At 45.8% G+C, this 57064-nt stretch carries 57 protein-coding genes and 2 tRNA genes (1 of these 59 cut by a window edge); 25 read left to right on the forward strand and 34 right to left on the reverse strand.

Annotated features, from left to right (window positions below; genetic code table 11):
- The 4 genes from ACR0QN_RS06715 to vapC form a co-directional block, all read left to right on the forward strand.
- A partial coding sequence (locus ACR0QN_RS06715) for a tyrosine-type recombinase/integrase (RefSeq protein WP_432650430.1) occupies positions 1-295 on the forward strand: 295 nt, incomplete at its 5' end.
- A 162-nt stretch (positions 296-457) separates the two neighbouring features.
- Positions 458-1030, forward strand: coding sequence for a site-specific integrase (locus ACR0QN_RS06720; protein WP_432650431.1), 573 nt, complete (start codon positions 458-460; stop codon positions 1028-1030).
- Between the two features lie 174 nt (positions 1031-1204).
- On the forward strand, positions 1205-1444 hold the full coding sequence (gene vapB / locus ACR0QN_RS06725; protein ID WP_432650432.1) for a type II toxin-antitoxin system antitoxin VapB: 240 nt from the start codon (positions 1205-1207) through the stop codon (positions 1442-1444).
- On the forward strand, positions 1441-1857 hold the full coding sequence (vapC, locus tag ACR0QN_RS06730) for a type II toxin-antitoxin system tRNA(fMet)-specific endonuclease VapC (protein ID WP_432650433.1): 417 nt from the start codon (positions 1441-1443) through the stop codon (positions 1855-1857). Before vapB ends, vapC begins: the two co-directional genes overlap by 4 nt.
- Positions 1858-2099: 242 nt before the next feature.
- On the opposite strand, the gene ACR0QN_RS06735 is transcribed toward vapC, so the two are convergent.
- Positions 2100-2186, reverse strand: a tRNA-Leu gene (locus tag ACR0QN_RS06735).
- 260 nt (positions 2187-2446) lie between these two features.
- Positions 2447-2523 (reverse strand) — tRNA-Met (locus tag ACR0QN_RS06740).
- A 298-nt stretch (positions 2524-2821) separates the two neighbouring features.
- Here ACR0QN_RS06740 and ACR0QN_RS06745 point away from each other — a divergent pair.
- The 9 genes from ACR0QN_RS06745 to ACR0QN_RS06785 all read left to right on the forward strand — a co-directional run bounded on the left by ACR0QN_RS06745 (position 2822) and on the right by ACR0QN_RS06785 (position 9328).
- Entirely contained in the window at positions 2822-3172 is a 351-nt protein-coding gene (locus ACR0QN_RS06745) for a PadR family transcriptional regulator (RefSeq protein ID WP_432650434.1), read from the forward strand.
- A gap of 53 nt (positions 3173-3225) precedes the next feature.
- Positions 3226-3912: a permease prefix domain 1-containing protein gene (locus ACR0QN_RS06750; RefSeq protein WP_432650435.1), complete on the forward strand. Its 687-nt coding sequence runs from the start codon at positions 3226-3228 to the stop codon at positions 3910-3912.
- 27 nt (positions 3913-3939) lie between these two features.
- A complete protein-coding gene (locus ACR0QN_RS06755; RefSeq protein ID WP_432650436.1) occupies positions 3940-5271 on the forward strand; it encodes an aminotransferase class I/II-fold pyridoxal phosphate-dependent enzyme in 1332 nt (443 codons plus the stop codon).
- Between the two features lie 51 nt (positions 5272-5322).
- Positions 5323-5646, forward strand: a complete 324-nt coding sequence (locus ACR0QN_RS06760; protein WP_432650437.1) for a cyclic-di-AMP receptor — start codon at positions 5323-5325, stop codon at positions 5644-5646.
- Complete coding sequence (locus ACR0QN_RS06765; RefSeq protein ID WP_432650491.1) at positions 5646-6611, forward strand: ATP-binding protein; 966 nt, start codon at positions 5646-5648, stop codon at positions 6609-6611. Before ACR0QN_RS06760 ends, ACR0QN_RS06765 begins: the two co-directional genes overlap by 1 nt.
- 27 nt (positions 6612-6638) lie before the next feature.
- Positions 6639-7505, forward strand: coding sequence for a PSP1 domain-containing protein (locus ACR0QN_RS06770; RefSeq protein ID WP_432650438.1), 867 nt, complete (start codon positions 6639-6641; stop codon positions 7503-7505).
- A gap of 18 nt (positions 7506-7523) precedes the next feature.
- Entirely contained in the window at positions 7524-7691 is a 168-nt protein-coding gene (locus ACR0QN_RS06775; protein ID WP_432650439.1) for a hypothetical protein, read from the forward strand.
- A 37-nt stretch (positions 7692-7728) separates the two neighbouring features.
- A complete protein-coding gene (locus ACR0QN_RS06780) occupies positions 7729-8649 on the forward strand; it encodes a prohibitin family protein (RefSeq protein ID WP_432650440.1) in 921 nt (306 codons plus the stop codon).
- Between the two features lie 73 nt (positions 8650-8722).
- Complete coding sequence (locus ACR0QN_RS06785; protein ID WP_432650441.1) at positions 8723-9328, forward strand: HAD family hydrolase; 606 nt, start codon at positions 8723-8725, stop codon at positions 9326-9328.
- 238 nt (positions 9329-9566) lie between these two features.
- Here ACR0QN_RS06785 and ACR0QN_RS06790 read toward each other — a convergent pair whose 3' ends face one another.
- From ACR0QN_RS06790 to ACR0QN_RS06805, 4 genes are all read right to left on the reverse strand, one after another.
- Positions 9567-9935 (reverse strand): hypothetical protein, encoded by a 369-nt coding sequence (locus ACR0QN_RS06790; protein WP_432650442.1) that lies wholly within the window; start codon positions 9933-9935, stop codon positions 9567-9569.
- 25 nt (positions 9936-9960) lie between these two features.
- Positions 9961-11124, reverse strand: coding sequence for a 3-phosphoglycerate dehydrogenase family protein (locus tag ACR0QN_RS06795; RefSeq protein WP_432650443.1), 1164 nt, complete (start codon positions 11122-11124; stop codon positions 9961-9963).
- A gap of 37 nt (positions 11125-11161) precedes the next feature.
- Positions 11162-12241 (reverse strand): 3-phosphoserine/phosphohydroxythreonine transaminase, encoded by a 1080-nt coding sequence (gene serC / locus ACR0QN_RS06800; RefSeq protein WP_432650444.1) that lies wholly within the window; start codon positions 12239-12241, stop codon positions 11162-11164.
- A 260-nt stretch (positions 12242-12501) separates the two neighbouring features.
- The gene (locus tag ACR0QN_RS06805; protein ID WP_432650445.1) at positions 12502-13893 is read right to left on the reverse strand and encodes a S1C family serine protease; all 1392 of its coding nucleotides are present in this window, start codon (positions 13891-13893) and stop codon (positions 12502-12504) included.
- A gap of 267 nt (positions 13894-14160) precedes the next feature.
- Here ACR0QN_RS06805 and ACR0QN_RS06810 point away from each other — a divergent pair, with 267 nt between their 5' ends.
- On the forward strand, positions 14161-15027 hold the full coding sequence (locus ACR0QN_RS06810; protein WP_432650446.1) for a hypothetical protein: 867 nt from the start codon (positions 14161-14163) through the stop codon (positions 15025-15027).
- A 78-nt stretch (positions 15028-15105) separates the two neighbouring features.
- Here the strand turns inward: ACR0QN_RS06810 and ACR0QN_RS06815 are convergent, their stop codons facing one another.
- From ACR0QN_RS06815 to mscL, 15 genes are all read right to left on the reverse strand, one after another.
- On the reverse strand, positions 15106-15417 hold the full coding sequence (locus ACR0QN_RS06815; RefSeq protein ID WP_432650447.1) for a hypothetical protein: 312 nt from the start codon (positions 15415-15417) through the stop codon (positions 15106-15108).
- A 358-nt stretch (positions 15418-15775) separates the two neighbouring features.
- Positions 15776-17041 carry an SPFH domain-containing protein gene (locus ACR0QN_RS06820; RefSeq protein WP_432650448.1) on the reverse strand — a complete coding sequence of 422 codons (1266 nt, stop codon included), beginning with the start codon at positions 17039-17041 and terminating at the stop codon, positions 15776-15778.
- Between the two features lie 105 nt (positions 17042-17146).
- A complete protein-coding gene (locus tag ACR0QN_RS06825) occupies positions 17147-17290 on the reverse strand; it encodes a hypothetical protein (RefSeq protein ID WP_432650449.1) in 144 nt (47 codons plus the stop codon).
- Positions 17287-17508: a hypothetical protein gene (locus ACR0QN_RS06830; protein WP_432650450.1), complete on the reverse strand. Its 222-nt coding sequence runs from the start codon at positions 17506-17508 to the stop codon at positions 17287-17289. The genes ACR0QN_RS06825 and ACR0QN_RS06830 overlap by 4 nt, the downstream gene beginning before the upstream one ends.
- Before the next feature lie 127 nt (positions 17509-17635).
- The gene (locus ACR0QN_RS06835; RefSeq protein ID WP_432650451.1) at positions 17636-18463 is read right to left on the reverse strand and encodes a hypothetical protein; all 828 of its coding nucleotides are present in this window, start codon (positions 18461-18463) and stop codon (positions 17636-17638) included.
- 184 nt (positions 18464-18647) lie between these two features.
- Entirely contained in the window at positions 18648-19901 is a 1254-nt protein-coding gene (locus ACR0QN_RS06840; RefSeq protein WP_432650452.1) for a hypothetical protein, read from the reverse strand.
- Positions 19902-19997: 96 nt separating this feature from the next.
- Positions 19998-20774 (reverse strand): hypothetical protein, encoded by a 777-nt coding sequence (locus ACR0QN_RS06845; RefSeq protein WP_432650453.1) that lies wholly within the window; start codon positions 20772-20774, stop codon positions 19998-20000.
- Positions 20775-20935: 161 nt separating this feature from the next.
- Complete coding sequence (locus ACR0QN_RS06850; protein ID WP_432650454.1) at positions 20936-21832, reverse strand: hypothetical protein; 897 nt, start codon at positions 21830-21832, stop codon at positions 20936-20938.
- A 310-nt stretch (positions 21833-22142) separates the two neighbouring features.
- Entirely contained in the window at positions 22143-23576 is a 1434-nt protein-coding gene (locus ACR0QN_RS06855) for a nicotinate phosphoribosyltransferase (protein WP_432650455.1), read from the reverse strand.
- Positions 23577-23596: 20 nt separating this feature from the next.
- The gene (locus ACR0QN_RS06860) at positions 23597-24925 is read right to left on the reverse strand and encodes a hypothetical protein (RefSeq protein ID WP_432650456.1); all 1329 of its coding nucleotides are present in this window, start codon (positions 24923-24925) and stop codon (positions 23597-23599) included.
- Between the two features lie 79 nt (positions 24926-25004).
- Positions 25005-25472 carry a hypothetical protein gene (locus tag ACR0QN_RS06865; protein ID WP_432650457.1) on the reverse strand — a complete coding sequence of 156 codons (468 nt, stop codon included), beginning with the start codon at positions 25470-25472 and terminating at the stop codon, positions 25005-25007.
- A gap of 11 nt (positions 25473-25483) precedes the next feature.
- On the reverse strand, positions 25484-26152 hold the full coding sequence (locus ACR0QN_RS06870; protein WP_432650458.1) for a cysteine hydrolase family protein: 669 nt from the start codon (positions 26150-26152) through the stop codon (positions 25484-25486).
- Positions 26153-26339: 187 nt separating this feature from the next.
- Positions 26340-26561, reverse strand: coding sequence for a hypothetical protein (locus ACR0QN_RS06875; protein WP_432650459.1), 222 nt, complete (start codon positions 26559-26561; stop codon positions 26340-26342).
- Between the two features lie 177 nt (positions 26562-26738).
- Positions 26739-28214 carry an IMP dehydrogenase gene (gene guaB, locus ACR0QN_RS06880; RefSeq protein WP_432650460.1) on the reverse strand — a complete coding sequence of 492 codons (1476 nt, stop codon included), beginning with the start codon at positions 28212-28214 and terminating at the stop codon, positions 26739-26741.
- A 153-nt stretch (positions 28215-28367) separates the two neighbouring features.
- A complete protein-coding gene (gene mscL, locus ACR0QN_RS06885) occupies positions 28368-28808 on the reverse strand; it encodes a large conductance mechanosensitive channel protein MscL (protein WP_432650461.1) in 441 nt (146 codons plus the stop codon).
- Between the two features lie 653 nt (positions 28809-29461).
- Between mscL and ACR0QN_RS06890 the strand changes: the two genes are divergently transcribed.
- A complete protein-coding gene (locus tag ACR0QN_RS06890; RefSeq protein WP_432650462.1) occupies positions 29462-29899 on the forward strand; it encodes a sporulation initiation factor Spo0A C-terminal domain-containing protein in 438 nt (145 codons plus the stop codon).
- 56 nt (positions 29900-29955) lie between these two features.
- Here the strand turns inward: ACR0QN_RS06890 and ACR0QN_RS06895 are convergent, their stop codons facing one another.
- The 4 genes from ACR0QN_RS06895 to ACR0QN_RS06910 all read right to left on the reverse strand — a co-directional run bounded on the left by ACR0QN_RS06895 (position 29956) and on the right by ACR0QN_RS06910 (position 36750).
- Positions 29956-32673, reverse strand: coding sequence for a response regulator (locus ACR0QN_RS06895; RefSeq protein ID WP_432650463.1), 2718 nt, complete (start codon positions 32671-32673; stop codon positions 29956-29958).
- Positions 32663-34846 carry an ATP-binding protein gene (locus tag ACR0QN_RS06900; protein WP_432650464.1) on the reverse strand — a complete coding sequence of 728 codons (2184 nt, stop codon included), beginning with the start codon at positions 34844-34846 and terminating at the stop codon, positions 32663-32665. The genes ACR0QN_RS06895 and ACR0QN_RS06900 overlap by 11 nt, the downstream gene beginning before the upstream one ends.
- 199 nt (positions 34847-35045) lie before the next feature.
- Positions 35046-35846 (reverse strand): SDR family NAD(P)-dependent oxidoreductase, encoded by an 801-nt coding sequence (locus ACR0QN_RS06905; RefSeq protein WP_432650465.1) that lies wholly within the window; start codon positions 35844-35846, stop codon positions 35046-35048.
- Positions 35847-36024: 178 nt separating this feature from the next.
- Complete coding sequence (locus tag ACR0QN_RS06910; RefSeq protein WP_432650466.1) at positions 36025-36750, reverse strand: RsmE family RNA methyltransferase; 726 nt, start codon at positions 36748-36750, stop codon at positions 36025-36027.
- A gap of 196 nt (positions 36751-36946) precedes the next feature.
- Between ACR0QN_RS06910 and ACR0QN_RS06915 the strand changes: the two genes are divergently transcribed.
- Complete coding sequence (locus ACR0QN_RS06915; protein ID WP_432650467.1) at positions 36947-37186, forward strand: FeoA family protein; 240 nt, start codon at positions 36947-36949, stop codon at positions 37184-37186.
- Positions 37187-37256: 70 nt separating this feature from the next.
- On the opposite strand, the gene ACR0QN_RS06920 is transcribed toward ACR0QN_RS06915, so the two are convergent.
- The 9 genes from ACR0QN_RS06920 to dnaA form a co-directional block, all read right to left on the reverse strand.
- The gene (locus ACR0QN_RS06920; RefSeq protein WP_432650468.1) at positions 37257-38177 is read right to left on the reverse strand and encodes a putative ABC transporter permease; all 921 of its coding nucleotides are present in this window, start codon (positions 38175-38177) and stop codon (positions 37257-37259) included.
- A 55-nt stretch (positions 38178-38232) separates the two neighbouring features.
- Entirely contained in the window at positions 38233-40827 is a 2595-nt protein-coding gene (gene gyrA / locus ACR0QN_RS06925) for a DNA gyrase subunit A (protein ID WP_432650469.1), read from the reverse strand.
- Positions 40828-40862: 35 nt separating this feature from the next.
- Positions 40863-41531 carry a hypothetical protein gene (locus tag ACR0QN_RS06930; RefSeq protein WP_432650470.1) on the reverse strand — a complete coding sequence of 223 codons (669 nt, stop codon included), beginning with the start codon at positions 41529-41531 and terminating at the stop codon, positions 40863-40865.
- Between the two features lie 364 nt (positions 41532-41895).
- Positions 41896-43857: a DNA topoisomerase (ATP-hydrolyzing) subunit B gene (gene gyrB, locus ACR0QN_RS06935; RefSeq protein ID WP_432650471.1), complete on the reverse strand. Its 1962-nt coding sequence runs from the start codon at positions 43855-43857 to the stop codon at positions 41896-41898.
- 98 nt (positions 43858-43955) lie between these two features.
- Positions 43956-44201 carry an extracellular matrix regulator RemB gene (remB, locus tag ACR0QN_RS06940; protein WP_432650472.1) on the reverse strand — a complete coding sequence of 82 codons (246 nt, stop codon included), beginning with the start codon at positions 44199-44201 and terminating at the stop codon, positions 43956-43958.
- A gap of 4 nt (positions 44202-44205) precedes the next feature.
- Positions 44206-45330, reverse strand: coding sequence for a DNA replication/repair protein RecF (recF, locus tag ACR0QN_RS06945; protein ID WP_432650473.1), 1125 nt, complete (start codon positions 45328-45330; stop codon positions 44206-44208).
- A complete protein-coding gene (locus tag ACR0QN_RS06950) occupies positions 45330-45560 on the reverse strand; it encodes an RNA-binding S4 domain-containing protein (RefSeq protein WP_432650474.1) in 231 nt (76 codons plus the stop codon). Before ACR0QN_RS06950 ends, recF begins: the two co-directional genes overlap by 1 nt.
- A 368-nt stretch (positions 45561-45928) precedes the next feature.
- Entirely contained in the window at positions 45929-47035 is a 1107-nt protein-coding gene (gene dnaN, locus ACR0QN_RS06955) for a DNA polymerase III subunit beta (protein WP_432650475.1), read from the reverse strand.
- A gap of 1074 nt (positions 47036-48109) precedes the next feature.
- Positions 48110-49459, reverse strand: a complete 1350-nt coding sequence (gene dnaA / locus ACR0QN_RS06960) for a chromosomal replication initiator protein DnaA (protein ID WP_432650476.1) — start codon at positions 49457-49459, stop codon at positions 48110-48112.
- Between the two features lie 477 nt (positions 49460-49936).
- Between dnaA and rpmH the strand changes: the two genes are divergently transcribed.
- The 9 genes from rpmH to ACR0QN_RS07005 form a co-directional block, all read left to right on the forward strand.
- On the forward strand, positions 49937-50071 hold the full coding sequence (rpmH, locus tag ACR0QN_RS06965; protein WP_178726858.1) for a 50S ribosomal protein L34: 135 nt from the start codon (positions 49937-49939) through the stop codon (positions 50069-50071).
- Between the two features lie 119 nt (positions 50072-50190).
- On the forward strand, positions 50191-50553 hold the full coding sequence (gene rnpA / locus ACR0QN_RS06970) for a ribonuclease P protein component (RefSeq protein ID WP_432650477.1): 363 nt from the start codon (positions 50191-50193) through the stop codon (positions 50551-50553).
- Positions 50550-50831, forward strand: a complete 282-nt coding sequence (gene yidD / locus ACR0QN_RS06975) for a membrane protein insertion efficiency factor YidD (protein WP_432650478.1) — start codon at positions 50550-50552, stop codon at positions 50829-50831. The genes rnpA and yidD overlap by 4 nt, the downstream gene beginning before the upstream one ends.
- Before the next feature lie 74 nt (positions 50832-50905).
- Positions 50906-52084: a YidC/Oxa1 family membrane protein insertase gene (locus ACR0QN_RS06980; RefSeq protein WP_432650479.1), complete on the forward strand. Its 1179-nt coding sequence runs from the start codon at positions 50906-50908 to the stop codon at positions 52082-52084.
- 52 nt (positions 52085-52136) lie between these two features.
- On the forward strand, positions 52137-52928 hold the full coding sequence (jag, locus tag ACR0QN_RS06985) for an RNA-binding cell elongation regulator Jag/EloR (RefSeq protein WP_432650480.1): 792 nt from the start codon (positions 52137-52139) through the stop codon (positions 52926-52928).
- A gap of 146 nt (positions 52929-53074) precedes the next feature.
- Positions 53075-54454: a tRNA uridine-5-carboxymethylaminomethyl(34) synthesis GTPase MnmE gene (mnmE, locus tag ACR0QN_RS06990; protein ID WP_432650481.1), complete on the forward strand. Its 1380-nt coding sequence runs from the start codon at positions 53075-53077 to the stop codon at positions 54452-54454.
- A gap of 2 nt (positions 54455-54456) precedes the next feature.
- Positions 54457-54867 carry a hypothetical protein gene (locus ACR0QN_RS06995; RefSeq protein WP_432650482.1) on the forward strand — a complete coding sequence of 137 codons (411 nt, stop codon included), beginning with the start codon at positions 54457-54459 and terminating at the stop codon, positions 54865-54867.
- A gap of 24 nt (positions 54868-54891) precedes the next feature.
- The gene (gene mnmG / locus ACR0QN_RS07000) at positions 54892-56781 is read left to right on the forward strand and encodes a tRNA uridine-5-carboxymethylaminomethyl(34) synthesis enzyme MnmG (RefSeq protein ID WP_432650483.1); all 1890 of its coding nucleotides are present in this window, start codon (positions 54892-54894) and stop codon (positions 56779-56781) included.
- Positions 56782-57025: 244 nt separating this feature from the next.
- Positions 57026-57064, forward strand: partial view of an SRPBCC family protein gene (locus ACR0QN_RS07005; RefSeq protein WP_432650484.1) — the 5' portion only. The gene runs 372 nt beyond the window's last position; only the first 39 of its 411 coding nucleotides appear in the window; the start codon lies at positions 57026-57028; its stop codon lies beyond the right edge, outside the window.

A 57064-nucleotide genomic window follows, 5' to 3' on the forward strand; every position in this document is an offset into this window, starting at 1 on the left:
GCGAAAGCCGCCTAAAGATAATGATTATCTGCTCCGCTCAGCTGTCGGCGGTCCTGCTGAGCCGAAAACAATGCAGGAAACGTTCAAGCGTATATTGAAAGCAGCGGGCGTTGCAGATGCCAATTTCCACTCGCTGCGGCACACATTTGCCACCAGAGCGATAGAAAAAGGGGCAGATGTCAAGACACTCAGCGTACTTCTCGGACATTCGGATGTAAACATCGCCCTTAATCGCTATGCTCACGTTCTTGATGAGCAGAAAAGGAAAACAATGAATTTACTCCTCGGAGAATGAAAAACAGCGCAAAACAGGGCTGTTCCGCTGTTTTGCGCTGCGCAGACATTATTTTTATAGATTTAAGTCAGAAATTTGTCCATACTCTTTTATCAAGAAATCGTTCGAGGATATAATAAGGAGGAGCTTACAAAGCTCTTCGAGTGCTTCAAGGGTGACAGAATGGAGCTCTGCGTACATATTGCCGCATACTACGGACTCAGGCGCAGTGAGGTGATCGGGCTGAAATGGGATGCTATTGATTTTAAGAACAAGACCATCTCCATTAAGCACAAGGTTATCAATGCATATAACGGTAATGGGGAGGAGCTTATCGCAGAGGACAAGCTGAAAAATGCCTCAAGCACACGAGTGCTTCCTCTGATACCTCACATCGAGGAGCTTCTTCTTGAGGAACGGCGCAAGCAGGAATATTACCGCAGCCTGATCCCCATGGGGTACAACAGGGACTATCTTGACTACATTTGCCTTGACAACATGGGAAATCTGATATCCCCCAACTATGTTTCCGACCATTTCAGACACATGATCCAAAAGCATAACCTCAAAAAGATCCGCTTCCATGACCTGCGACATTCCTGTGCCAGCCTGCTTCTGGCAAGCGGGATTTCCATGAAGCAGATCCAGGAGTGGCTGGGGCACTCGACCTACAACGTAACGGCAAATTTCTACAGCCACCTGGACTACAATTCCAAAATTGCCTCTGCCGAGGCTATCAACAAGGCTTTGGGATAAAATATCCGCTCTCAGCGATGGGAGCGGATATTTTTTTGCAGAAAATGGCAAGAAGAACGAATACTGCGCCGAATCACCATTGTTATGACTTTTCAAAAATGAGGCGGTTTTGTAGGAATACGCCTTGACAAGGTATATATTATGATATATACTAATAACAAGGGAGGCGATATTATGATGACTGCAAAGATTTTTGAAAATGGAAGAAGCCAGGCTGTAAGACTGCCAAAGGAATACAGATTTTCGTCTAACGAGGTTGCTGTTAATAAAATAGGTAATATTGTGATGCTTATGCCTATTGAAGAGGCTGAAAATAAATGGGCTATGTTTTCACAGGCATTAGATATGTTTTCCGATGATTTTATGGAAGACGGCAGAACTGATTTTTCACCACAGAAAAGAGAAGAATTATGAGATATATGCTTGACACGAATATATGCATCTATGCTATCAAGCACAGACCGCCGCAGGTGCTCGAACGTCTGAAGGAGCATGAGCCATCAGAGATCTGCATATCCGCAATAACCTATGCCGAGCTTGTTCATGGAGTCGAAAAAAGTGCGGCAGTGGAGAAAAACAGACTTGCACTTACCCTGCTTTTATCGAATATTGAAATAATTGATTTTGACAGTAATGCCGCTAATGAGTATGGTAATATCAGAGCTGCACTTGAAAAAGCGGGAACCCCTATCGGTCCGCTTGACATGATGATAGCAGGGCATGCAAGGTCGCTTAGTTACACAGTTGTGACCAATAATGTTCGTGAGTTTGAGAGGGTATCAGGGCTTCGGATAGAAAATTGGGCAGAAGAAATGCAGTTGTGTTGATCGGTGTAATATACTTACATAAGTCAGTCTGATTGCTATGTCGCATATAAATAGGAACAAATCCGCTCTCAGCGATGGAAGCGGATTTGTTTTCCTGTTTTCTTTCATTTCTAACCGGAATTTCTTTGAAATGCCGGCTGGGTTAGAAATTGGTTAGAAAAAATGATTTTTTTCGCCTTGTATCAATATTTTAAAAAGGCAAAAAAATCCCCTGAGCAACGTATCTGCGTTGTTCAGGGGACTGGTGCCGCAAACGGGATTTGAACCCGTACGGGGGTTAGCCCGAGGGATTTTAAGTCCCTTGTGTCTGCCTATTCCACCATTGCGGCAAAAAAACACTTGACAATTGGAAATATATGTGGTATAATGAGGATAAAATAAAACGCACCCACACGCCGAAAACGGTTTGGCGACCATTTCCGGCGCATTATCAAGCAGATATTCCAGTATCTGAATGACTTAGTGAATGCTTCTTATTATCCTGTTTTCTATTATACAGGATTTTAATACATTTGTCAAGCTGTTCAAGCGAAAATCTGTTTGGTGAAAGTGCAGATTTTCATAAGGTTGAACAGCTTGATTTTATATTTGGTTGCGGAGGCTGGATTTGAACCAACGACCTTCGGGTTATGAGCCCGACGAGCTACCGAGCTGCTCCACTCCGCGATGTTATGTTTGGCACTCATTTTCAGAGTGCTTATTTATTATATCACATTGAGGTGAGTTTGTCAAGCATTTTTTGAAAAAAATTTTGAAAAGGTCAGATCTGCGGCGGCATATCCATATCAAACGGCTTACCTGCGTGGTTTTAATAGAATTTGAAATTATTGTAATTACTAAAAAAACTCGAAAATTAAAATCAGATTAAATTACACGAAATACCTTGACAGGTGAGGTACTGTGTGTTATCATATATAACAGAAAAACTTGGATATCAAAGCTTCGGGGAAAGGGTGAGAACTAAATGTCAATAGCTTCAGACCTTATACGGGGGCATACGGACACTATTATCCTGTCCCTTTTGTCGGTGAGCGACAGCTACGGCTACAAGATAAACAAGGATATTTTAGACCTTACGGGAAACCGCTTCGAGTTTAAGGAAGCCACCCTATACAGCGCATTCAGGCGGCTGGAGCAGTCGGGACTTATCGCCTCCTACTGGGGTGACGAAAATTCGGGCGCAAGGCGGAAATATTACACCATTACCGATGCGGGGCGAAAGCAGTACCGCGACAATCTTGCGGAATGGGACAAGACCAAAGCCATTGTGGACAAGCTTCTTTATGCGGCTCAGAGCGCAAAAAAAAGCGTATAACATCACAAACGAAAAAAAATAAAGATGTATCAAGGGAAAGGTTGGTAATAGAAATGAAATCAGCAATAAGGGCATACGTGGACAATCTGTTCAAGGACGCTCCTCACGAAAATGCGGTGACGGAGCTTCGAGAGGAGATACTCTCAAACCTTGAAGCGCGCTACGACGACTGCATAAACGCAGGTATGACCCCACAGCGTGCTTATGCGGCAGTTATCGGCACTATGGGCGACGTAAGCGGACTTATCGAGCAGGTAAGCGGCTCGGGATTTCACGAGGAGGGACTTTTTGAGAAAACATCTCCCAAAAGCAGACTTATGAAAAAATACGCCTACGTTTTCAAGGAGAGCAACATCAAGGCGATAAAAAATGCTGCCATAACCGTAATGTGGCTGCTTATCGTAGTGCTTTACTTTATAATAAATTACAATAATGACTGCTGGGATTATTCCTGGCTCATATTCATAGTTGGTGCGGCGCTGACGGTAGGCTTTAATATGGTAGGAAACGTTATCCGCATCAGCCGAAATGATGACACCGAAAGCAGGATAAAGCTGCTCAAAAAAATAAGAAGCGGCGTGACCGCCATAATGTGGCTGGCTATCGTATTTTTCTATTTTGCCATAAGCTTTAATTCTCGCGGTTGGGACATTTCATGGCTCATATTTATTCTGGGTGCGGCGGCTCAGATAGTTGTGAATACCATATTCAAGGTCCTCATCAGCCGCTTTACACCGTAAAATTATATATAAAAAGGAAAATCTGAAATGAGTTCACCCATAAAGGAATTTACAGACAGCTATGCCGGAAAAGAAACAATCCGTGCCCATATGCCCGGGCACAAGGGAAAAGGGGAGCCTTTTAACTCCCTTGACATCACCGAAATAAAAGGTGCGGACAGCCTTTTTGAGGCAGACGGCATAATCGCCGAAAGCGAGAAAAAAGCCTCGGAAATATTCGGCTCATATAAGACCCTTTACAGCGCAGGCGGCTCAACACTTTGCATTTACACAATGCTTGCAATGTGTCTTATGGGCAGTCCCTCAAGGAAAATAGTTGCCGCAAGGAATTGCCATAGGGCGTTCTTAAACGCCTGCGTTATGCTTGACGCAGAGGTGGAATGGGTCTATCCCCATTACGAAAGCTCCATTGTTTCGGGAGAGATAACTGCGGATATGATAGAAGCCGCCATAACAAAGGCAGGCGACCCCGTATGCGTTTACATAACCACCCCCGATTACTTAGGCAGGCTCACTCCTTTGGACGACATTGCCCGTGTGTGCAGAGAGCATAACTGCCGTCTTTTGGTGGACAATGCTCACGGGGCATATCTTCGCTTTATTTCCGAAAACGGCAAGCCTCTCCACCCCTTGTATCACGGGGCAGACATATGCTGCGACTCTGCTCACAAAACGCTCCCTGTGCTTACGGGGGGCGCATACCTGCATATAAATGACCCGTCTTTGGAAAAATATGAGGGCTATGCAAAGGAAATTATGTCGATGTTCGGCTCATCAAGCCCCTCTTATCTTATTCTCCGCTCACTTGATATGTGCAATGAGTTTATGGAAAATGAGGCTGTGGAATATTTTTCCAATATGAAAAAGGCTTCGGAAAATGTAAGAAGCTTTATTTCTCCTTACTGGCACGTTGAGGAGGGTGAGTGCGGCAAGCTGACTGTCCTTGCTCCTCCCTCGGGATATTCGGGATATGATTTGGCAGAGGTGCTGAGAGGGTGGGACATCGAGTGCGAGTATGCGGACAACACCCACGTAGTGCTTATGCTCACAGGGCTTGACGTTTACGAGATAAACGCCATCGGCAGGGCATTTTCGTCCATTCCTCAGCCGAGGATAAGAGTGCCGCTCCCCGACTTCTCGGGTCTTGCTCCCCTTGAAAGAGCTATGAGCATAAGAGAGGCGGCAATGTGTCCCCGTGAATATATCCCCGTGGAAAAGGCAGTCGGAAGAATTTGCTCGGCGGCAGTTTCCTGCTGTCCTCCCGGAATTGCGGCGGTGACGGGTGGAGAAATTTTTTCGGAGGAAATTATAAATATTTTGAAAAACTATAGCATTTTTCACGTAAATGTGGTAAAATAAAATTGCGGTAATGTGTGCCGCATTATTATCACATTTTAAGGATATGATATTATGAAGCTGATATATGCCGTTATCAACAACGACGACAGCCACGCCGTTTCCACCGAGCTTACCAAAAAGGGCTTTTCCGCCACAAAGCTTGCCTCCACAGGCGGCTTTCTTATGGCGGGAAACACCACCTTTATGATATGCGTAGAGGAGCAGAGAGTGGACGAGGCTATCGACGTTATAAGAGAATGTTCCCGAAAGAGAAAGCAGTTCATTCCCTCGGCGGCTTCGGGCAGGTCTGACACCACAGGCTCCTTCCCCATTGAGGTCACAGTTGGGGGCGCAACGGTATTCGTTACGGATATCGAGCGGTTTGAAAAGCTGTGATGAAGCTGTATTCAAAGGAAAACGCCCTGCGCCCCATTGAAGCTATGAGCAGGTCGGGAAGATTTGTTCATTCCTACATACTCACAGGGGAAAAGGGCGTGGGCAAAAAGACCTTTGCACGGTATATCGCAATGCAGCTTCTCTGCGATAACCGGAATGCCTGCGGCGAGTGCAGGCAATGCAGCAGGGTACTCAGGGGGCAGCACCCCGATTTTATAGAGGTCACTCGTGAAAGCGGAAAGGTGAACTACTCCGTTGACGATATCCGTGACAAGGTGGTTGCCGACAGCTATATTTCACCCAATGACTGCGAGCGGAAAGTGTATCTGCTCACCGACTGCGAGGGCTGGCAGGACTCCTGTCAGGACGCACTTCTGAAAATCACCGAGGACCCTCCCGATGCCGCATATTTCATATTCACCTCGGCAAACAAAAGCAGCTTTCTTACCACCCTCATCTCCCGTTCTATGACCATAGAGCTTCACGAGGCGGACAGGGAAAGCTGCAAAGAAGCGCTTCGGGATACAGGAAAATACTCCGAGGAAGATATCGAAAGGGCAGTATCTTCCTTTGGCGGCAATATCGGACGGTGCATAGATTTCCTTGAAGGAGACGCAGACCTTGTCAAGTCGGCAGAAGCTGTAAAAAAGGCTATGGAGGCTATTGTTTCCAGAGATGAATACAGTCTTGCGGCAATTCTCGGGGGCATTTCCTCAAAAAGAGAGGAAATGCGCTGTACTCTGGAAATGCTCGCCCGTTCCATCAGAGACGGGGCTGTTCTCAGAAACGGCAGCAATGAGACCGTAAGCTGCACCGAGGCTTCCTCAAGAAAGCTGGCGGAGCGTTTCTCTACGGGACGGATACTTGCAATGTACGACGCTGTCTGCGAAGCCTCCTACAGATGTACCAGAAACTGCAATGCCCAAGGCGCTGCGGCTGTTCTTGCAGGAAAGCTGTGCAGATGATATTTTGAAAGGGAAAATGTAAATATAATGACTGAGATAATCGGAGTTAGATTTAAGGAATCGGGGAAGATATATTATTTTTCCCCAAACGGCGCTAAGCTGGAGGCAGGGGACAAGGTAATTGTCGAGACCTCCCGTGGCGTGGAATGCGGCAACGTGGTGATGGGCTGCAGAATGGTTGAGGACGACAAGATAGTTCCGCCCTTAAAGCCCATAATACGCCCTGCCACCGAACGTGATCTGAAAATAGTTGAGCAGAACAAGGTCAAGGAAGCAAACGCCGCACGTATCTGCCAGGAAAAGATCGCCGCTCACAAGCTTGATATGAAGCTTGTAGACGTGGAATGCACCTTTGACAATAACAAGCTTCTTTTCTATTTCACCGCCGAAAACCGTGTGGATTTCAGAGAGCTTGTAAAAGACCTGGCGGCGGTATTCCGCACAAGAATTGAGCTGAGACAGATAGGCGTGAGAGACGAGGCGAAAATGCTTGGCGGTCTCGGCGTATGCGGCAGACCATTTTGCTGCAAGACATTTTTAGGCGAGTTCCAGCCCGTTTCCATCAAAATGGCAAAGGAACAGGGCTTGTCTCTTAATCCCACTAAGATATCGGGTACCTGCGGCAGGCTTATGTGCTGTCTGAAATACGAGCAGGATTTCTACGAGGAGGCATTCAAGACCACTCCCAAGGTGGGGGCATATGTAAAGGCTCCCGAATTCAAGGGCTATGTGGAGGAGGTAAATCTCCTGACGGGAATGCTAAAAGTCAAGCCCGAAAAATCCGACGACCCTGCGGTGCTTCTGAGCAAGGACGAGGTCACCGTAATAAAAGACGGCAGGATACGTATGGACAAGGACGAAATGCGTGCTTTAAAGCAGCTTGAAGATAAATAATTTTTGGAGGTAATTACTATGAACAGAACAAACAAAGGTCTTACTATTGCAAGAGAAATAATCCTTATCGTAACATTCTGCCTTACAATTGCGAATGTTGTACTGATGATAGTTCAGCTTGCACTGGGCAGCAAGGAAGCAAAGCGCTGCTTTGATATCAACGACAGAGACGAGCTTCCTTTCTGAAAAACATAACATATTTTAAAGGAGTATCTATACCATTATGGCAGAAACAGTAGTCGTTAACGGCAGAAAAACAGGCAAGATCGTGGGCGGCGTCATTGCCGCAGCTGCCGTTCTTATCGTGGCGCTCAATTCCTTTGCCTCCGTAGAAGCGGGTCATTCGGGAGTTGTGCTTACCTTCGGAAAAGTCTCGGAGACCGTTTTATCCGAGGGACTTCACGTTAAAATTCCCTTTATCCAGCAGATAATCCAGATAGACAACCGAGTTTTAAAAGCAGAGGTTGACTGCTCCTCGGCTTCAAAGGATCTGCAGACGGTGTCGAGCACCATTGCCCTTAACTATCGTGTGAGAAATGAGGCTTCCGCTAAGATATACAAGGAAGTGGGTCTGTCTTACGAGAATGTAATCATCAATCCTGCTATACAGGAATGTGTGAAAGCGGTTACCGCAAAGTACACCGCCGAGCAGCTCATTACCGAGAGACAGATAATAAGCGACCAGATGAAGGAGCTTCTTAATGAAAAGATAAGCAGCTATGGTCTTGAGCTTGAGATATTCAACATCATCTCCTTTGAGTTCACCGCCGAGTACAATGCGGCTATCGAAGCCAAGCAGACCGCTCAGCAGAATGCTCTCAAGGCGGAGCAGGACCTCCAGAGAATTAAAGTCGAGGCAGAGCAGACCGTTGCTCAGGCACAGGCGGAGGCTGAGGCATACCGTCTGAAATCCGAGCAGATAACTCCTCAGATGATAGCAATGGAGTACATAGACAAGTGGGACGGCAAGCTTCCTGCTGTGGCAGGCGGCGACAGCAGTTCAATGCTTATTGACATCTCCGAGCTTATCAGCGAGATGGAAACAAAGAGCGGCACTTCAAAGACCACAAATACCGCTCCTGTGGTATCCGCTCCCGTTTCACAGCAGGATAACACCCCCGAGGACGAAGAGTCTGAGGAATAAGAAATAATAATATCCTCTGCTTTTTTTTCAAAGCGGAGGATTTTTTCTGAAAGATCATAAGAGGTGAAATTGTTTGATAAAAAATATAATATTCGATATCGGAATGGTTCTTATAACCTTCAACTGGGACGAATACGTTCACAGGCTTTTTAACAATGAGGAAACAGAGAAGGCGGTTACTGCCGCAACCTGGCATAATCCGAAGATATGGAACGAGCTTGACAAGGGCGTTATGACTGCCGAAGAAGTATGCAGGCTTTTTGAACAGTCGGGAAAGGGATATGAAAAGCAGATACGCCTTGCCTTTGAGAGAATGGGAGAATGTCCCGTACAGCAACCCTATGCCATTCCCTGGATAAAGGAACTGAAAACAAAAGGGCTTAATGTCTACTACCTTTCAAACTATTCCTATTACCTTATGGACGTATGCCCCGAGGCGCTGTCTTTCACAAAGCATATGGACGGGGGCGTTTTCTCCTGTGAGGAGAAGCTTACAAAGCCCGACCCTGAAATTTACCGCAGGCTGTGTGACAAATACGGTCTTGTACCTTCTGAATGTCTCTTCATTGACGATCTGGCGGCGAATGTGGAGGGTGCGGAAAGCGTGGGGCTTAACGCTGTGCGGTTTGAAAGCTATGAGAAAAATTATCAGGAAATTATGCAAATAATTTCAGAATAATGCAGATAATTTCAGGACAATAAAAAACAGCTTGTATCGCACCTGATACAAGCTGTTTTTTATTGTCGATAAAGCTTAAATCCTGAGGCAAATAAAAAATTTGATTACAGATTTGGCTCCAACACCTGCGTTACCGAGCCACAAAACAAGGAAATTATTTCTGTCTTTCCAACGAGGTGGCTTCAGCGACACGCTGACGGCTTGTATCGGGGCGATACAAGCCGCTTTTGAACATAAATTATTTAAGTATCTCTATCTCACCGAATATCAGAACTCTTTTTCCGCTGCCCAGAATGGCAAAGATAAGATTTTCAAGATAGTAAAATCCTGCCGCTATAGCCAGCACCACTCCTGCAATGCCTGTGATCAAGCCGCCGATAACGGGGATAAATCCCACAAGTCCGATTATCTTTGAAGCAAGACCCAGCAGGACCATTATGATAAATGTGATAAGAGACTGATTTGCTCTGAACATACAATAAGGCGAATATCTCTTATCCTTCATCACATAGGGAAGAAGGAACAGAAACGGCAGCGCAGCCATAAGTGCGCCCAGACCTAAGTTTTCACTTTTATCGCTTGAGCTGAAAACTTCCTCGCTTTTCATAAACAGTCCGCCTTTCAAATTAAGCTTACTTTATAACTCTTACTCTGATAACATTCTCAACTGCAGAGAGCTTTGAAACGATGTCATCGGTGATATCACCCATAGCGTCTATCAGAGTGCAGGCATAATTCTTCTTGGAGGGGCTCATCATATTCTCGATATTGATGGAAGCATTGCCAAGAACTGCAGTTATCTCGGAGATAACTGCGGGAACGTTTCTGTGGAGAACTACGATCTTTGTGCCTACTGCGTTCATCTCGGCGTTGGGGAAGTTAACGGAGTTTCTGATGTTTCCGTTCTCGATAAAGTCGATAAGCTCATTTGCAGCCATAACAGCGCAGTTATCCTCAGACTCGGGTGTGGAAGCGCCCAGATGAGGTACGCAGATAGCATTCTTAACGCCTATTATCTCATCGGAGGGGAAGTCAACTATGTAGGAAGCTACCTTGCCGCTTTCAAGTGCGGAAATGATGGCATCGGAGTCAACCAGTTCGCCTCTTGCGAAGTTGAGAATTCTCACGCCGTCCTTCATCATAGCGATAGTCTCGCTGTTGATGGTGCCCTTTGTCTCGGGGTTGTAGGGAACGTGAATGGTAATGTAATCGGAAGCAGCGTAAAGATCCTTGATGTCAGTAACGATCTTTATGCCGGGGTTCATAGAAAGAGCAGCCTTAACGGAAAGATAAGGGTCATAGCCGATGACCTTCATTCCGAGAGCCATTGCCGCATTGCCCACCAGAACGCCGATAGCGCCCATTCCGATGATACCGAGAGTCTTGCCGCTTATCTCGGGACCTGCAAAATTCGACTTGCCCTTTTCAACCATCTTGCCGACCTCTGCGCCGTTGCCCTTGAGGGAAGAAGCCCAGTTTACAGCGTCGGTTATCTTTCTCGAGCTCATAAGAAGACCTGCGATAACAAGCTCCTTAACTGCATTTGCGTTTGCTCCGGGGGTGTTGAATACAACAATTCCCTCTTCTGCGCAGCGGTCAACGGGAATGTTGTTTACACCTGCGCCTGCTCTTGCGATAGCCAGGAGATTTTTACCAAACTCCATCTCGTGCATAGCCGCAGAGCGTACCATTATTGCGTCAGGCTCGGAAACGCTGTCGGAAACGGTGTATTTTGCCTTGTCGAATAAGTCTGTTCCGCAGGCAGCGATTTTATTTAAAGTAAGAACGTTTATCATTGCAGTCTATCCTTTCGTGACAAGCGGGAAAATGTTTTCAGGCATTTTCCTCTTCAAATTTCTTCATAAATGCTACAAGCTTCTCGCAGCCCTCGATAGGCATTGCGTTATAAACGGAAGCTCTCATACCGCCTACTGTTCTGTGGCCCTTGAGGTTTATGAAGCCTGCCTTCTTAGCCTCGGAAACGAACTTAGCATCAAGCTCCTCATTGCCTGTTACAAAGGGGATATTCATAAGAGAACGATCCTTGCCCTGAACGGTAGCCTTGAACAGCTTGGAGTTATCAAGGAAATCATAAATGATAGCTGCCTTCTTCTCGTTGTGAGCCTTCATAGCCTCAAGACCGCCCATTTCCTTTACCCACTCGAGAACGAGCTTTAAGATGTAGATGGAATATGTAGGAGGAGTGTTGTACATAGAGCCGTTGTCAGCGTGAGTCTGATAGTTGAGCATTGTAGGAGTGATATCCTTTGCGTGACCGATCATATCGTCACGGATAATAACAACGGTAAGACCTGCAGGGCCCATATTCTTCTGTGCGCCTGCGTATATCATAGCGAATTTGGTTACGTCAACGGGTTCGGAAAGAATGCAGGAAGACATATCGGCAACCAGAGGAACGCTTACATCGGGAAGCTCAGCCCACTTTGTGCCGTAAATTGTGTTGTTAAGGCAGATGTGGAAATAATCCGCATCGGCTCTGCACTCGTTCTTGTCGATCTCGGGAATGTAGGAGAAGGTCTTATCCTTGGAGGAAGCTACTGCCTTTGCGTCGCCGTAGCGTGAAGCCTCCTGATATGCCTTGTTTGCCCACTGACCTGTGATAACGAAGTCAGCCTTGCCGCTGCCTGTCATAAGGTTCAGGGGTATCATAGCAAACTGTGTGGAAGCGCCGCCCTGAAGGAAAAGGACCTTGTAATTATCGGGAATGGACATTATCTCTCTGAGGAGAGCCTCCGCCTCGTCGATAATTGCCTGGTACTCCTTGGAACGGTGGGACATCTCCATTACGGACTCGCCTGTGCCCTTATAATCGAGCATCTCCGCAGCTGCGGTCTCAAGAACCTTTTCGGGCAGCATTGCGGGACCTGCCGAGAAATTGTAAACTCTTGACATAGTAATATCTTCCTTTCTATCAAAAAGCGGTGTTTCTCCCGTTATCAGAGAAGCACAAATTATAGTAACCGATACTAATCTTTATTATATCACTACAGTAAATAAAAGTCAAGGATAATTTTGTAATTTAATGCGGCAAAACGGCAGGAGAGCATTTTTTCATAAAGAGATACGAAAGTACAGCACAAAAGCCGCCCAAAATGAGCGGCTTTTGTGCTGTCTGTATGAATTATGAATTGGAGGGGGAAATTCGGAACTGCTTAATTCTGAGATACCTCTGCTTCGGGCTTGATGTCCTCTTCGCCTGTGAGGGTGAGGGTAACGTCAATGTTGCCGTCGGCTCTTGCAAGGGTGAGCACCATTGTATCGCCTATCTTCTTGCCCTTCTTGGCAGCGGTAAGTTCGTCCATTGAAGCGATATCCTTGCCGTCTGCGGCTACGATAACATCGCCTGCGCTTATGCCTGCGGCTTCTGCGCCGCTGCCCTCGCTGACGGATACTACCATTACGCCCTTGTCAACAGGGAGATTGTAATATCTCATAATTGCGCTGTTGATATCCGAGCCTGTGATGCCGATCTGGGGAGTGGTGTTGGTAACATATCCCTTGTTCATAAGGTCGCTGATAAGGGGCATTGCATCGGAAATGGGGATAGCGAAGCCAAGTCCCTCAACGGAGTTGTTCACAAGCTTTGAGGAGGTTATGCCTATTACCTGTCCCTTGCCGTTGATAAGGGGACCGCCGGAGTTGCCGGGGTTGATGGCTGCATCGGTCTGGATAAGGGTCATAGAAGCGGAGCCGCCGGAGGAAAGCTCCACGTTAAGGGTACGGTTAAGTCCCGAAACGATACCCTCGGAGGTGGAAAGTCCGAGTCCTAAGGGATAGCCGATAGCTACAGCCTTGTCGCCCATTGTGAGCTGGTTGGAATCGCCGAATTCTGCGGGGATAAGGTCAAGGCCCTCGGCGTTTATTTTAAGTACAGCAAGGTCGCTGTTCTCATCTGCGCCTACGATCTCTGCTTCATACTCGGTCTCGTCATCGGTGGAGAGGACGATGGTAACGGAATCAGCCTGCTTGAGCTTTGTCTGATAGCTGCCGCCGAAGCCGCCGTTTCCGAAGAAATAGTCGAATATATCGCCGCTGCCGCCGAATGGGTTATTGTTGTAGTTTCTGTTGTTGTTGGAAACGTACTCGTTTACCTCGGTCTGGACAACGTGGGCGTTGGTGATGATATATCCGTCATCGCTGAGGATAATGCCCGTACCTGTTCCGGTGCTTGTTCCCGACTGAGTCTTGAAGGTGGAGTGAACGCCTACAACAGAGGGGGAGACCTTTTCAACTATCTGCTTTGTGGTGAGAGTTCCGTCGGAGGAGCCTGTGTTAAGAAGTGTGTTTACCACATTTCCCGTATTCTCACTCTTTGAGGAGCTTTCGGTAACGGCAGGGGTCTGTGTATTATCGGAGGAAACGGGTGCGGCAGGTTCGTCCTTTACGGCAATGCTGTTCTGGAGGTATGCGCCGCCGAAGCCCGACGCTCCGCCTACTACTGCAACTGCAAGGAGCATTGCAACAGTTTTTCCGACCTTGTTATCCTTTTTCTTTTCTTTGCCCTCATCGGGAACGTCAATATAATTGTAATTATTTTCGTACATATAAATCTTCCTTTCGGCAATATATAAGCTTTTGTTCTTTTATTTGAGCCTTTTCGCTCTTTTTTCTTTCTGTGATTATATAATAACGCCCTAATGTGTAAAATATGTGATATATGAACGAAAAAAATTTAAAATACAGATGGAAATAAAAAATAAAGCTGCTGCAGAAGTCCTTTTTAAGTCTTGACAATATAACAAGAATATGATAAAATTAAGAAATCACTGAAATAAAGGTGTACTAATCACTATAATTATGGAGGGATACTTATGAATTACAAGAAAATTATAGCACTTACTGCAGCCATTTCAATGCTCATATTCAGCGGCTGCTCATCCTCAGAGGGGACAACCGAAAGCACAGACGCAGCAGGATCCTACTCTGCAAGTGAGACAACATCCGCTGCAGCTTCGGAAACAGTAACAGAAACGGAAACGGAAGCAGAAACAGTAACAGAAACAGAATCTGTTACAGAGAGTATGACCGAAGCTCCCGCCGCAGATGAGAACAGCATTTCGGCAGAGGAAGCATACAGCAAGAAAAACGGCGCATCGTGGACAGAGGCTCTTATGAAATCCACAACCGCTTGGGACAAGGGCAATGTTGTATTCAAGTGTTCTGCCAGCGAAGACGGGGAGATCGTTACCACAATTGAAATGTCGGTATACAATAATAAGGTGTATATGGACACCCAGGTCCCCGGATTTATGTCAATGACAATGATAATTGACGGTGAAAAGGGCTATCTTATCGACAAGCCTTCCAAAACCTACAGCTTTGATTCCGAAACCACCTATGACGCTGACAGCGAGGTCGAATCCGTTGTAGACACCACCGCAGATTACAGCAGCTTTACAGAAGACGGAATTGAAAATATTGACGGAACAGATTATATTTTCGAGAAATTCAGCATAGACGGCTCGGAGTCGGTATATTACTATTCTCCCGACGGCAAGCTCCGTAAGGTCGGTTCGGACGGTCAGATTATGGATATGACCATAGATCTCCTTGATGAACCCGATGAATCCTGCTTTGAGATCCCCGAGGACTACACCGAGATCAGTATGGAGGAAATGTCTATGAAAATGATGGCAGGACTTTTTGAAGCAATGGGTGAAGCTTCCGAAGGGGAATGACCGCCGATTTTATAAGGATATTTTTTAGTAATAGCAAATGGTCTGCTGCAGCGTGTGCTGCAGCAGACCATTTTATTGCTATATGTGCGAATTGATATATCCGGCAAGCCTTGTGAACTGATGGGCGGCAAGCTTTTCCTCATAAGCCTCCCTGTTATTGAGGACATCGTCCGTGCTGACCTCAAAAGCGTCATTTACGGTAAAAGTCTCCGATCTGGTTCTGATAATAGACTCTGCACGATAGCTTACCGATATTCCCCTCATAAGAACGCTCTGCTTTACCTCGCAGTCGGCGTAATCTATTTCGGAAAAAGGGATATTACGGGAGGAAAACCCAAATCTGAACACGACACCTGTGCTTGTGGTCTTGAATTTTCCTCTCATATTCATAAAATATAATTCCAAAAATCCGTATATTAGAATAAAACGAGAAATATTACAATATTTGGTATCGTGCTTAACTCTATCAGAAAAATGACAATAAACAAAAGAGCGGTCAGATACATCAGAGGCTTGCTTTGGTAAGTAAAGCTTCCCTGCATAATGACCGCTCCTTTTTTAATTAAATATCCCGTTATAAAACAGAGGTTTGGCAAATAAAAGAAATTTGTATAGCCGATAATTGCGAATCTGTCAAACTCACGCAAAATCTATCAGTGCGGGAACAATGCAAAATCTGTCGGCGCAGAGACAAAACTGCCGGTCTGTACAAATTCACAGCGCAACCTCGCTGCGGGTCGTCACCCGCTTACGGTCTCTTAGCTCCGCAGTTATTGCAGAAATTGCCCGTATTTACTGCGCCGCAGGAACAGGTCCAGTCTGCGGAGGGTCTCTTTGCGCCGCAGCCGCCGCAGAAATTGCCCGTGTTCTTTGTACCGCAGGAGCAAGTCCATTCGCCTGCGGGTGCGGGCTTCTTGGAGCCACAGTTATTACAGAAATTGCCTGTGTTCTCTGCGCCGCAGGAGCATTTCCAGGTGTTTGCTGCAGCTTGCTGTGCAGCCGCCTGCTGAGCCTGCTGTGCCTGCATCTGCATCTGAGCGGCATTTGCCTGGGAAGCGGCGTTCATAAATCCGCCTGCTCCGCCCATACCCATATTCATTCCCATAAACGCATTGCCAGCGCCCGAGGTGTTGGAGCCTGCGCTCTGGAGTCCCTGTGCAACGGAGGACTGAACAAATCCCTCTCTGATGGTGGGGTCGGACATCATAGCGCCCTTGTTTCTCATATTGATAAGAGCCTTGCTCTCGTCATCGTATGAAAGGCTTGCAATACCTACAGAGCATACCTCAATACCTCTCAGCTCTGTCCAGTCATCGTCAAGAGTCTTTGCCATATACTTAGAAAGCTCTCTTGATTTTGATGTGATCGCAGAAATTCTCACGCCGTCAACGGACATCTGGTTGATAGCGGACTGAAGAGCGTCCATAAACTCGTTGAAAAGCTGCTCGGAAAGATCCTTTATCTCTATCCTGTCAGTCCCCTTGGGAGCAAACTCGGTAAAGAACTTGATAGGGTCGGTTATCTTTATGGAATAGGAGCCGTGAGCTCTGAGGAACAGCTCTGCATTGTAGAAATTATCGAAATAGTTTACAGGCTGACGTGTGCCGAACTTTATGCCCTTGATCTCTGCGGTGTTTATGTAGTAAACATACTGTCTCTGAGAGGGTGCGCCGCCGAATTTAAAGCGCTCCCAGGTGTCCTTGAGGGTCTCGCTGAGCTCGCCGTTGAAGAGGGAGGGGGCGGAGGAGTTGTTTACGATGTAATAGCCTTCCTGAGCGCTGTAGTCAACGATCTTGCCGCCGTCTATCAGAAGCATAAGAGTGTTGGGGAAAACGTGGATCACGGAGCCGTTGGAAACAACATTATCCGTTCCACGCTTGTTGGAACCTTGTTTGATAGCTACGCCCTTTACAAGCAGGGTGCTGTCGGTCATATCCTCAGGCTCAATGACTTCTTTCCACGAGTCTGCAAGAGAACCTGAAATTGATGATACTGCTGCTGTGATAAGTCCCATAATAAATACCTCCGTTTTTTCTCTGCACTATGCAGAATTTCAATCTGCCACAGAATTGTTAATAGTATTGTATCATATATTTTGATAAAATGCAATAATATTTTATCATTTTTTCTTCTTGGTGAATATTCCTGCGATGACCGCACCCAGAATGAGCACCGCTGCTATGACAAGAACGATGATATAGGTTTTCTGCTCCACATTTCCTGTAGCGGGTATCTGTGACATCAGGGGATAAATATAGTTCATTCCGACCTCTCCTTATATGAATTTTTTTCGATAAGACCATACTGCTCATAAAGCGAAAGCATATAGCGGCAGGTCAGCTTGTCTCCCGGAAGCTCTCGAAATGCAGCTGTCTTGGTTTTGCCCTGCGCTTTCAGAGCGTCAAGTTTTTCGGAAGTCTCAGCATATTTGCCTATCACCGCCGAAAGCATTTCCTCAAAGGCTTCAAGTCTGTTTTCCAATAGGGTGACCTTCCTTTCACGGGAGTTTTCTTAATTATACCATACTTTTACAAAAAAATCTACCTGTATGATAAAAAAAGAGACGCTGTGCATTGCACAACGTCTCTGAACTTGCTTTATGTACTGATTACTTTCTCTTGGAAACGAGAGCAGCAGCGCCTGCAGCAACCATTACAACTGCAATTGCAGCAGCAGCGGTGTTGCCGGTAGCAGCGGGAGCTGTTGTTGTATCAGCAGCGGGAGCAGCCTCAGTCTCAGCAGGAGCAGCCTCGGTCTCGGGAGCCTCTTCTGCAGTCTCTTCAACTTCAACTTCAACTTCCTCAGCCTCTTCAGCTGTCTCTTCTACAGCCTCTTCGGTCTCCTCAGCCTCTTCAGCTGTTTCCTCTACAGCCTCAGTCTCCTCAGCAGCTTCCTCAGTTTCCTCAGCAGCAGCTGTATCCTCAGCGGGTGTGAAGCAGTAGTCCTTTACGTCAGCCTCTTCGATGATGGTGTATGCGCCCTCAGGAGAACCTGCCTCAAGGTTTGCAGACTTAACGATAACGTTCTGAACCTGGAAACCAAGTCCGCTGTCACCGAGAGAAGCGATTGTATCAGCTGTGATTACGAACTCAACAGATGTCTGGCCTTCCTTAACAACTACAAAGCCATCAGCCTTAGCAACCATTGTGTCACTTGTGAGCTGATCTGTAACTCTTGTCCAGCTGTTGTCGTAGTCCATAGGAGCGAGAAGGAACTGATCTGCAGTATTTGCAAGGTTGCGGGTCTCGATATCGAGAGTAACCTTTACATCGCTGCCGATAGCCTCGAGCTCGGTCTTAGGAATGCAGAGACCTGCGCCCCAGGAACCAACATACTCGCTGTCAAGTGTTACTGTAGAAGCGAATGCGCTTACAGCCATTGTTGTAACTGCCATAGCAGCAGCTACAAAACCTGCTAACATTTTCTTTAATTTCATTTTAATTCTCCTCCTTGGCATATTTTAATGCCAAATTTTATTTGTACCACTATTATATCATTATTGAAAGCTTATTTCAATGTAAATATTACACAAATAATTCAGAATATAATTTTGCATTATTTACACATATAAACAAAAAAGCCGCTTTCCTAAGAAAACGGCTTTGATATTTGCGTGAAAATTACTTTCTCTTGGAGATAACAGCAGCTGCGCCTGCGAGAGCCATTACTGCTGCGATGGAAGCTGCTGCGGTGTTGCCTGTAGCAGCGGGAGCTGTTGTTGTATCAGCTGCGGGAGCCTCAGTTACAGCCTCCTCAGCAGGAGCCTCTGTTACAACTTCTTCCTCAGCGGGAGCAGCGTCTTCGATAACATCTTCATCGGACTCAGCACCTGCTGTGAGGGAAGCTGCGTCAACGAGAAGAACTTTGGAAACGGTAAGCTCAGAGCCTGTGTCACCTACGATAAATGCGTCGAGAGTAGAGGAGAAGTCCTCGCTCTGATACATAGCGGTCATATAGTCATATGTGAATACTGCAACACCGTCTGTGGAAAGCTCCTCGTTAGCAGGAACCTTTGCCCAGCCTTCGCCGCCGCTCCAGGACTGGAGAACGACCTCGGGAGCTGTGTCAGCCTTGTAGTAAACTACTACAGCCTTGTCGGGAGTGAGGATAGCGGGATCGAATACACCGTTTTCATTCTTTACGGTAGTAAGGGTGATAGCCTGTCCCCAGGAACCTGCGGAAGTTGCCTCTGTATCGGTGATAACTTCGCCTGTAAGAGCGGAATAATCAATAGCTGCAGCTGCAGGAGCATCGTCCTCAGCCTCTTCTGCAGCCTCTTCTGCTTCTTCCTCAGCTGCCTCAGCCTCGGTCTCCTCTGCAGCTTCTTCTTCAGTCTCTGCTTCTGTTTCAGCCTCAGTCTCTGCCTCAGTTTCCTCGGCAGCAGCTTCGGTCTCTGCAGGAGCCTCATCTGTAGAAAGGATCACGCCGTCCTTGCCGAGAACATCTGCGCTGTTAACTGTGACCTTACCGGTCCAGGTCTGGAGCCAGAGCTGAGCGTACTCGTCAGTCTCTGCAAATACGGGAGCATCGGAAAGCCAGGTGATAGTGTTGTTCTCAACGTCAGCGGTGATCTCCTTGGAGTTGGTGCCCCACTCAATGGACTTCCAGCCTGTGGAGTTGGAGTTTGCGCCTATTCCGCCGCCGTACCATTCATCATTGCCCTCGAATGTTACGTGGAATGTAACGCCGTAAACATCTGTCTGAGCCACGCCTGCGTCGATTGCCCAGGTAGGATCTTCGGGCTTGTCAGCGTTTATGTATACAACGCCGTCCTTGAGGTAGTCCTTGGTGGAAAGAGCCATTGCCGACACGGAAAGAGCCGAAACGGAAAGAGCTGCAGCTGCAAATGTGGCTACGATCTTCTTGAAATTCATTGTGAAAACATCCTTTCATTTTCTGCATTATAACAGAATTATACAGAGAACCCTCAATAGAGAGCCCTCTGCATAAATATTTACTTTGCTTTTAAATTACTTTCTCTTGGAAATAAGAGCTGCTGCGCCTGCTACTGCCATAACTGCTGCAATAGAAGCTGCTGCGGTGTTGCCTGTAGGTGCAACGGGAGTAGATGCATCAGCTGCGGGAGCTGCCTCTGTCTCAGCAGGAGCTTCTTCAGCTGCGGGAGTTTCCTCTGCAGGAGCTTCCTCTGCTGCTGCGCCGCTGTATTCCTTCTGAGCGATCTCGTTGCCGTCCTTATCGAAGATCTTGAGGTCCTTGATCTCGATAGTTACATTGTTGGAAACGAGGTTTGCGTTTGCCCAGTCCATAAATACGAACTCAGCCTGGGAAGCGTCTGTGGGAACCTGAGAAGGAAGGAGCCACTTGAATGAATCCTCAACGGTAACCTCATCCTCCCAAGTTACTGTTCCGTCCTCGTTGAACTCGGGGCTGAGCCAGTATGTAGCGGAGTTGCAGGTAGCTGCATAGCAGCCGCCGCCTACGCCCTGGATATCAGAGCCTGCGAGGCCGTGATATACAACAGTCCAGGAACCGGAATAAACATTGGAAACGTCAGCAGGATCAGCAAGAATCTGATCGAGTGTAATACGAGCCTTTGCTGCTACGCCGTCGGTTGTCTGTGTGAATACAACGCCGTCAGCAGATGTGGAAATGATCTCTACAGTAGAAGGATCATCGTCTGCATAACCGGTCTGAGACCAGTCAGCTGCGGAAGCTGTAGCGGAAACTGCTGCACAGAGAGTTGCAGCTGCTGCAATTGCAGCAAGGCTTGAAAGATGCTTTTTCATAATTATTTTTCCTCCATATTTTAATTGCGTTTATATTGTCTCACGAATATACTTACGCTAATTATAGGTATATTATATCATTTACCCGAAAAAGTTGCAATTTGTTTTTTATACAATAATGCCCCACAGGCTTTGTTAATTTTTTACAAAACAGCACAAAATTACTTTTTCTTTCTGCGTGTCATAGCAACAGCATATCCCGAAAGAACAAGGGCGCTTGCTGCGGCAAATGCGGAAAGGTTTCCTGTGGTGGAAGATGTAGTCTTGTTATCGCTTTCGGGGTCGGTCTCCTCGGGAGCAGTCTCTGTCTCGGGAGCTTCGGTTTCGGTAACAGCAGCTTCTGTTTCGGCAGCAGTTTCCTCGGGAATATCCTCAGGGATATCTTCGGGTCCTGTCTCTGCTTCTGTTTCCTCTGCGGCTGCTGTGGTCTGAACGGGAGCTGCGGAAGCCTTTAATTCAACAGGGATAGCCTTGCCGTCGGCATCTAAAAATCTGATGTTATCCACATACATATTGTAATCGACCTCGGAGCCCCATCTCATAAGTATCATATGAGTGCCCTCGGTGCCGTTTACAAGTCTCTCGGAATAGAGGAGAAATTTTCTCTGGATAGTAACAGGGTCAGAAACCGCCTTGTCATATTCGCCGCATTCCCAGGCGGTCTGAGCCCAGGCAGGAGTTTTTGCCTCGCCGCCCTGAGTGCCGATGGCGCCGCCTGCCCAGCCGGGAGCTGTAACGCCGTCCTTGGACTCAAATGTAACGTCCATTTCAATGGTCTTGACCTTTTCAAAATCATCGGGATCAAGCATTGAGTTAAGATCAAAGTAAACCTTAGGCACGTTTGCACAGTCGGTAACGTCTACCTTGAGCTGCTTTGAGCCGCCGAAATCAACTACAGAAAGTGTGGAGGGATCTCCGCCGTCGTCGGTCTTCATACTTACAAATGAGTATTTTCCGTCCTCAAAATCGACCACATCTGCTGCATATGCCCCTGCGCTTACTGCCGTAACTGCGGATAACGCCATAATGCCTGCGGTAAGAAGTTTTATTTTTTTCATTCTCATCGTCTCCTTTTTTATTTCTTTAAAATATACGTTTTATCGTCATAAGACTTTTATTTATTTTATTATATTACAAAACAATATCAATTTCAATAGGCATTGTAACGATTTTGTAACCTTTGATTTGTATGTTGTTACTACATTGTAACCAATTCAACTTTTTGTGTAACTAATTTGTAATTTTACGGATTGTATAATCACATTACAAACAGTATAAACAATATTATAGTATACAATTGGTAATACAATTTGATAAAAATATCCCTCGGAACAAAATGCTCCGAGGGATAAAAAAGTATCTGATATATTACCCCATCTCATTCAAAAGCTCGTTCTTCTTGTCCCAAAGCTTCTTAGACAGGTCAACATAATACTCGTGGGGATTTTCAAAGCGCTTTACCTCGTCCCAGAGGGTGTCAAGCTGAGCAGCGCAGAAGCTTCTTATCTCGGTGGCGGTGGGGGAGGTATAGACGCAATTGCCCTTGTCGAATATCTTCACGTGAAGCTTCTTTGCGGTGAAATCCGTAAGGGTCTTTTTCTTGTAGGGGTGGTCGGGGTCAAAAATGGTGATAGGTTTGCTGTCGTCTATCTCCTCGCCGTAGCAGGTGATAAGGTCTGCCATAGCTTTGCCTGTGGACTTGTCGTAAAATCTCCACAGCTCCTTGAAATCGGGAGTGGTTATCTTAGCCACATTCTCCGAAAGCTTTATCTTCGGGATAAGCTCCCCGTCCTTTTCGGCAGCTGTAAGCTTATAAACACCGCCGAAAACAGGCTCGCTCCGTGATGTGATGAGCCTCTCCCCAACGCCGAAGCTGTCGATCTTAGCGCCCTGCGCCAGAATATCCTGAATAATGTATTCGTCAAGAGAGTTGGAAATGCATATCTTAGCCTCAGGGAAGCCTGCTTCGTCCAGCATTTTCCTTGCCTTTTTCGTAAGATATGTGATATCGCCGCTGTCAATGCGAATTCCCGCAGGCTTGTGACCCGCCGCTTTAAGCTCCTTGAATACCGTTATGGCATTGGGAATACCCGATTTAAGCACATTGTAGGTATCCACAAGAAGAGTGCAGGAGTCGGGGTAGCACTTGGCATACGCTCTGAACGCCTCAAGCTCCGAATCAAACATCTGCACCCAGCTGTGAGCCATAGTACCGAGAGCGGGAGTGCCCATCTCCTTGTCGGAAATGGTGCAGGCAGTTCCGCAGCAGCCGCCGATATAAGCCGCTCTTGCGCCGTAAACCGCACCGTCAAAGCCCTGAGCTCGCCTTGAGCCGAATTCCATAACGAGTCTGCCGTCCGCAGCCTTCACTATCCTTGCCGCCTTTGTGGCAATAAGGCTCTGATGATTTATGCATAAAAGCAGCATAGTTTCCACAAGCTGAGCCTGAATTGCAGGACCCTTTACTATTATAAGCGGCTCATTGGGAAAGACAGGCGTACCCTCGGGAACAGCCCATATATCGCAGGTGAATTTAAAATTCTTCAGATATCCGAGAAATTTTTCGGAAAAGATCTTCTTTTCCCTGAGAAATTCAATATCATCTTCGGAAAAGCGGAGATTTTTAATGTAGTCAATAGCCTGCTCCAGACCGCACATCACCGCAAAGCCGCCATTGTCGGGGACTTTCCTGAAATAGAGGTCAAAACAGCAGATGTTGTCACCAATGCCGTTCTCAAGGTAGCCGTTTCCCATAGTAAGCTCGTAAAAATCGGTAAGGAGCGTAAGATTTCTTTCGTTCATTTTATATGTTCCTTTCAAAGTTATTCAGTCTCATAAACTGTCTCCGGGCGCCATATAACGCCTACTGACGAATTTTCGCACCCGAGAGATTTTTTATCAGCTTCTGCCACAGCAGCATAGTAACAGCAGTCGTCCGTACCTTCTCCCTCATATTTAAGAGTCACATTCAGATAAATATTTCCATAGCCTGTGTAAATTTTCGGGTCGTCTATCTTAACGGAGCCTGAGGAAGCATTTCCGTCCCCGAAAACCACCGCATTGTCCTTGAAATACTCTTCGGAATAGGAGGACAGCCGCCCGATAAGCTTTGATTTTTTGCTGACACCCTCTTTTTTCAGCATAGAGATAAGCTCGTTCAGCTCTGCTTTTGACGTAATGAGCATTGCCCGTCCGCCGCTCGGAGATGAATGTCCTCGGAATTTGTAAATATCCCCGTCTGACGTTTTCACCTCGGTAAGCTCATCAAAGGCAGCTTCGTCATATTTGTGCGCCTCGTTATATGCATTTTCCTCTGCAATAATTTCCTTGTATTCGTCTCGGCTCTCCATATACATACGGGAAAACCGCATCAGCCCCGCAAGGCTTCTTACTTCCTCACTCCGTGAATAATAATCATAGCTGAAAATATAGGAGTCGCCGGAAACAGAGCCTGCGCACTCGTTACACGAATACCACTGCACCGAATAGCAGGGCATATCTGTGGGCGGTTCAAATTCTATGCCCGCCGCTTCAATAACAGCCGCAGGCTCAAAACTTTCCGCACCGCTTGACTTGAATGTATCATATATTATCTGCATATCCATTGCGGATATTTTTATGTCCTTCTCGGTATCAACGCCGTCAATATAAGCATCTCTGCAAAGCTTTCCGTCCTTTGTGGAGAAGTAATATTCGATTGATTCACCGCCGCCGAAATGAAATGAATAACCAAAATCCGCAGGACGCTTTGCCGATTTAGACAGCTTTCCGTTCCAGGCTCCGTTTTCATCAAGATAATAGGTACCCAAAGGAGTTTTGGCAGTTTTGAGAGCTTTCAGACCGTCATTATCGGGGTCAAAGTAATACCATTTGCCGCCCTGCTTGTACCAGCCTGTCCACTTGATACCGTCCTTGTAGCAGTATGTGCCCTTTTTAGTCTTGGCAAAGCCTGTGTAGGGGGATATTTCACCGTCCTTTACCTTCACCATTCTGTCACCCGAACTGTAAAGCCCGTCTTTTTCGGCATTTGCCTCAACAGCCCCCCTTGTAAATGTAAGGCTGTCATATACGGGATATTCCTTTGCAAATGCGGCAGGAGCGGACATTGATATCACAGCGCAGGCGAGAATTACTGATATTGCTTTATTCATTGGTATTCCTCCATTTTTATGTCTTTATATATAGTAAAACAATCAACGGGGGCAAAATATGTCACAATAATTGTAAATTTTACCGATACTTCTCGGGAACATCTATCCCGTTATCAATAAGCTCCCTCACATATTCCTTATCCGCAAGCCGATTTTCAGATTCCTCAAGGAATTTCTGATTTTCTTTGTCCGCAATGCCCGACTTTATTCTTATAAGCATAACGGCGCACATTATCAGACCTATTAAACAAATAACGGACGTTCCTGCCATTTTTATCGAATAGCTGCCCCTTGTAGTTATTGTGAATATCACCCACCCGAGAGTGATTACAAAACCCGCACCGAAAATAGCAGCACCCTTTGCATATACAGAGGGGTCTGTTGATTTTCTGTCAAAGCCTGTAAGAGCAGGCTCGGTATATCTGCTGTCAACATATTTCTTTCCGCAGCTTTTGCACACCCGTATGGGACTGCCGTACATATGCGCATTGCAGCTTTCCCTGTTCATTTTACCGCAGTGGGGGCAGTTCATTTCCGAATATCCCATAACATCACCTCTTATTCCTCAATACCGCTCACAAAAGTGATACCGCTGTCCTTTAAAAGCTTGTAAGCCGCAAGATTTGCAAAATCGCTGCTGTGGAAAGGCGCGTCATAGGTCTCCACGCAGGAAATGGGAACGATTATCTTAACAAGCTTGTCCTGTGCGGTGAAATAAGTTTTCAGGGCAAGACAGAACTGCAAAACACAAATATCGGTGCAGTCGCCCGTAACGATAAAGGTGCATATCTCGGGGTGACACTCGATAAGGTCCTTGAATTTCTGCTCATTGAAACCGTTTGTGGAGTTTTTGGGAATGAGGATATATCCACCCTGCTCCTTTAATTCGTCCACGATCTCCGACTCACGTGTATCATTTACGCAATGTGGGGGAAATGAGGCAAATTCGGCTGCATTTTCCTCGTGGCAGTCGGCAAATGCAGCTGTGAGGATACCTTTCTCATTGCACATTTTCAGAAGCTCTGCATTTGGGGAAATAATGTCTCCCACCCTCTCCGAAGCCATTGCCCCCTCGTTTATAAATCCGTTGATGATATCAACGAACACAGCCATTGTGCTGCCGCTGTCAAGCGATGACAGGCTCACAGGCTCAAGAGTCTCGATTTCCTTTATCATACCCTCTGCCTCTGCGGTGATACGTTCCATAGGCTTTTCCGTGAATTTCATAATAATACTCCCTTTCTATACTATTTGTATATTTTTATAATAATATTACAATATCACAATTTGTATTTTATTTGTAATTATTACATTAAGTATTATACTATAAGTATATATAATTAAGTAAATTACTTTAAGGAATTAACCAAATTTGCAAAAACGGAGCGAAGAAACATCTCCGCTCCGCATAATACTATTTCTTTGCGCCGAAAATCCCGCCAAGCATACCCTTGACATTATCCGCCGATATTTTAGCCTTAACGCCGTCAATAATGGGATTTAACACATCATCGGGCAGGTCTGTGCCTGTGATCTTCTCAACAGCCTTAACAGGGTCTGCCTGAAATTCCTTCAGAAAATCGGGGTCAGCCTTGACCTTTGTGACGATCTCTTCGATCTTAGCCTTGATATCCATAGTAAAAGTCTCCTTTTATACTAATCTTTAATCGTTCTGTAGACAAAGACGGCAGATAGAACACAGCCAATCTAGGAAAGCGACTGCAGCAAGGCTTGCCGCCTTGCAAAGGAGCTTGACGACGAGTGGCTGGGTTATAGCTGTCGTATTTGTCCATAGGTTGATTAAAGATTAGTATTAGTCATGAACAGAATAGTTGGGAGCTTCCTTAGTGATATAGATGTCGTGGGGGTGGGACTCCTTGAGACCTGCACCTGTAATTCTTACGAATTTAGCCTTTTCGTGAAGGTCTGCAATAGTGGGACAGCCGCAGTAGCCCATACCGGAACGGATACCGCCAACCAGCTGGAAGATAGTGTCGGAAACCATTCCCTTGTAAGGAACACGTCCCTCAACGCCCTCGGGAACCAGCTTCTTTGCGCCCTCCTGGAAATATCTGTCCTTGGAGCCGCAAGCCATTGCGCCCAGAGAGCCCATTCCGCGGTAAACCTTGAAGCTTCTGCCCTGATAAATCTCAGTCTCGCCGGGAGCCTCGTCACAGCCTGCTAGGAGCGAACCCAGCATTACGCAGCTTGCGCCTGCTGCAAGAGCCTTGACGATATCGCCGGAATACTTGATTCCGCCGTCGGCGATAACGGGAATGTCATACTTTGCGGCAACGCAGGCAGCGTCATAAACCGCTGTGATCTGAGGAACGCCGATACCTGCAACAACTCGTGTGGTGCAGATAGAGCCGGGTCCGATACCAACCTTAACGCAGTCAGCGCCTGCCTTGATAAGGTCCTCGGCAGCCTCGGCGGTGGCAATGTTTCCTGCAATGATGACCGCATTGGGGAAAGCTGTCTTTATCTTGTCGAGACAGGTCATAATGTTCTTGGAGTGACCGTGAGCGGAGTCGAGAACGAGAACGTCAGCCTGAGCGTCAAGGAGAGCCTTTGCTCTTTCAAGAACGTCTCCCGTAATGCCGATAGCAGCGCCGCAGAGAAGTCTGCCGCTCTTGTCTCTTGCGGAATTGGGGTACTGAACAGCCTTTTCAATATCCTTGATAGTGATAAGACCCTTTAAAGTTCCGTCGTCGTCAACGATGGGGAGCTTTTCGATCTTGTGGTTCATAAGAATGTTCTGAGCCGCCTCAAGGTCTGTGCCTACAGGAGCGGTTATCAGATTTTCCTTGGTCATAACCTCGCTGATAGGTGTGTCGTAATCTCTGAGGAAGCGGAGATCTCTGTTTGTAAGGATACCCACAAGCTTGCCCTTGTTATCAACGATAGGCACGCCGGATATCTTGTACTTGCCCATAAGCTTGTCTGCCTCGGAAACAAGCTTGTCGGCTGTGAGGGAGAAAGGATTGACAATAACGCCGTTTTCGGAGCGCTTTACCTTGTCCACCTCGTCAGCCTGCTGCTCGATGGACATATTCTTGTGGATAATGCCGATACCGCCTTCACGTGCTATCGCTATAGCCATTTTAGCCTCTGTAACGGTGTCCATAGCGGAAGTCACGATAGGAGTGTTAAGGTAAATATCCTTCGCAAGCCTTGTTTTAAGGTTGATCATATTGGGTGTGACGTCAGACTTTCCGGGAATAAGCAGAACGTCGTCAAAGGTAAGACCCTCTTTTCCGAACTTGCTTGACATATCAGTATCCAGCATTATAAATCTCCTCCAAATCTTTATATTTTATCATTCATATAGGTATTTTTTATATTTTACTACAAACCGTCTCCGATTTCAAGTGGGAATATGAAATTTGCAGTTAGAATATGTAATGTTCATAAAAGATTTTTTTGTGCACTTTGACTCTTATCAGTTTTTCTCCTTGAGGATATCTCTGATCTCGGTAAGGAGAAGCTCCTCGGCGGTAGGCTCAGGCTCAGCGGGAGGCTCGGGCTCCTTTTCCTCCTCTTTCTTTTTGCCTACGGACATTATCTTGTTAACAGCCTTTACCATAGTAAAGAGGATAACAGCCATAATAAGGAAGTTGAGAACTGCGGAAATAAACGAACCGTAATCAAAAGCAACGCCGTTTATTGTGAACTGACCGCCCACAAGGATAAGGTTTCCTGCCTCGTCCCTCTCACAGCCGCCCGTAACCAGTGCGATGAGGGGATTGATAAAGCTGCTTGTAAGTGATGAAACGATGTTCTGGAATGCTGCACCGATGATAACGCCCACAGCCAGATTCATAACGTTTCCCTTTGCGATAAATTCCTTAAATTCTGCTATCAGACCTTTTTTCTCTGCCATTTTAAGTTACCTCCAAAAGAATTTAAATATATATAAATTTATTATACTATATAATTATGTCTTTTTATTGAAATATGTGTAATAAATCGTCAGATAACGGAAAGTCTTATTATTTTTACCCTGTAAATTGATATATCCTATGTAATTTGTAGTGTAAACATTATGTAAAATGTAGACTTTCGCAAACGTTTATATTTTAATATAGTATGTATCATTTATATCAGATTAACTTACCTATTTTTGCTAAATGCCTGTTAAGGCGTTAATATTTTTTATAAATTTAAATAAATACTTGTTAATTTTATAATATCCACAGCAAATCATAAAAATCCGGTAAATTCCCGAAATATCTGAATATATCAGGGATATACTATCAGATTATTATTCTTCCCCAAAGGGTAAAATCATAAACAGTCAATATACTATTTCCTGTTTAAACACACTTTCAGGAAAATGCAAATATTAATAAATTCTTGAATATGTCGAAAAGTTCTATGCAAAATGTGTTGACATATCGTGAAATAAATGTTATTATAGTCGCATAAAGCATATGCTTGTCAGAGGAAAAGATAAAGCGGAGAATAACAGAGAGAAAGAATATAACATCAGGAAATTGAAAAATTTATCTTTTTTTAAGCAGGAGGCTAAAATTTATGTCAACATTATATTCTAACGAACAGGGCTTCGGAGCGCTGCCCTGGGGCGGACATATCCCCGAAAGAACAGACAGTATGGAACCTGTTGTCACCGAAATAATCCAGCGTATCGGCATTCCCGCTAATATAAAGGGCTACAGATATCTCAGAAACGCCGTAATGCTTGCGGTGGAGGATATGACTATCCTTGACAGCATAACAAAGGAGCTTTACCCCGCTGTGGCACGCACCAACGGCACCACCCCCACCAGAGTTGAAAGAGCCATCAGGCACGCAATTTCCTCGGCGTGGGACAGGGGAGACGGCGACGTGGCATATATCGAGGACAAGCTTCACTGCAAAATAGATTTTCACGGCTCCAAGCCCACAAATTCCGAGCTTATTGCCCTTATCAGCGACTGCTTGAGACTGAATGTGTGCAGGCATCAGAGCTGATGAACATTACAAAAACGGTGCTTCCGCTGTAATGGCGGAAGCACCGTTTGCGTTTATCAGGAAACTCTCTTTTTAAGCTCGTCAAGCTCAATGACTCTGCTCAGTCTGTTGATAAGGATAGTGCTTGTAACAGGCTTTGTGATAAAGTCCATAGCTCCCTCTTTAAAGCACCTTTCCTCAAGGGACTTGTCCGGATCGGCAGTCAGGAATACCACGGGAACATCGCTTTGCTCCCTTATCCGCTTCATCAGCTCAAAGCCGTCCATTCCGGGCATATAAATATCCAGCACCGCAAGGTCGGGAACGGTATCTGCAAGTATATTCAGAGCCTCTTCGCCCGAAAGTACGGCAGTGACCTGAAACTTTGCCTCAAGAGTCCTCTTTGCAATGGCAAGGCAGGAAGGATCGTCATCCACCACAAGTATTTTTGATACCCGTTCCTCCTTTGTTTCCTCCCCTCCGATAATATCGTCGGGATCGTCAAGAACAGCCTTTATCTTTCCGAGAATTTCATCATACTGCTCATATACCCTTTGGTGATTTGCTTCAATATATCCGATATCTCCCGATCTCTGTGCCATTTCAAGGCTCTTAGCCTCACCCGAAAGCTCCGCCGCACCAATGGTAAGGGAGGTGCTTTTTATTGAATGAACGGTAATGCGGTAGTTGTCAAGATCCTTTTCCTCAAAGAATTTCTTCATATCCTCAAGACGGGAATTTTCAAGATAGGTCCGGAGCATTGATACATAAAATTCCTCGTCCTCGCAGCAGTATGTCATACCCGCTGCCGTATCAAGAAACTGCCCCAGCCGCTCCATAACCGTCCGTTTGCGGCGTGGAGCGGTTCTCTCCTCCGCAGGAGCAGGGATATCGGCAGGCATTTCCTTTATCATCTCTTCGGGAAGATACTTTCTGAGCGTACCGTACAGCATTCTTCCAGTAACAGGCTTTGCAAGATAATCGTCAAAGCCCTCGGAAAGATACATTTCCCTTGCCCCCGCAACGGTATTTGCGGTAAGCACGATAACAGGCGCATCGCCGCAAAGTCCTCTGTCCCTTATTACTCTTAGAGTTTCGATACCGTCCATCTCAGGCATCATATGGTCGAGGAAAATAATGCTGTAGCGGTTTTTCTCAAGGCTTTCTATGGCTTCTCTGCCGCCGCTCACAGCGTCAATAACAGCTCCCGAGTCTCTCAGAAGCCCCTTGAAAAGCTCCCTGTTCATATCGTTGTCGTCAACGGTAAGTATCCTTGCCTCGGGAATGTAAAACTTGTAGCTGTCATCACCGTTTATGTCACCCGAGCCGAGAGGGGATATCTTTCCCGCAGGAATACTGCTTATCACCTTCTGACGAAGCTCAAAGGACACGACAGTACCCTTTTCATACTCGCTCTCGATGGATATTTTTCCGTCCATAAGTGACAGAAGCTTTTTGACGATGGAAAGACCCAGTCCCACGCCCTGAATATTCTGATTTCGCTTTTTGTCAAGACGGGTAAAGCTTTCAGATAAAAGCGCAAGGTCCTCTTTCTTAATTCCCACGCCGCTGTCGCTGACCCTTGCGGAAAGTATGCCCGTATCGCCGTCATTGTCGGGCTTCCAGCTTATGGATATCTCCACATATCCGCTGTAGGTGTACTTCACCGCATTGGAGATTATATTGTTGAATATCTGAATGACTCTCGTAATATCGCCCGACAGCTCCGAAGGGATATTTTCATCAATATCCGTTCTCAGCTCAATACCGCTCTTGTCCGTGCCGTATTCCGCATATGCAAGCACATCTCTCAGCATAGAACGGGTGGAATAAGGGCTGTCTGTTATTTGCAGCCTGCCGTTTTCTATCTCGGTGTAGTCAAGAATATTGCTGATTATGGATAACAGGTTCATTCCTGCGGTCTGAACATTGTCGGTGCATTTTTTTATCCCGGGGTCATCTGTCTGCTGCATTATCATCTCGTTAAAGCCGAGAATAGAGTTGATAGGCGTTCTCAGCTCGTGGGACATTGCGGAAAGGAAATCTGTCTTTGCCTGATTTGCCGCCTGTGCAAGACCCATAGCCTCCTCAGCCTCGTCTCTTGTACGGGCAAGCTCGTCCATAGTTTTGGTGAGCTGCTGATAATCGGGAGTCTCCATTGAGAACATCAGCATCATAAAGCCTAATGAAATTGTAAACAGGGATAAAAGCACATCGGGAACAAAGAACTGAATAATAGGACCTAAAAGCGTAGCAATGCTGTAAAGTATTATAGATATCCTCTGATTTTTACTGAACTTCTTTGCTTCGCTGAGCAGCACCCCCGTAGTGGCAATGATGAAAAATATGGACACAATATAAAACGAGTAATACAGTACACCGTGAACATATTCTCCCTCGGGAGTAAAGCTGAACACGCAGCCTGTGAACAGGTTTATTACAAAGATGATATTTGCAATAATGTTGACCCATCGGCAAAACTCAAAGAATATCCCCTTAGGCTCTCGTTTGCACACTCCGACCATACAGTAGATAAGGAAATGATATTCAAGCACAAGCACCGAAACGAAATATACGTGGTTCAGTATGGTATTGAGCCATACGGGAATATGAGCCGCATAGCTTATGGTAATGGCGGTGACAACATCAAGAGTTACAGCTACGAGCAGATATACCGCCAGTTTCTGAAACAGCTTGTTCTGCTTTGATTTTGTGCTGTACTGAAGACGTATGTACATATTAAGGATAAGCAGGTAGCAGATAGCCGCCGCTTCAAAATAAACATTATAAAGCATTGCTTACCGCTCCCTCCTCTTTGCCCAGATACTGCGAGATCCTGTCTGTCAGCTTTTCGCAGCTTTCCGCAAAGCTTTTGTGATGTTTCTTAACATAGGAAATATCGTCGTTTTTAAGTGCATTTTTGACTGCGGCAGATCTTGCTGCAAGCTCCTCGGCGCCGATACTGAGGGCTGTGCCCATAATGCTGTGGATACAAACGCTGTAGTTTTCCCAGTCCTCTGCTGAGTAATATCTGTTCAGCCTTTCGGTGATGCCGCTGTTGACAAAGCCTCTCAGCACCTCTTTATAAAATGAAACATCGCCGCAGCAGAAGGATATCCCTGCTTTGGTATCAAGAAATACGGGCAGATCGTCAGCTTCGTTTTGTACCCTTTCTCCGCCGCCCTTGGAAAAGGTGCTCACCTTTTGTGCAGGGAGAAATTTAATAAGCATATCCTCAAGGTCGCAGCCCTTCACAGGCTTGGAAAGATAATCCGCAAAGCCCATAGCTATGTAGCTTTCCCTTGCTCCTGCAATGGCGTTTGCGGTAAGAGCGATAACAGGTGTTTCCTTGTTCGGGCTGTTATCCGTTTCTCTCAGCCGTTTCAGAGTTTCAACTCCGTCCATCTCGGGCATAAGGTGATCCATAAAAATAATATCGTATTTTTCCTTTGCCGCAAGAGACAGACATTCCTCTCCGCTGTATGCTGCGTCAGAACGGATAAGTGTCTTTTTTATAAGTCCCTGCATTACCTCCACATTCATTTTAACATCGTCCACCACGAGAATTTTTGCCTCGGGAGCGTGGAAGCGCTCACGGTATTTCTTGTCGGGGCAATCGTTTTTATGGGGGTCAAAGGCTCCTATAACGCCATTACCCGAAACCTTCTGAGGAATACGTACGGTAAAAACGCTGCCCTTGCCGTACTCGCTCTCCACCAGAACAGTACCGTCCATAAGCTCCGCCAGCCTCTTTGTAATGGCAAGCCCCAGCCCCGTTCCCTCAATGTTTCGTGTCTGAGAGGTATTTATTCTTCTGAATGAGTCAAAAAGCTTAGCCTTGTCCTCGTCGCTTATGCCCATACCCGTATCCTTAACGGAGATAATGAGCATTATCCTGTCCTGTTCAAGTCTTTCAAATGAAAGGGACAGAGACACAGAACCTTTAGGAGTATATTTCACGCCGTTTGTAAGGAGATTTGTGATTATCTGCCTTATGCGGAATTCATCTCCCACAAGATCTTTCGGAGTATTTTCATCTGCGTCAAAGAAAAATCGAAGCTGCTTTTCCTCCGCTCTCATAAAAACAAGGTTGTAGCAGTCTCTGAGAAGCAGGGAAAGGTCATATTCCGCAGGGATAATCTCCATTTTACCCGACTCTATCTTTGAAAAATCCAGAATGTCATTTATAATGGTAAGCAGCGAATTTCCTGCGCTGCGGATATTCATAGCGTAAGCGGTAATGTCCTTGTCTGTGCTTTCTCTGATTATCATCTCGTCCATTCCGAGAACAGCATTGATAGGCGTTCTTATCTCGTGGGACATATGAGCAAGAAATCTGCTCTTTGCGTTATTAGCATTCTGAGCTTCTTCCATAGCCTTGATAAGCTCATCGTCCTTGCGGAGCATAATTTCCCTCTGATTTTCGTAAACGTCTGCCTGATATCTGAACATAACACCGATTATCACCGCAAAAAACACAAAAGCAATTATCATATCCGAAGAAGCGGCAATAGTATTTCCGGGACATACCATAAGCCGGGGGAAGCACTTTTCAAATATCATACAGGCTGCGCCGGAAATAATACTGAGAATGAACATAACTGCCGAGCTTACGCCTTTTAAAGCAATAAGAGGGGTGATAAGACCAAGTATGTACCAAAGCTGTACCCCGTCCTTTGTTCCGCCGTTGGTGATAAAAAAAACGGGAAGAAGCACAAGAGTACCTATAGTAGTGAGCAGCATTGCCGCAAGACGTATATTGCCCTTTACAGCGGAAATCCACAGGTTCAGACCCGCAAAAAGCACAATGAGCAGGGAGGTATAATTCCCTATAGATCCGGGATCTGCCGCAAAGGATATGACAACCGATATGCCGCCCATAACAAAAGTGACAGCAAGCATAATATTCAGAAGCTTATGCTGTATATCAAATTCGTCCTTGAGCAGTACTTCCTTTATTTTTTTCATCAAAGGCATTTTCACAATGCTTCCCCCTGTTTATTCGTCTATATCAACAAAAACTATCGGTCAAATAAGCTTATTTTTTATTATATCATATATTCTGTACAAATTCAATATATTTTAAATATTTTGACCTTTAGAAAATCGGACAGAAAAAATCGGGGGCTGAAAAACAGCCCCCTCAGCAATTTATGATATGTATAGTTTACCAGGTACGGGAATTAAGCTTCTTGAACTCGCCCACAGTAGAAACGTGAGCATTCAGACCGCCGTCAACGGTAACGACCTGACCCGTGAAGTATTCGCTCTCATCGGACGCCAGATAAAGGCACATATTTGCAATATCCGCAGGAGCGCCGTAACGGTTCACCATAATGTTATTGAGGAAAACATCTTTAAGAGCCTGAGGAACATAAGCCTCGTTCTCGGGAGTAACGATAAGACCGGGGCGAACGCAGTTGCAGCGGATATTGTCCTTGCCGTACTGAAGAGCAGTAGACTTTGTGAGCATATCAACTCCTGCCTTTGCGCAGGCATATGCAGTAGAGCCAAGGTCGCCGCCGCAGGAAGCCATAGAGCCGATATTTATGATAGAACCGCCCTTGTTTTCCTTCATATAAGGAAGAGCGCACTTGATAGCATAGAAAGTTCCACGAATATCGCTCTGGAAAATGTTATCCCACATTTCAAGAGTAAGCTCGTCCACACGACCGTCCTTCAAGCCTACATTTGCAGCGTTATTTACCAGTATGTCGATCTTGCCGTATTTCTTGACGGTATCGGCAAGCAGAGCGTCAATGCTGTCGGTAACGGTAATGTCCATAAAATGATAGGAAGCCTCGCCGCCCTCTGCAGTAATGCTGTCAACTACGGCCTGACCCTTTGCCTCACGCCGTCCGCAGATTACCACCTTTGCGCCCTCTGCCGCAAAAAGCTTTGCGATACCAACGCCAATTCCGCTTGTAGAGCCGGTAACAATAGCAACCTTGCCTTTTAATCTGTCCATTTTTACTCCTCCTTATGATTTAAAAAAAATTTATCCGTCTCCCTATTCCGAAGATAATTCCGATTGTTATATATAACCAAAACTGTCCCTTCATAGGTATTAAACTATAGTTATTATAACATACCATTTTGATTATTGCAATAGCTTTTCAAAATTTTTAAAACTATTCTATCCGAAATCATACTTCTCCCGCAGAAAGCATTATCATAGCCGTCACCGCAATAGGGCAGGTCTCACAGCGTAAAATGCGCTTGCCGAGCCAGATGGGAACAGCGCCCTTTTCGCAGCACATATCCGCCTCCGACCTGTCAAATCCCCCTTCAGCGCCTATCATAACGCCGCAGGTCTTTTTGCCCGAAAAATCAATGTCCGAAAGCCGCTCCCCGCCGTTTTCGTAGCATAAAAGGGATATGTCATTTCCGCAAAGCTCATTTACCGCCTCGTCAAAGCTTAAAATGCCGCATATCTCGGGAATATTTCCTCTGCCCGACTGCTTTGCCGCTTCCTCGGCAACCTTTCTCCACCTTGCAAGCTTTTTCTCCGCCGATTTTTCATCGGGACGGGAAACGCACCTTTTTGAGATAAAGAAAACTATCCTCGCCGCACCCAGCTCGGTGCATTTCTGAATAATAAGCTCGGGCTTGTCCTGCTTGGGGAGAGCCTGATAAATTGTGAGCCGCAGGTCCGGCTCGGAAGAAGAAGGAGCTTTTTCCACTACCCTGCAAAAAACCTCGTCCGATGTCATTTTCTCGATGACCGACACAAAATCCGTTCCCTCTCTGCAAAATGTAATGCTGTCGCCCGTTTTCATTCTTAGGGACCTACCGATGTGAACAGCGTCGCCACCCCTCACCGTAATAATATCGCCGCAAAGAGCGGTCTCGTCAATAAAAAATCTTGGCATATATGACCTCTTTAAAAATTCACCCATTTTCAAAAACAGGCATAATATAACTATGACAGCCTGTTATAAAACAGTCTGTACATTTCATAACACAGGGAAGCAATGGTTTGAAAATCAGAGATTTTCAAACCTGCGAGTTTTGTTTCTTTGTCGGCAGACAAAGAAACAAAACTCTCTGAAAGGAATGATTATACTTATGAATAATATATCTTCATTGTCCTCGCTGTCCGAGGGCAGTACCGCCGTTGTAACGGAGATGAACAGTACGGGAGATATGCGCCGCCGTCTGATGGATATGGGACTTATCGAGGGAACGAGAGTGATATGTCTCCACCGAAGCCCCGCAGGAGACCCCATAGCCTACCTTATCAGAGGAGCAGTAATAGCCCTCCGCAAGGAAGATACGGGAAAAATACTGGTGAGAACGGACTGCTGAAAAATATCTCCAAATATTCTTGATAACTTTCAACATTCCAAAGCAGGAATGTTGAAAGTTATTGTTTTTCTCAGGTTTTTTTTCTGTGAAGCCTTTCCCTCACGCTTGCCCTCAGCTTTTCAAGAGCCTCGCCGTTTTCCGCAGATCTAAGACTTGGAAAAGCATTTATAAGCCTGATAACACGCCTGTCCTCCTTATCGGAAAAGGCTATCAGAGCGTCATATCTGCTTCTGAGCTTATCTTCAAGCTCGTCCATTCTCTCCTTGGCTTCTTCTTTTATCCTTTCAGCCTCTTCGGAAGCCTCCTCGGTCGCCATATAAAATTCCGCAGCCTTTTCAGCCCCTGCGTCCGCCGCTTCAAGAGCCTTGTCCGCAAATTTCTTTCCAAGCTTCTGGGAATGATCGTACATTTTAGCGGATATCTCGGATATCTCTTTAAGCCTGAGATTGAGCCTGTACACCGCCGAAACGGAATTAACGCAGTCAATCACAATAAGCACAGCCATTACTATTATAACAACAACGCCTATCATACGTGGAATGATACCGATAATTCCCTCTATCCACGGCTCTGCACAGTATTCCACGATAAGGCAGCCAAGACCCCATTCAATGCTGACTTTAAGGCAGATATATCCCTTGAAATTGAAATGCTCGTCGGAATAATCCCACCACATATTGTGGAAAATAAGCTTCATCAGCACCCCCACCGCCAGCTCAAAAGCGGTGCATATAAGCGAGGACAGAATAAATACCACAATAGGAAGATCCATAAACCGCCCTAAAATGATAGTGATAATGAGCACACCCACCCCGTAAATGGGACAAATGGGCATACTGAGAAACCCCCTGTTTGAATACTCGCCCATTTTCAGAGCGTGAGCGCAAACCTCAATAGCCCAGCCGATAAAAGACCATATAAGAAACAACAGGCACATCTCATAAAGGCTGAACCCGAAAAAGCTTATTTTCTCAAAAAACAAATCTATCACCTATATATACACCTATACAGCAAGCAGGCGGAAAAACCGCCTGCCTATTTAAAAATTATTCTTCCGTATCTTCTCCTGCGTCCTCGTCCTCATCGTCAGGCTCTTCGTCAATGATCACCTCGCTCTGCTCCTCTGCAGCAGCCTCGGCAAGCTCTTTCTGAAGTTCCTCTTCGGAAGGCTGTTCTATCTTTTCCGTCTCAGCACTGTCATCGTGCTCGGCTCTTGTGAAGGAAACAACTCTGTCCTCGCCGCTTACTCTCATAAGCTTAACGCCCGTAGCATATCTGCCCATAATGCGAATATCGCAGGCTCTTATCCTTATGATAACGCCGTCTGTAGCGATCATAATGATGTCGTCGTCCTCGTCAACTATCTTGATGCCGCATACATAGCCCTTTTCCTCGGAGGTCTTGTAATTGAGCATACCATAACCGCCTCTGTGCTGGATACGGTAATCCTCAAGCTTAACACGTCTGCCGAGACCCTTGTCGGTAACGGTAAGAACCGAAGCACCCTCTCTTACCCTCGCCATAGAAACAACATAGTCGCCCTCTCTGAGCTTGATAGCCTTAACGCCGTGAGCAGTTCTGCTCATAGGTCTCATCTGAGTTTCCTCAATGCGTATAGCAAAGCCGTTTCTTGTGGCAACGATCACCTGAGCATTGCCGTCGGTGAGCCTTACGCCTGCAATTTCATCGCCCTCGTCAAGACCAACAGCCCTCAGACCATTTTTGCGGACATTCTTGTAGGAGGAAAGGGGAGTCCTCTTTATTTTGCCGTTTTTGGTGACCATAATAATGAATTTGCCCTCATCATAATCGGAGGTCTTTATCATAGCCGCAATTTTCTCGTCCTCTGCAAGAGGGAGCATATTGATAACATTAACTCCTCTCGACTGCTTGGAACCCTCGGCAATTTCAAAGCAGCGAAGCTTGTACATAATTCCCTTGTTGGAAATAAACAGCACATCATCGTGGGAAGAAGCGATAAACATTTCCTGAACGAAGTCCTCGTCCCTCTGCTTGATAGCGCTGACACCCTTGCCGCCACGCTTCTGTATCTTATACTCGCTTACAGGCTGGCGCTTGATATAACCGATATCCGTAAGAGTAACAACGCAGTCCTCAACTGGGATAAGGTCCTCCACATCAACTTCGCCGCTGATATTTTCTATATCGGTCCTTCTTTCGTCGCCGTACTTCTTCTTAATTTCCTCAAGCTCGTCGGAAATAATAGCAAGCACCTTTTCATTGTCTCCGAGAATTTCGGTAAGCTCTTTTATCTTAGCGTGAAGCTCGGCAAGCTCGTCCTCTATCTTCTTGCGCTCCATATTGGAGAGCTGATACATTCTCATCTGAGCGATAGCCTCAGCCTGCACATCGGAAAGAGCAAATCTTTCCATAAGTCTCGACTTTATCTCGCCGATATTTTCGGAGGTGCGGCATATTTTGATCACCTCGTCAATATTGTCCGCCGCAATGACCATACCTTCTAAGATATGCGCCCTTGCCTTAGCCTTGTCAAGGTCGAACTGAGTTCTTCTGCGGATAACTTCCACCTGGAAATCAAGATACTCTGTCAGCATCTGCTTGAGTGTCAGCACCTTAGGCTCACCCTTTACAAGAGCAAGCATAATAATGCCCACCGTATCCTGAAGCTGAGTGAACTGGAACAGGTGATTGAGAACTACCTGAGGAATGGCATCTTTTTTCAGCTCTATAACGATCCTTACAGCATTGTCCTTGTCCGACTCGTCACGAACATTGAAAATGCCGTCAATTCTCTTATCCTTGGCAAGCTCGGCAATTCTTTCAATAAGGGTCTTTTTGTTGACCATATAAGGTATCTCGTCAACAATAATGCAGTTTCGTCCCTTAATTTCTTCAATTCTCGTTCTGCCTCGGAGAGTTACCTTTCCACGACCCGTAGCATAAGCTGCCCTTATACCCGCACGACCCATAATAATTCCGCCCGTAGGGAAATCGGGACCCTTGATATGCTCCATAAGCTCGTCAAGAGTGCAGTCGGGATTTTTGATAAGTGTCTGAACAGCACCGATTGTTTCGGTAAGGTTGTGAGGAGGGATATTTGTAGCCATACCTACAGCAATACCCACCGAACCGTTAACAAGGAGATTTGGAAAACGTGAGGGAAGAACAACAGGCTCTTTAAGTCTGTCGTCGTAGTTAGGCATAAAGTCAATGGTGTCCTTGTTAATGTCCGTAAGCATTTCCAGGGACATTTTCTCCATTCTTGCCTCTGTGTATCGGTAAGCAGCAGGGGGGTCGCCGTCAAGTGAGCCGAAGTTTCCGTGACCGTCCACAAGGGGATATCTCATAGAGAAATCCTGAGCAAGTCTTACCATAGCGTCATAAACGGAAGCATCGCCGTGAGGGTGATACCTACCCAGAACGGTACCTACCGTATCGGCACACTTACGGTACTCCTTGTCGGGAGTAAGCCCGTTTTCGTACATAGTGTAAAGGATACGCCTGTGAACGGGCTTGAGACCGTCTCTTACATCGGGCAGGGCACGGGAAACAATGACCGACATAGAGTAGGCAAGGAAAGACTCTCTCATTTCCTTTTCGATATCCCTGTTAATAAACCTGTTATTATTCAAACTGAAAACTTCATCTGACAAATTCAACAACTCCTTTTACGGATAAAAAGCTTTTTTACGGGTCATACGCTCTTGTATCTCACACCCATAATATTAGAAAGCCTGTTTTTTATCTCAATTACCTCATAGGGCTTAAAAGCCGACTTAGGTATTACGAACACGTTTAATTTCTTGATGTACACAACGAAAAGCTCAGAACTTTCAACAAGTTCAACAGCGGCATTGTCGAGATGTATGATAGTAGCGGAAGGAAGCTCGCTTTCGGGGTCATTTTCCTCTCCGGAATTCTCATTTTCCGCCGCCTCTGCCTCTTTCTCAGCCTCTTCTGAAATATACGGGTCGTATAAAGTAGAAATTTTTATCTTATCCGTATAAATTTCAGCTTCATATACCGTGCCCTCCAGCTCCCCGAGGCTGTCCTCAAGCTTTCTGAAAGTATTTTTGGGACGGATAAGAAAATATCCGCCGAGAACAACGCACATCACAATGAGCATATATGAGAAGGAAACGTCCTCGCCCTCTGCCGCTGTAAAAATGGTGAGTATCTGAGAAACAAGTCCCAGAACCACGATAAACATCTGAATGCCCACGCTTTTGTAGACGTATTTTTTCTGAAAAAGCTTAAAGCCCTTGAGAATATCTTCTTTAGAGCTTTTGTATTCGCCCTTGGCAAGAAGTTCTTCAAAGGAGCTTCTGCCGTCGTCGTAAATATCATCGTCTAAAACAGACAATACTTATCATTCCTTTTTATTATAAAATAAATGGTTGTAACCTTATTGAAAGTAACCTATAGTAAGTCCGCTGAACCGTTAATAAATATGGACAGCTAACAATGCGCCATGGGCGCATTGCGTTAAGGGTTGCGACCCTTAACAATCCCGGGGAAGGGGACGCCCTCTATCGCAGGGCGTCCCCTCTTGAAAAACAGTCCACCGGACTGTTTTTCAATTCACCCCTTGTGGAGCTCCTTCGTAAAGGGGATTTCGCCCTCTGCGGAGGGCGACCAAAGGGCGCCGCCCTTTGGAAACCCGCAAGCCTTTGAAAAGGCTTGAGCGAAACTTTTACCTTTATCGTTCCGTTAGTTTTGCTTTAGCTTTAGATATCAAGATTCTGAACATACTTAGCGTTCTTCTCGATAAATTCACGTCTTGGCTCTACCTTATCTCCCATAAGAATGGTAAATATCTCGTCCGCCTTAGCAGCGTCCTCCAGCTCGACCTTGAGCATAGTTCTTGTTTCGGGATTCATAGTAGTCTCCCAAAGCTGCTCGGGATCCATCTCACCAAGACCTTTATATCTCTGAACGATCATCTTTCCGTCGCCGTCAGCGGAAAGCTCGTTTATATACATATCCCTCTCCTCATCAGAGAAAGCATACTTTGCAATTTCCTTCTTGCCCTTTCTCTTAGCCACCTTGAAAAGTGGCGGCTGGGCAATGTATATGTTGCCGTTTGTAATGAGAGGTCTCATATATCTGAAGAAGAATGTGAGCAGCAGCGTTCTGATATGAGAGCCGTCCACATCGGCATCGGCCATAATGATTATCTTGCCGTATCTGAGCTTTTCGATGTTGAAATCCTCGCCGATAGATGTGCCTAAAGCCGCAACAACGGGCATAAGCTTCTCATTTCCGTAAACCTTGTCGATACGAGCCTTTTCAACATTGAGCATTTTTCCCCAAAGGGGAAGAATGGCCTGATACCTTGCATTTCGTCCCTGCTTTGCAGAACCGCCCGCAGAATCTCCCTCCACGATGTAAAGCTCTGTAAGCTTGTTGTCCTTATCATAGCAGTCGGAGAGCTTTCCGGGGAGAGAAGCGCTGTCCATAGCGGACTTTCTTCTTGCAGTCTCTCTTGCCTTTTTAGCCGCCTCTCTTGCCTTCTGAGCATTGACAGCCTTTTCAAATATAGCCCTTGCCTGCTCGGGATTTTCCTCAAGATAGCACATAAGCTTCTCGTAAACAATATCCTCCACAAGGGGTCGTGCCTCGGGATTACCGAGCCTTCCCTTTGTCTGACCCTCAAACTCGCAGTTTGTGAGCTTAACGGAAATGATAGCGGTAAGACCCTCTCTCACATCGTCGCCGATAAGCTTGTCGGCGTTGTCCTTAATGAGATTGAATTTCTTTCCGTACTCGTTGATGACCTTGGTAAGCGCATTCTTGAAACCATTCTCGTGGGAACCGCCGTCAACGGTGTGGATATTGTTGGCAAATGAACGTATATCCTCGTTAAAGGACTCATTCCACTGCAAAGCCACCTCCGCAGTAGAATCTCCCTTCGAACCGCTTACATAAATGACCTTGTCGGTCAGCGGCTCATAGCCCTTCACCTTGTGTATATGCTCAACGAACTGCCTTATTCCGCCCTCGTAATGAAGAACCTCAGACTGGATATTATCATCATCTCTCAGGTCGGAGAAAACAATTCTCACGCCCGCATTAAGAAAAGCCTGTTCTCTGAGACGTTTCAGCAGAACCTCATACTCATAAACGGTAGTCTCGGTAAATATGAGCGGGTCAGCCTTGAACTTAACGCTTGTACCCGTCTCGGTGGTGTCACCGATAATTTTAAGCTCCTCGTCGTAATGACCGCCGTTATGAAATCTCTGGAAATAAACGTGCTTGCCGTCCTTGACCGTAAGCTCCAGCCATTCGGAAAGAGCGTTAACAACGGAAGCGCCCACGCCGTGAAGACCGCCTGCCACCTTGTAACCGCCGCCGCCGAACTTGCCGCCAGCGTGGAGAATGGTGTAAACAACGGTAGCCGCCGAAATGCCCTCCTTGGGGTGGATACCGACGGGAATACCACGACCGTTATCCGTGACCTCGATAACATCCCCCTTGAGGATATTTACCTTTATCTCTGTGCAGTAGCCTGCAAGTGCCTCGTCAATGGCGTTGTCAACTATCTCGTAAACCAAGTGATGAAGACCTCTGGGACCCGTCGAGCCGATGTACATACCCGGGCGCTTTCTTACGGGGTCAAGACCTTCAAGAACCTGTATCTGGCTTTCATCATAAGCCTGTTCGGGAGTATTGTTTTGAATATCAGACATAAAAAGTGACCTTTCCTTTCTGTAAATACGCCCCGAAAGCAGGACATATTGCGGTTATGTTTATTACTATCTGTATAAAATATAAATATTATACAAAATTATCTGCATCTTTTCATAATTGTAGCGGAGGAAACATTTGAGATATAAACTCTCTCCCTGCCTTCCACCGTGGCTATAACAAAGGACTTGGGCATTTCATAGGAAACCGAAACGGCAGATTTTCTCTTACCCGAAGCGGCAAGATATTCCTTTGAGACCTTGCTCACCGAGGTATTTTCGATGTCAAAGACCCCGATGATATCCGAGTCTCTCACCACCGTGTCGCTGCCAAGATGTATATACATTCCATCACCCTTTCAGCTCCGTGACCGTACCGCCCTTAACGGAAAAAATTTTCCCGTCGGAGTTTCCGATAACTCTCCTGTCGCAGCAGGTGATAAAAACCTGCATACCCTCGATATTTTCCAGAATGAACCTCTGCCTGCCCGTGTCAAGCTCGCTGAGAACATCATCGAGGAGCATAACGGGAGCCTCTCCCGTCTGATCCTTGATTATCTTAGCCTGAGCGATTTTCATAGCCAGCGCAGTGCTTCTCTGCTGCCCCTGAGAGCCGAACTCCCTTACGGGAAGCCCGTTTATTGTGGCGCACACATCATCACGATGAATGCCGCAAAGGGTGTAGCCTGCCCTGATATCATCATCAGCACCGCTTCTGAGCTTTTGAAGATATATCTCAAAAAGCTCCCCCTCGTGGTCTGTCCTGCCCTCAAGCCTTTTATATATAGTTGACTGATAGTATAATTTCAGAGTTTCATTACCATCTGTAATTTTATTATATAAACTTTCAGTATAACTATTTAGATTATTACAATAAGTATTACGAATAACGGAAATATACGCCCCCGTTTTAGCAAGCTGAACGTCCCACACATCAAGCATACTCTTGTCCGCCCTGCCGAAAGCGATGTCCTTGATAAGGGCATTTCTCTGACTAAGCAGCACGTCATACTTGTTAAGGGCATATACGAAGGATTTTTTCAGCTGTGAGGCGGAGAGGTCGATAAAGCTTCTGCGGTTATCGGGAGAACCCTTTGCCAGCGCCAGATCCTCGGGAGTAAAGACCACACATTTCAGATTTCCGAAAAGTCGTGACAGAAGTGGAACTTTTACGCCGTTGAGGGCAATGCACTTATCCTTCACCGAGCTTTTCTTCACCTCAAAATCAATTTTCTGCGGACGGAAAGATTCTTTAAACTCAAGTGAAATACTTGCCTTGTCCTTGTCGAAGCCGATAAAATCCCTGTCTCTCGTGCCCCGAAAGGAGCGGCAGCCCGTCATAAGCCACACAGCCTCGATGAAATTGGTTTTCCCCTGAGCATTATCTCCCCAGAGGATATTCATTTTCTCATGAGGATAAATATCCGCCCCGGAAAGATTTTTATATCCGTCGGCGCAAACGTGGGTGATTATCATCAGATGACCTCGAGCCTCAGGATAATATCCTCGGCATTTATCTCGGCGATATCACCGGGACGGAGCTTTTTGCCTCTCATCGTGCAGACTTCCCCGTTCACCTTAACGATACCCGAAGCTATCATATCCTTAGCCTCCGAGCCGATATCCGCCGCTCCGGAAAATTTAAGGAGCTGCTGCAGCTTGATGAACTCGGTGGTTATCTTGATTTGTTCGGTCTGAACTTCCATATGCATTCGACCTTTCGTTATGTTTGGTTTCTATTTATACTATTGACTTGAAATTGGCAATTTAATTTGCTTTGCTTGACCGTTACAAGCAAGAACGCTTTCACAATGCGCCACGGGCGCATTGCGTTAAGGGCAAGCCCTTAACAATCCCAGGGGAACGCCCTCTATCGCAGGGCGTTCCCCTCTTGAAAACAGTCCACAGGACTGTTTTCAATTCACCCCTTTGCGGAGCTCTTCTAAGGATAAAGAGTTTCGCCGTCTGCGGACGGCGACAAGGGGCGCCGCCCCCTTGACCCCCGCAAGCCTTTGGAAAAGGCTTGACCGAAACTTTTACCTTTTGGGCTCCGTTAGTTTTTCTTGTCTTTGGTTTATTCCGCCTTTAATCTAACCGGCAGCACAAGGAACGTAAATGCGTCCCCGTCCACAGGGATCATCTTCATAGGCGAAAGACCGCCGTTCAGGAGCAGCTTTACCTTATCCGACTCGGAAGCCTTGAGAGCGTCAAGGAGATACTTACAGTTAAAGCCTATATCCACCTTATTTCCCGTAACATCAACGTTGAAAACGTCGGAAAGCTTACCGAGGGAGGTGGAGCAGCTTATCTTGACCATACCGTCACCGAAAGAGCATTTAACGGGAGCCTTAGTCTGCTCAACGATAAGCAGGGAGCATCTTTCAAGGCTTGCGATAAGGTCTTTAGTATTAAGGATAATTTCGGTGGTATGGTTCTGAGGGATAGAACCCTTATAATTATGGAACTCGCCCTCCAGCAGTCTTGAGATAACGGTATATCCGCTTATATCGAAGGCAATGTGCTTTCTTGAAACATACATATTGACAGGCTTTTCGTCATCGTCTCTCAGAAGCTTGGACACCTCGGAGAGAGCCTTAGACTTGACAACGAAATGATACTTGTCCTCTGTGTTCAGCTTTTCGGTTCTGACAGCCAGTCTGAAACCGTCAATAGCAACGAGGTTGAACACCCCGTTCTCGATATCGAACAGCTCACCTGTAAGTATTGGCTTATTATCCGAAACCGATACGGCGAAAATGGTCTGGCTTATCATATTTTTAAGAAGAGCCTGAGGAACGCTCACGCAGTCGGAGGTGTCGTAATCGGGCATAGCGGGGTAATCGTCGGCGGAGAGGGCGAGAATGTTATACTCGGCGTCGCCGCCCTTAATGGTAGCCTTGAGCTTCTCATCAATTTCCACAACCACATTTTCCGAGGGCATTTTTCTGACGATCTCGGAGAACAGCTTAGCATTAACAGTAAACTCCCCGTGATCCTCCGACTGCACCTCGATAGTAGTTCTGATACCAAGCTCCAGATCATAGCCCGTAAGCTCCAGTTCATTTTTATTGAGATACATTTTGATACCCTCTAAAGCGGTAACGGGGGATTTAACGGGGACAGCTCTTGAAACATTATTCACAGCCTCATTAAGCACAGACTGTTTACAGATAAACTTCATTTTAATTATTCCTTTCATTTATGATACGCCTGAGAATATCTATGTTAATTTTTTTGATTACAACAAGGTAACACTACTTGCTTTGAAAATTACAATACGGTAACAATACAAAACAAATAATTACAAAATAGTAACAGTAATAGGGGTGTTGAAATTATCAGAACTCCCCACATTCCTGCTTCCCGAAAGGGTTTTCGGTTAGACACTCACACGTTGAAATTTTCCTCTCTTTCGTTGAAACTCGTTGAAGAAAATTCCGACCCTATTAAGGTCGTTCAAACCGTTGAAATTTTCTTAAAAGTAAAGCGTGCTCCGCCGAAAATTTCGTTGAAAGTCTGTATCGGTTCACGGGCAGATTCAAAAATCTGTTGAAAACCACATTTATACTTTTTGTAAAACCAAAATGTAACAACTTGTAACCAATTTGTAACTATGGATTTTGTCACATTAAAAGTTTTGAACAGTCAATTCAACAAGCTGTTGAAAACTGTTGATATAACTTTCTGTAAAATCAAACTATCTGTATATTTTATAGATAATATTACAAAATGTAATTGATTTTCATTACCCACACATCACCGTTATTTTCCAAAAACCGCTATAATTCGTGATTTTTGAATTTCTGTTGAAAAAGTTACATTTTGTAACTTTTTGTAACCGGATTGTAATGTGGTTGTTGAAAGTTTGATTTATGCTGATTTATAGCGGATTTGTTGGGGATTTTATACTTTGTTTGGGACTGAAAGCTGTGCGGGGAGCAATGCGCCACGGGCGCATTGTGTTAAGGGTTGCGACCCTTAACAATCCCGGAGGGGAATTGGTCTTGTTCCAAGCCCGCCCTCTATCGCAGGGCGTCCCCTCTTGAAAAACAGTCCACCGGACTGTTTTTCAATTCACCCCTTGCGGAGCTCCTTCGTAAAGGAGATTTCGCAGATAAACTTTGTTTATCATTGCGGAAGGGCGACAAGGGGCGGGGCTTGTTTGCAAGACCAATGCCCCCCTTGACCCCCTGCCACCTTTGAAAAGGTGGACGAAACTTTTACCTTTTGGGACTTGTTAGTTTTGCTGGGGTCTTTAACTTGTTGCGCCCTTAATATTCTTTATAATATCCTCGATAGTTTCCTTTGTACCCGAATCTGTTGCGACAGCTTCGGAGATACTGTCGATATAAAAAGATACTGTTGAATGATTTTTTCCGCCCAGTTCCGCACCGATATTCTGGAGCGAAAGCTGAGTCATTTCTTTAATGACATAAGCCGCCACTTTACGTGCGGTAGATATCTGAGAGGAGCGCTTCATACTTCTTATATCGTCGCTTGTAACGCCATAGATGCCTGCCACCTCTGCGATTATCCTGTCCACCGTAACGGGGGCGATGGTATCGTCGCTGAGAATTTCTCTGATGGCGTTCATCGCCTGAGTCATAGTTGGGGGAGTACCCATAAGGTGCTGAGAAGCTTTAAGCTTTTTAACGCAGCCCTCCAGCTGTCTGATATCCGCCTTGAGCCTTGTGGCGATAGTTTCCACCACATCGTCCGTAAGGGTAAGGTTAAGGAGATCAGCCTTTCTTTTAATGATGGCAACTCTTGTTTCAAAGTCGGGGGGAGTGATATCGGCGATAAGACCCCACTCAAACCTTGTCCTTATTCTCTCCTCAAGTGTTTTGATATCCTTCGGAGGTCTGTCCGAGGTAAGTATTATCTGTTTGCCCTGGCTGTGAAGCTCGTTGAAGGTGTGGAAAAACTCCTCCTGGGTGGACTCCTTACCCGAGATGAACTGGATATCGTCCATTAAGAGGACATCGGCATTTCTGTATTTTTTTCTGAAAGCGTGGGTAGTCTGTTCTCTGATTGCATTTATCAGCTCATTGGTAAACGCTTCGCCCGTAACGTAAATGATGTTGGTATCGGGCTTGCTTGACTTGATAGCGTTTGAAACTGCGGTAAGCAGGTGAGTTTTGCCAAGACCCGAAGGACCGTGGATAAACAGGGGATTATAAACGCCGCCCTGATTTTTTGAGACGGCAACGCAGGCAGCGTGGGCAAACTCGTTTGATTTTCCCACGATAAACGTATCGAAGGTGTAGTCATATTCGGCATTTGAAAAGGTAAGCTCCAGTTCTTCTCTGTCTTTGATGGGCTTGGAGTCATTCTCGTCTGAAAGCTCTGCGGGAGATATGTTTATCTCAACATCGAAGCCCATAACGTTCAGGAAAGCCTCTTTGAGCATTTTCTCATAATTTTTCATAATGATGCCCTGCTGGAATTTTGACTGCACCGTAAAGTATGCAACATTATCCTCAAGCTTGACGGGCTTCATAGAGTGTATCCACATATCGTAGGCGACGGAAGTAAGCTCGCCGTTCACCACTTTCTGGTGGATAAGTTCGAGGACCTTTTCAAAAACCTCGTCGAAAGATTTCATAAAAAACCCCTTTCGGAGCGGAAGAAAAACCGCATAAATGGAGTGTTGAATACCCTTCAGGGCAAAACAACACTATTTTATCCTATTATACCATATTAACGAAAAAAAATCAAGCTTTTTTTTCGGGCGGACGGGCATACTTTTACCGTCTGAAAAAACAGCTTTTGCAAAGATATCTCTGTAATTTTATTATAGCACAAAAGTTTTAATTTGTCAAGTATTCCGGAAAATTTTTTCTTATAAGGGCTTATGAGCATTGCATAAAAGCTTCAAAAAGGAGCATAAAAAATCCGTTTTCCTTGTTAATAAATAAAAAAATAATTAAATTTAAAAAAAAGACTTGACAGGGGGGAGCATTATGAGTTATACTATAACATTGATGGGGTATCCATACAAGAATCAGGAAAATGGTTCCCCCCTTTATGAAAAGTAAAGGCAATAATTTTTAAATAATAATGATAAAGGAGGAGAAGAACAGTGAAAAGAACATATCAGCCTAAGAAGCTCCACAGAAAAAAAGAGCACGGCTTTATGAAGAGAATGTCCACAAAGAACGGCCGCAAGGTGCTGGCACGCAGAAGAGCAAAGGGCAGAAAAATGCTCACATACTAATGCTGATGCGGCAGGATCCGGCAGCAGTACGCTTGGCTCGGACAATGCGCCGGTCGGGAGCATTATGACCGCAAACCATAAATTTGCGGTCATATTTTTTAGCCGGGAAAGGAAAGCATATGCTCTACACAATAAAGCTGAATAATAATAAAGATTTTGTGAGGCTTTACAGCAAGGGCGCCTTTATCTCGGGCGGACTGTGTACAGTCTATTACCGCCGCAACGGCACAAAGCAAAACAGGATAGGCATATCCACCGGCAAGAAGATAGGCAACGCTGTGGCAAGGAGCCGTGCAAGGCGTGTCATACGTCATGCGTACAGGGAAAACGAACAGGATTTTCCCAAGGGCTTTGATATCGTTGTCAGCGCAAGAGCAGGCAGCACGACCTGCAAAAGCTATCATATCGGGAAATTCTTTAAAAGCAGGGTGATACCTGCAATGAAAGACCCCTCCAAACAGAAAAGGCAGATAAAGAAATGACGCCGTTAGACAAGCTTTCGGAGCTTTTAAAGCTCATAGTATTGCTGCCCATAAAATTCTACAAGAAATTCATATCTCCCTGTCTGCCGCCGAGGTGCAGATATTATCCCTCCTGCTCCACATATGCGGTGCAGGCGATAAAGAAGCACGGCGCAGTAAAGGGAATGATTCTCGGAGCGTGGCGCATACTCAGGTGCAATCCCTTTGCACGAGGGGGAGTAGACTATGTTCCGGATAAGTTTGACCTGTTTTATTATAAGAAAGAAAATAAGCAATAGACTTTAATTTGATAAAGCATTGCAGTATATATATAAAGAAATGCCTTAAAAAGGAAAGGAAGATCATAAGAAATATGGGATTTATATCTGAGCTCATAGGCTATCCTCTGGGATTTATAATGTGGGCTATCTATCAGGTGTTTAAAAATTACGGAGTAGCCATTCTGCTGTTTACAATTGTAACACGACTTGTAATGGTCCCCCTGTCCGTAAAGCAGCAGAAATCAAGCGCCGCAATGGCAGCTTTCAGCCCCAAGCTTGAGAAGCTCAAAAAGCAGTATGCAAACAATCCCCAGAAGCTCCAGGAGGAGCAGATGAAGCTCTATGCCGAGGAAGATATCAATCCTATGGCGTCCTGTCTGCCCCTTATCCCCCAGCTTCTTTTCCTCTACGGTATATTTGACGTTGTATACCGTCCTCTCACTCATATCCTTCATATAAACAAAGAAGAGGTAACGGCTCTTAAAGCTATAGCTGCACCTCTTTTCGAAGGCAACAGCTATTTTGATGCCCGTCCCGAGCTGTATATATTGCAGGCTGTAAAGGACAACGAGGCTATGTTTATGGGAGCCCAGGGCGTTACTGCAGATGTGCTTGATAAGATAGCTTCCTTTGACAATAAGCTTTTCGGACTCATTGACCTTGGTGCCATTCCCAAGTCCGTATTTGCTGAAGGCACAGTATGGAACGCTGCGGCAGTAGGTCTTGTGCTTATACCTATCATCTCCGGTCTCATTCAGCTCATAATGACCTTCTACACAAATGCAAAGCAGAAGAAGCTCAATCCCGAAGCCTCCGCACAGATGGGCAGTATGAACCTGATGCTTTATATTATGCCCTTTTTCTCTGTGTGGATCGCATTCTCCTATCCCGCAGGTATCGGTTACTACTGGATATGCTCTTCTCTCGTAGGATTTATCCAGTCAATTGTCCTCAATAAAATTTACACACCCGAATATGTGGCAAAGCTTGTTGAAAAGGACAAGATGAAAAAGAAGAACAAGAAGAAGTCCGGCTTTATGCAGAAGTATAATGAGCTTTTGCAGGAGGAGCTTAAAAAGCAGAACGGTTCTTCATCAAATAACAGCAGCAGGATCGCCGCTTCGGCAGTCGTAAAGGACGAGGAAACAGGCGAGGATATCAAGCTTTCCAAATCCCAACTCAAGGAATACGAAAGAAAGATTATTGCCGAAGCAAGACGCAAGCAAGCCGAAAAATACGGCGATGAATACATCGACGACGATAAAGATTAAGGGAACCTCTTAAATTGCCACCAAAAATCCGAAGCAGAAAGGATGTATCAATATGAAAAAGGAATTTACCGCAAATACCGTTGAAGAAGCAAAAGACCTTGCCGCAGCAGAATTCGGAGCTGACAAGAGCAAAATCAAATTCACCGTACTTGAAGAAGAAAAGAAAGGCTTTTTAGGCTTCGGAAAAACAGACGCAAAAATTCTTGCGGAATATGAGCCTTCAAAGGCTGAGACCGCTGCCGAATACATCAAAGCTATCCTCTCCTGTATGGATATAGAAGCAGGACTTGAGATAACCGAAAACGAGGACGGTGCTGTTATCGACATTACGGGCGATACCACCGGAGCAGTTATCGGCAGACGGGGCGAGACCCTTGACGCTATACAGTACCTTGCTTCAATGGCTGCAAACCGCAGCGACAAGGAGTATTACAGAATTACACTTGACTCCTGCGGTTACAGAGAAAAGAGAAAGGCAATTCTCGAGGATCTTGCAAGAAAGATATCCAAGACTGTTCTCAGAACAGGCAGAACTTCCACTCTTGAGCCTATGAATCCCTATGAGAGAAGAATTATCCACGCTGCTGTCAGCGAGATCGAGGGAGTTACCTCCAAGAGCATTGGTGAGGAGCCTTACAGAAAGGTTGTTATCTCCTCCGTAAACGGCAGACCCGAGCGCAGACAGGGCGGCAAGAAGGGCGGATATGACAAGTCCCGCAGAAGAAGAGAGCCTCAGGCTCATTCAATGGACCTGATGAAAACTTCTTTCGAGAAGGATTATAAAAAGCCCAAGCCCGAAGACAGTATGACTGACGGTGAGCTTTACGGAAAGATCGAGCTTTGATGCTCATTAAAATGTGCGGATAAAAGCCGCCTGAAAAAAAGTTTTTTAAGGGCGTCCTTTGGGCGCTCTTATTTTGTAATTGCATTATGATCTCAGCCGAGTTTTTTTCGTAAGAAAAAACTCTCGGGAAAGGAATAGTTATTATTATGCAGGGTAATACCATTGCCGCCATCTCCACCCCCCGTGCGGCAGGGGGAATTTCAATGATACGAATTTCGGGGGACAATGCCCTTGAGATAGCCGATATGCTTTTTAAGCCCGTTTCACGAAAGGTAAAGCCTTCGGAAATGGAAGGCTACACCTGCGCTTACGGAAAGATCTTTTCAAAGGACGGGGAGGAGCTTGACGACTGTATACTCACAGTTTTCCGTGCGCCCCGTTCATATACGGGTGAAGATGTGGTTGAAATATCCTGCCACGGTGGTATTTTTATAACCGAACGAGTTCTCAGGGCGGTTTATGACTGCGGCGCAATGCCTGCGGGTGCAGGTGAATTCACAAAGCGTGCTTTCCTTAGCGGCAAGCTGTCTCTTACTCAGGCGGAGGCGGTAATGGATATCATTTCCGCAGAGGGAAAAGCCTTTTACCGCAGGGCGGCAAATGTGAAAGAGGGTGCGCTTTACAAGAGCATTAAGGCTTGCTCGGATAAGCTTCTGGGACTGCTTGGAGAGCTTGATGCCTGGGTGGATTATCCCGATGAGGACATTCCCGAGGTTAGTCCCGAAAATATGACTGCTGTTCTCACAGATGTGCTTTCCGAAATAAGGAAAATAAGCGCAGGCTATGACAACACAAGGATACTCAAATCGGGTGTTGATACGGTCATTGCAGGCAAGCCCAACGTTGGCAAAAGCACTCTTATGAACCTGCTTGCAGGCGAGGAAAAGAGCATTGTCACCGATATTCCCGGAACCACAAGGGACATTGTGGAGGAATCTGTCCGTCTGGGTGACATCGTTCTGAGACTTTCGGACACCGCAGGGCTTCGTGAGACAGAGGACATTGTGGAGGGTGCGGGAATTGAAAAAGCACGCCGCCGTCTTGAGACCGCCGACCTTATCATTGCCGTATTTGACAACAGCACACCTCTTGACGATGATGATATGAAACTTATTGAAAGCTGCAAGTCTCTCTCGGGTGTAAAGGTAATTGCTTGCATAAACAAAAGCGATAAAAATTCACTTATAGAAAAGGAAAAAATTGAAGCCGCTTTTGAAAATGTCATTGAAATATCCGCCGAAAACGGTGATGGCAAGGATAAATTACAAAATGTATTATATGATATATTTATTACAGACAGTAATATTTACAATGACATTTCGGTAAACGAGCGGCAGAAGCAATGCCTTGACAATGCAGGAAAATGCATTGATGAAGCCCTTATTGCCATATCCTCGGGAACAACTCTTGACGCTGTTAACATCATTCTTGACGAGGCTCAGAGCTATTTGCTTGAGCTTACGGGGGAGAGAGTGTCCGAGGCGGTTGTTAATGAAGTATTTTCACATTTCTGCGTGGGTAAATAATTATGAAAAACAAATATCTTGAAGAGCTTGGACTTAAAAAGGGGGAGTATGGAAGCGATTACTCCGAAATAAGTCACAAGCAAAAGAAAAAATTTAAGAAGCAGAGAAAAAAATACGGTTTTGACGAGCGGGAAACGTGGAATTTAGATACAAGTATGGCTGAATGGCTTTATTCACGTCTGATGATGTTTACCGAGAAAGGCGGAAAGGTAGTTGACCTTGAGTATAACACCTTTGAATTTAAGGACAGGACATACACTGAGCTTGAAGCCATTGAATTTATCAAGGAAAAATGCCGCCGCTATCTCACATATGAACTGACGGACGATGATGTGACTTATGATGAAATAAATGCTGAAATGACAGAAGCATTGCATCTGCTTGCAGAAATATTTCCCGCTTTGTGGTGGTAATTCTTATAGATAGGAAGTCAAACAATGGAAAAGTATTATATAGATGATTATGATGTAGCCGTTATCGGCGCAGGTCACGCAGGTGTTGAAGCTGCGCTTGCAAGTGCACGTCTTGGCGTAAAGACTGCCCTGTTCACCATTTCCCTTGACGCAATTGCAAATATGCCCTGCAATCCGTCCATAGGAGGAACAGCTAAGGGACATCTTGTCCGTGAGATAGACGCTCTGGGCGGACAAATGGGCAAATCCGCCGATAAATGCTTTATTCAGAGCCGTATGCTCAATCGTGGAAAGGGTCCTGCGGTACACAGCCTCAGAGTTCAGGCGGACAGGGTCAAGTATCACGAATATATGAAAAAGGTCTGCGAGGATCAGGATGATCTTGATATCAAGCAGGCGGAGGTTGCCGAGATAATTGTCGAAAACGGCGTTGTGAAGGGAATCGTCACCGCTCTGGGTGCGCAGTATAATGTGAAAAAGGTCATTGTTGCAACGGGAACTTATCTGAAGGGCGTTATTCACGTGGGCGATGTATCATATGAAAGCGGCCCCGATGCCACACTTCCTGCAAGATATCTGTCTCAGAGCCTTGAGAGCATTGGGGTGAAGCTTCGCCGTTTCAAAACGGGAACTCCCTCACGTGTCCACAAAAGGAGCATTGATTTTTCAAAACTTGAACGTCAGGACGGCGATGAGGACATTCAGCCCTTTTCCTTTGAGACACCCCGAGAGGGTCTTAAAAACATCGTTTCCTGCTATGTGGCTTACACAAACGAGGAAACTCACAAGGTCATAAAGGATAATATTCACCGTTCGCCTTTGTATTCGGGACGTATTCACGGGGTGGGTCCAAGATATTGTCCGTCTATTGAGGACAAGATAATGCGGTTTACCGAGCGTCCCCGTCATCAGCTGTTTATTGAGCCTATGGGACTTACTACGGACGAGTATTATCTGCAGGGAATGTCCTCGTCGCTGCCCGAGGACGTTCAGCTTAAATTCCTGCGGACGATAAAGGGTCTTGAGAATGTTGAAGTTATGCGAAATGCATATGCTATTGAATATGACTGCTGCGACCCTCAGGATTTGCGGCACACTCTTGAATTCAAGAAAATTTCCGGACTTTACGGTGCGGGGCAGTTCAACGGCACCTCAGGATATGAAGAAGCCGCAGCACAGGGACTTATTGCAGGAATAAATGCGGCACTTTCCGTTCTGGGCAGGGAGCAGATAACCTTGCCCCGTTCATCGTCCTACATAGGCACGCTTATTGACGATCTTGTTATCAAGGGCTGCACCGACCCTTACCGAATGATGACGGGACGGAGCGAGTATCGTCTGCTGCTGAGACAGGACAATGCGGACGAGAGACTTACACCTATCGGTCACGAGGTAGGGCTTATTTCAGATGAGCGTTATGCTGCATTTCTGAAAAAGAGGGAGCAGATTGAGACGGAGATCGAGCGCATAAAAAAGAAGACCGTCAGCCCCACACCCGAGCTTAATGCTATGCTTGAAAGCAGGGGAACGGCTCCTATTTCCACGGGAATACGCCTTTCCGAGCTGATAAAGCGTCCTCAGATATCTTATGAGGACACCGCACCCTTTGATGATGAAAGAAAGCCCCTTCCCTATGAGGTTTGCGAGCAGGTTGGACTTCGTATCGAGTATGACGGATATATTGCCCGTCAGCTTATGGAAGTAGAACACGTCCGCAAGCTTGAGGAGAAAAAGCTGCCTGCCGATGTGGATTACAAGGACATAGAGGGGCTGAGTCTTGAGGCAATTGAAAAGCTCAACAAGGTGAGACCCGAAAATATCGGTCAGGCGGGAAGAATTTCGGGTGTTTCTCCTGCTGATGTTAGTGTGCTGGTTATCTGGTTGTCCAAGCAGAGGGGTTCAGCTGAAAAGTAAAAAATGTTCCACGTGGGCAGGGGTCGCCCTGCGGCGAGATCGCACTGTTAGATGCATAAAGCTGAAAAATCTTTCTGCGCATTTAGTAATATTGAAAATGTTCCACGTGGAACAGCGGGGTTCGCCCTGCAGCGAGGTCGCACTGTCAGATCAATGAAGCTGAAAAATCATTCTGCGCTTGTTAGAAATATAAAAATGTTCCACGTGGAACAATAAAATAAAAATTTTTTTGGGAGAATAAAATATGGCTGTATCGACCGTTAAGGCTGTATTTCAAACGGAC

The organism is Huintestinicola sp. (assembly GCF_050874005.1).
Classification (GTDB): domain Bacteria; phylum Bacillota; class Clostridia; order Oscillospirales; family Ruminococcaceae; genus Huintestinicola.

What these genes read in the sequence shown, in the direction of transcription:
- dnaN (WP_432650475.1), bottom strand. Translation starts at nt 47,035, where the DNA reads ATGAAGTTTATCTGTAAACAGTCTGTGCTTAATGAGGCTGTGAATAAT.
- ACR0QN_RS06850 (WP_432650454.1), bottom strand. Translation starts at nt 21,832, where the DNA reads ATGAAAAAAATAAAACTTCTTACCGCAGGCATTATGGCGTTATCCGCA.
- ACR0QN_RS06805 (WP_432650445.1), bottom strand. Translation starts at nt 13,893, where the DNA reads ATGTACGAAAATAATTACAATTATATTGACGTTCCCGATGAGGGCAAA.
- ACR0QN_RS06765 (WP_432650491.1), top strand. Translation starts at nt 5,646, where the DNA reads ATGAAGCTGTATTCAAAGGAAAACGCCCTGCGCCCCATTGAAGCTATG.
- ACR0QN_RS06790 (WP_432650442.1), bottom strand. Translation starts at nt 9,935, where the DNA reads ATGAAAAGCGAGGAAGTTTTCAGCTCAAGCGATAAAAGTGAAAACTTA.
- ACR0QN_RS06910 (WP_432650466.1), bottom strand. Translation starts at nt 36,750, where the DNA reads ATGCCAAGATTTTTTATTGACGAGACCGCTCTTTGCGGCGATATTATT.
- ACR0QN_RS06980 (WP_432650479.1), top strand. Translation starts at nt 50,906, where the DNA reads ATGGGATTTATATCTGAGCTCATAGGCTATCCTCTGGGATTTATAATG.
- ACR0QN_RS06760 (WP_432650437.1), top strand. Translation starts at nt 5,323, where the DNA reads ATGAAGCTGATATATGCCGTTATCAACAACGACGACAGCCACGCCGTT.
- ACR0QN_RS06820 (WP_432650448.1), bottom strand. Translation starts at nt 17,041, where the DNA reads ATGGGACTTATCACAGCAGCAGTATCATCAATTTCAGGTTCTCTTGCA.
- ACR0QN_RS06795 (WP_432650443.1), bottom strand. Translation starts at nt 11,124, where the DNA reads ATGATAAACGTTCTTACTTTAAATAAAATCGCTGCCTGCGGAACAGAC.
- ACR0QN_RS06855 (WP_432650455.1), bottom strand. Translation starts at nt 23,576, where the DNA reads ATGAACGAAAGAAATCTTACGCTCCTTACCGATTTTTACGAGCTTACT.
- ACR0QN_RS06815 (WP_432650447.1), bottom strand. Translation starts at nt 15,417, where the DNA reads ATGAATATGAGAGGAAAATTCAAGACCACAAGCACAGGTGTCGTGTTC.
- jag (WP_432650480.1), top strand. Translation starts at nt 52,137, where the DNA reads ATGAAAAAGGAATTTACCGCAAATACCGTTGAAGAAGCAAAAGACCTT.
- ACR0QN_RS06755 (WP_432650436.1), top strand. Translation starts at nt 3,940, where the DNA reads ATGAGTTCACCCATAAAGGAATTTACAGACAGCTATGCCGGAAAAGAA.
- vapC (WP_432650433.1), top strand. Translation starts at nt 1,441, where the DNA reads ATGAGATATATGCTTGACACGAATATATGCATCTATGCTATCAAGCAC.
- ACR0QN_RS06905 (WP_432650465.1), bottom strand. Translation starts at nt 35,846, where the DNA reads ATGGACAGATTAAAAGGCAAGGTTGCTATTGTTACCGGCTCTACAAGC.
- ACR0QN_RS06895 (WP_432650463.1), bottom strand. Translation starts at nt 32,673, where the DNA reads ATGCTTTATAATGTTTATTTTGAAGCGGCGGCTATCTGCTACCTGCTT.
- ACR0QN_RS06825 (WP_432650449.1), bottom strand. Translation starts at nt 17,290, where the DNA reads ATGAACTATATTTATCCCCTGATGTCACAGATACCCGCTACAGGAAAT.
- ACR0QN_RS06950 (WP_432650474.1), bottom strand. Translation starts at nt 45,560, where the DNA reads ATGGAAGTTCAGACCGAACAAATCAAGATAACCACCGAGTTCATCAAG.
- ACR0QN_RS06860 (WP_432650456.1), bottom strand. Translation starts at nt 24,925, where the DNA reads ATGAATAAAGCAATATCAGTAATTCTCGCCTGCGCTGTGATATCAATG.
- ACR0QN_RS06875 (WP_432650459.1), bottom strand. Translation starts at nt 26,561, where the DNA reads ATGGATATCAAGGCTAAGATCGAAGAGATCGTCACAAAGGTCAAGGCT.
- ACR0QN_RS06835 (WP_432650451.1), bottom strand. Translation starts at nt 18,463, where the DNA reads ATGAAATTAAAGAAAATGTTAGCAGGTTTTGTAGCTGCTGCTATGGCA.
- ACR0QN_RS06750 (WP_432650435.1), top strand. Translation starts at nt 3,226, where the DNA reads ATGAAATCAGCAATAAGGGCATACGTGGACAATCTGTTCAAGGACGCT.
- ACR0QN_RS06770 (WP_432650438.1), top strand. Translation starts at nt 6,639, where the DNA reads ATGACTGAGATAATCGGAGTTAGATTTAAGGAATCGGGGAAGATATAT.
- ACR0QN_RS06870 (WP_432650458.1), bottom strand. Translation starts at nt 26,152, where the DNA reads ATGAAATTCACGGAAAAGCCTATGGAACGTATCACCGCAGAGGCAGAG.
- ACR0QN_RS06865 (WP_432650457.1), bottom strand. Translation starts at nt 25,472, where the DNA reads ATGGGATATTCGGAAATGAACTGCCCCCACTGCGGTAAAATGAACAGG.
- vapB (WP_432650432.1), top strand. Translation starts at nt 1,205, where the DNA reads ATGATGACTGCAAAGATTTTTGAAAATGGAAGAAGCCAGGCTGTAAGA.
- ACR0QN_RS06780 (WP_432650440.1), top strand. Translation starts at nt 7,729, where the DNA reads ATGGCAGAAACAGTAGTCGTTAACGGCAGAAAAACAGGCAAGATCGTG.
- yidD (WP_432650478.1), top strand. Translation starts at nt 50,550, where the DNA reads ATGACGCCGTTAGACAAGCTTTCGGAGCTTTTAAAGCTCATAGTATTG.
- guaB (WP_432650460.1), bottom strand. Translation starts at nt 28,214, where the DNA reads ATGCTGGATACTGATATGTCAAGCAAGTTCGGAAAAGAGGGTCTTACC.
- ACR0QN_RS06845 (WP_432650453.1), bottom strand. Translation starts at nt 20,774, where the DNA reads ATGAAAAAGCATCTTTCAAGCCTTGCTGCAATTGCAGCAGCTGCAACT.
- ACR0QN_RS06995 (WP_432650482.1), top strand. Translation starts at nt 54,457, where the DNA reads ATGAAAAACAAATATCTTGAAGAGCTTGGACTTAAAAAGGGGGAGTAT.
- dnaA (WP_432650476.1), bottom strand. Translation starts at nt 49,459, where the DNA reads ATGAAATCTTTCGACGAGGTTTTTGAAAAGGTCCTCGAACTTATCCAC.
- serC (WP_432650444.1), bottom strand. Translation starts at nt 12,241, where the DNA reads ATGTCAAGAGTTTACAATTTCTCGGCAGGTCCCGCAATGCTGCCCGAA.
- remB (WP_432650472.1), bottom strand. Translation starts at nt 44,201, where the DNA reads ATGTATATACATCTTGGCAGCGACACGGTGGTGAGAGACTCGGATATC.
- ACR0QN_RS06720 (WP_432650431.1), top strand. Translation starts at nt 458, where the DNA reads ATGGAGCTCTGCGTACATATTGCCGCATACTACGGACTCAGGCGCAGT.
- rnpA (WP_432650477.1), top strand. Translation starts at nt 50,191, where the DNA reads ATGCTCTACACAATAAAGCTGAATAATAATAAAGATTTTGTGAGGCTT.
- ACR0QN_RS06915 (WP_432650467.1), top strand. Translation starts at nt 36,947, where the DNA reads ATGAATAATATATCTTCATTGTCCTCGCTGTCCGAGGGCAGTACCGCC.
- ACR0QN_RS06745 (WP_432650434.1), top strand. Translation starts at nt 2,822, where the DNA reads ATGTCAATAGCTTCAGACCTTATACGGGGGCATACGGACACTATTATC.
- gyrB (WP_432650471.1), bottom strand. Translation starts at nt 43,857, where the DNA reads ATGTCTGATATTCAAAACAATACTCCCGAACAGGCTTATGATGAAAGC.
- ACR0QN_RS06890 (WP_432650462.1), top strand. Translation starts at nt 29,462, where the DNA reads ATGTCAACATTATATTCTAACGAACAGGGCTTCGGAGCGCTGCCCTGG.
- ACR0QN_RS06840 (WP_432650452.1), bottom strand. Translation starts at nt 19,901, where the DNA reads ATGAATTTCAAGAAGATCGTAGCCACATTTGCAGCTGCAGCTCTTTCC.
- mnmE (WP_432650481.1), top strand. Translation starts at nt 53,075, where the DNA reads ATGCAGGGTAATACCATTGCCGCCATCTCCACCCCCCGTGCGGCAGGG.
- mscL (WP_432650461.1), bottom strand. Translation starts at nt 28,808, where the DNA reads ATGGCAGAGAAAAAAGGTCTGATAGCAGAATTTAAGGAATTTATCGCA.
- ACR0QN_RS06900 (WP_432650464.1), bottom strand. Translation starts at nt 34,846, where the DNA reads ATGAAAAAAATAAAGGAAGTACTGCTCAAGGACGAATTTGATATACAG.
- recF (WP_432650473.1), bottom strand. Translation starts at nt 45,330, where the DNA reads ATGATAATCACCCACGTTTGCGCCGACGGATATAAAAATCTTTCCGGG.
- ACR0QN_RS06810 (WP_432650446.1), top strand. Translation starts at nt 14,161, where the DNA reads ATGAATTACAAGAAAATTATAGCACTTACTGCAGCCATTTCAATGCTC.
- mnmG (WP_432650483.1), top strand. Translation starts at nt 54,892, where the DNA reads ATGGAAAAGTATTATATAGATGATTATGATGTAGCCGTTATCGGCGCA.
- ACR0QN_RS06775 (WP_432650439.1), top strand. Translation starts at nt 7,524, where the DNA reads ATGAACAGAACAAACAAAGGTCTTACTATTGCAAGAGAAATAATCCTT.